This is a genomic window from Parabacteroides caecihominis (assembly GCF_023656785.1).
In the GTDB taxonomy this organism is placed as follows: Bacteria; Bacteroidota; Bacteroidia; order Bacteroidales; family Tannerellaceae; genus Parabacteroides; species Parabacteroides segnis.
On the sequence record NZ_JAMOKS010000013.1, the window covers coordinates 1 to 57,671 of the forward strand.

The 57,671-nt window shown below is 42.1% G+C and carries 39 protein-coding genes (1 of these 39 running past the window's edge); 27 read left to right on the top strand and 12 right to left on the bottom strand.

Translation table 11 applies throughout. The annotated features are described in order from the left end of the window. Positions 1 to 1,437 precede the first annotated feature (1,437 nt). Positions 1,438 to 3,261: a heparinase II/III domain-containing protein gene (locus tag NBH14_RS12435; RefSeq protein ID WP_186959490.1), complete on the top strand. Its 1,824-nt coding sequence runs from the start codon at positions 1,438 to 1,440 to the stop codon at positions 3,259 to 3,261. A gap of 3 nt (positions 3,262 to 3,264) precedes the next feature. On the opposite strand, the gene NBH14_RS12440 is transcribed toward NBH14_RS12435, so the two are convergent. Together NBH14_RS12440 and NBH14_RS12445 are read right to left on the bottom strand one after the other, a co-directional pair. Beyond that, positions 3,265 to 4,014, bottom strand: a complete 750-nt coding sequence (locus NBH14_RS12440) for a hypothetical protein (protein WP_250817478.1) — start codon at positions 4,012 to 4,014, stop codon at positions 3,265 to 3,267. Continuing rightward, the gene (locus NBH14_RS12445) at positions 3,969 to 4,661 is read right to left on the bottom strand and encodes a phosphatase PAP2 family protein (protein WP_250817480.1); all 693 of its coding nucleotides are present in this window, start codon (positions 4,659 to 4,661) and stop codon (positions 3,969 to 3,971) included. Before NBH14_RS12445 ends, NBH14_RS12440 begins: the two co-directional genes overlap by 46 nt. A 238-nt stretch (positions 4,662 to 4,899) precedes the next feature. Here NBH14_RS12445 and NBH14_RS12450 point away from each other — a divergent pair, with 238 nt between their 5' ends. From NBH14_RS12450 to NBH14_RS12460, 3 genes are read left to right on the top strand one after another with little or no spacing between them, the layout of a single operon-like run. Next, positions 4,900 to 5,625 carry a succinate dehydrogenase/fumarate reductase cytochrome b subunit gene (locus NBH14_RS12450; RefSeq protein ID WP_009860315.1) on the top strand — a complete coding sequence of 242 codons (726 nt, stop codon included), beginning with the start codon at positions 4,900 to 4,902 and terminating at the stop codon, positions 5,623 to 5,625. A 33-nt stretch (positions 5,626 to 5,658) separates the two neighbouring features. Then, the gene (locus NBH14_RS12455; protein ID WP_186959492.1) at positions 5,659 to 7,602 is read left to right on the top strand and encodes a fumarate reductase/succinate dehydrogenase flavoprotein subunit; all 1,944 of its coding nucleotides are present in this window, start codon (positions 5,659 to 5,661) and stop codon (positions 7,600 to 7,602) included. Positions 7,603 to 7,629: 27 nt separating this feature from the next. Further along, positions 7,630 to 8,385 carry a succinate dehydrogenase/fumarate reductase iron-sulfur subunit gene (locus tag NBH14_RS12460; RefSeq protein WP_186959493.1) on the top strand — a complete coding sequence of 252 codons (756 nt, stop codon included), beginning with the start codon at positions 7,630 to 7,632 and terminating at the stop codon, positions 8,383 to 8,385. A 300-nt stretch (positions 8,386 to 8,685) separates the two neighbouring features. On the opposite strand, the gene NBH14_RS12465 is transcribed toward NBH14_RS12460, so the two are convergent. Further along, on the bottom strand, positions 8,686 to 9,531 hold the full coding sequence (locus tag NBH14_RS12465) for a helix-turn-helix domain-containing protein (protein WP_186959494.1): 846 nt from the start codon (positions 9,529 to 9,531) through the stop codon (positions 8,686 to 8,688). 240 nt (positions 9,532 to 9,771) lie between these two features. Here NBH14_RS12465 and NBH14_RS12470 point away from each other — a divergent pair, with 240 nt between their 5' ends. Both NBH14_RS12470 and NBH14_RS12475 read left to right on the top strand, forming a co-directional pair. Beyond that, on the top strand, positions 9,772 to 10,986 hold the full coding sequence (locus NBH14_RS12470; RefSeq protein ID WP_186959495.1) for a radical SAM protein: 1,215 nt from the start codon (positions 9,772 to 9,774) through the stop codon (positions 10,984 to 10,986). 183 nt (positions 10,987 to 11,169) lie between these two features. Further along, the gene (locus tag NBH14_RS12475) at positions 11,170 to 11,754 is read left to right on the top strand and encodes a DUF417 family protein (protein WP_186959496.1); all 585 of its coding nucleotides are present in this window, start codon (positions 11,170 to 11,172) and stop codon (positions 11,752 to 11,754) included. A 457-nt stretch (positions 11,755 to 12,211) separates the two neighbouring features. Here the strand turns inward: NBH14_RS12475 and NBH14_RS12480 are convergent, their stop codons facing one another. Together NBH14_RS12480 and NBH14_RS12485 are read right to left on the bottom strand one after the other, a co-directional pair. Then, the gene (locus NBH14_RS12480; protein WP_186959497.1) at positions 12,212 to 12,553 is read right to left on the bottom strand and encodes a hypothetical protein; all 342 of its coding nucleotides are present in this window, start codon (positions 12,551 to 12,553) and stop codon (positions 12,212 to 12,214) included. Next, positions 12,550 to 12,741 carry a hypothetical protein gene (locus NBH14_RS12485; RefSeq protein WP_250817482.1) on the bottom strand — a complete coding sequence of 64 codons (192 nt, stop codon included), beginning with the start codon at positions 12,739 to 12,741 and terminating at the stop codon, positions 12,550 to 12,552. The genes NBH14_RS12480 and NBH14_RS12485 overlap by 4 nt, the downstream gene beginning before the upstream one ends. 277 nt (positions 12,742 to 13,018) lie before the next feature. Between NBH14_RS12485 and NBH14_RS12490 the strand changes: the two genes are divergently transcribed. The 9 genes from NBH14_RS12490 (at position 13,019) to NBH14_RS12530 (ending at position 28,945) form a co-directional block, all read left to right on the top strand. Next, complete coding sequence (locus tag NBH14_RS12490; RefSeq protein WP_250817484.1) at positions 13,019 to 14,098, top strand: SH3 domain-containing protein; 1,080 nt, start codon at positions 13,019 to 13,021, stop codon at positions 14,096 to 14,098. A 135-nt stretch (positions 14,099 to 14,233) separates the two neighbouring features. Then, positions 14,234 to 14,983 carry a LiaF transmembrane domain-containing protein gene (locus NBH14_RS12495; RefSeq protein ID WP_186959500.1) on the top strand — a complete coding sequence of 250 codons (750 nt, stop codon included), beginning with the start codon at positions 14,234 to 14,236 and terminating at the stop codon, positions 14,981 to 14,983. 2 nt (positions 14,984 to 14,985) lie between these two features. After that, positions 14,986 to 15,807, top strand: coding sequence for a LytR/AlgR family response regulator transcription factor (locus tag NBH14_RS12500; RefSeq protein WP_186959501.1), 822 nt, complete (start codon positions 14,986 to 14,988; stop codon positions 15,805 to 15,807). A gap of 300 nt (positions 15,808 to 16,107) precedes the next feature. Next, on the top strand, positions 16,108 to 17,328 hold the full coding sequence (locus NBH14_RS12505) for a hypothetical protein (protein ID WP_186959502.1): 1,221 nt from the start codon (positions 16,108 to 16,110) through the stop codon (positions 17,326 to 17,328). A gap of 178 nt (positions 17,329 to 17,506) precedes the next feature. Then, entirely contained in the window at positions 17,507 to 19,711 is a 2,205-nt protein-coding gene (locus NBH14_RS12510) for an alpha-galactosidase (RefSeq protein WP_186959503.1), read from the top strand. A gap of 25 nt (positions 19,712 to 19,736) precedes the next feature. Then, positions 19,737 to 21,734: an alpha-galactosidase gene (locus tag NBH14_RS12515; protein ID WP_186959504.1), complete on the top strand. Its 1,998-nt coding sequence runs from the start codon at positions 19,737 to 19,739 to the stop codon at positions 21,732 to 21,734. 22 nt (positions 21,735 to 21,756) lie between these two features. Beyond that, entirely contained in the window at positions 21,757 to 24,849 is a 3,093-nt protein-coding gene (locus tag NBH14_RS12520; protein ID WP_186959505.1) for a SusC/RagA family TonB-linked outer membrane protein, read from the top strand. A gap of 21 nt (positions 24,850 to 24,870) precedes the next feature. Then, positions 24,871 to 26,448 (top strand): RagB/SusD family nutrient uptake outer membrane protein, encoded by a 1,578-nt coding sequence (locus NBH14_RS12525; protein ID WP_186959506.1) that lies wholly within the window; start codon positions 24,871 to 24,873, stop codon positions 26,446 to 26,448. A 154-nt stretch (positions 26,449 to 26,602) separates the two neighbouring features. Continuing rightward, positions 26,603 to 28,945, top strand: a complete 2,343-nt coding sequence (locus NBH14_RS12530; protein ID WP_186959507.1) for an alpha-galactosidase — start codon at positions 26,603 to 26,605, stop codon at positions 28,943 to 28,945. A 439-nt stretch (positions 28,946 to 29,384) separates the two neighbouring features. Here the strand turns inward: NBH14_RS12530 and bamJ are convergent, their stop codons facing one another. From bamJ to NBH14_RS12550, 4 genes are all read right to left on the bottom strand, one after another. Further along, positions 29,385 to 29,987, bottom strand: coding sequence for a BamJ family beta-barrel-assembly machinery protein (gene bamJ, locus NBH14_RS12535; protein WP_186959508.1), 603 nt, complete (start codon positions 29,985 to 29,987; stop codon positions 29,385 to 29,387). A 4-nt stretch (positions 29,988 to 29,991) separates the two neighbouring features. Next, positions 29,992 to 31,536 (bottom strand): glycine--tRNA ligase, encoded by a 1,545-nt coding sequence (locus NBH14_RS12540; protein ID WP_128135699.1) that lies wholly within the window; start codon positions 31,534 to 31,536, stop codon positions 29,992 to 29,994. 154 nt (positions 31,537 to 31,690) lie between these two features. Further along, a complete protein-coding gene (locus NBH14_RS12545; RefSeq protein WP_186959509.1) occupies positions 31,691 to 33,355 on the bottom strand; it encodes a SusD/RagB family nutrient-binding outer membrane lipoprotein in 1,665 nt (554 codons plus the stop codon). 23 nt (positions 33,356 to 33,378) lie between these two features. Continuing rightward, the gene (locus NBH14_RS12550; RefSeq protein ID WP_186959510.1) at positions 33,379 to 36,669 is read right to left on the bottom strand and encodes a SusC/RagA family TonB-linked outer membrane protein; all 3,291 of its coding nucleotides are present in this window, start codon (positions 36,667 to 36,669) and stop codon (positions 33,379 to 33,381) included. A 580-nt stretch (positions 36,670 to 37,249) separates the two neighbouring features. Here NBH14_RS12550 and NBH14_RS12555 point away from each other — a divergent pair. The 7 genes from NBH14_RS12555 to NBH14_RS12585 all read left to right on the top strand — a co-directional run bounded on the left by NBH14_RS12555 (position 37,250) and on the right by NBH14_RS12585 (position 43,945). Next, on the top strand, positions 37,250 to 37,804 hold the full coding sequence (locus tag NBH14_RS12555) for an NAD(P)H-dependent oxidoreductase (RefSeq protein WP_186959511.1): 555 nt from the start codon (positions 37,250 to 37,252) through the stop codon (positions 37,802 to 37,804). Between the two features lie 126 nt (positions 37,805 to 37,930). Then, positions 37,931 to 39,367: a Gfo/Idh/MocA family oxidoreductase gene (locus NBH14_RS12560; protein WP_009860298.1), complete on the top strand. Its 1,437-nt coding sequence runs from the start codon at positions 37,931 to 37,933 to the stop codon at positions 39,365 to 39,367. Between the two features lie 225 nt (positions 39,368 to 39,592). Continuing rightward, positions 39,593 to 40,189 carry an HU family DNA-binding protein gene (locus NBH14_RS12565; RefSeq protein WP_186959512.1) on the top strand — a complete coding sequence of 199 codons (597 nt, stop codon included), beginning with the start codon at positions 39,593 to 39,595 and terminating at the stop codon, positions 40,187 to 40,189. A 397-nt stretch (positions 40,190 to 40,586) separates the two neighbouring features. After that, the gene (locus NBH14_RS12570; protein WP_186959513.1) at positions 40,587 to 40,931 is read left to right on the top strand and encodes a DUF3244 domain-containing protein; all 345 of its coding nucleotides are present in this window, start codon (positions 40,587 to 40,589) and stop codon (positions 40,929 to 40,931) included. Positions 40,932 to 41,034: 103 nt separating this feature from the next. Further along, a complete protein-coding gene (locus tag NBH14_RS12575) occupies positions 41,035 to 41,739 on the top strand; it encodes a jacalin-like lectin (protein WP_186959514.1) in 705 nt (234 codons plus the stop codon). Between the two features lie 54 nt (positions 41,740 to 41,793). Next, positions 41,794 to 42,897 (top strand): UDP-galactopyranose mutase, encoded by a 1,104-nt coding sequence (gene glf, locus NBH14_RS12580; protein WP_222622098.1) that lies wholly within the window; start codon positions 41,794 to 41,796, stop codon positions 42,895 to 42,897. Positions 42,898 to 42,904: 7 nt separating this feature from the next. Beyond that, positions 42,905 to 43,945: a glycosyltransferase gene (locus tag NBH14_RS12585; protein WP_186959515.1), complete on the top strand. Its 1,041-nt coding sequence runs from the start codon at positions 42,905 to 42,907 to the stop codon at positions 43,943 to 43,945. A gap of 235 nt (positions 43,946 to 44,180) precedes the next feature. On the opposite strand, the gene NBH14_RS12590 is transcribed toward NBH14_RS12585, so the two are convergent. Continuing rightward, positions 44,181 to 45,755 (bottom strand): hypothetical protein, encoded by a 1,575-nt coding sequence (locus NBH14_RS12590; RefSeq protein ID WP_186959516.1) that lies wholly within the window; start codon positions 45,753 to 45,755, stop codon positions 44,181 to 44,183. A gap of 373 nt (positions 45,756 to 46,128) precedes the next feature. Beyond that, positions 46,129 to 47,343, bottom strand: a complete 1,215-nt coding sequence (locus tag NBH14_RS12595) for a DUF4934 domain-containing protein (protein WP_186959517.1) — start codon at positions 47,341 to 47,343, stop codon at positions 46,129 to 46,131. 437 nt (positions 47,344 to 47,780) lie between these two features. Here NBH14_RS12595 and NBH14_RS12600 point away from each other — a divergent pair, with 437 nt between their 5' ends. Together NBH14_RS12600 and NBH14_RS12605 are read left to right on the top strand one after the other, a co-directional pair. Then, a complete protein-coding gene (locus tag NBH14_RS12600; RefSeq protein WP_186959518.1) occupies positions 47,781 to 49,664 on the top strand; it encodes a hypothetical protein in 1,884 nt (627 codons plus the stop codon). Between the two features lie 174 nt (positions 49,665 to 49,838). After that, positions 49,839 to 52,160 carry a TonB-dependent receptor gene (locus NBH14_RS12605; RefSeq protein ID WP_250817487.1) on the top strand — a complete coding sequence of 774 codons (2,322 nt, stop codon included), beginning with the start codon at positions 49,839 to 49,841 and terminating at the stop codon, positions 52,158 to 52,160. A 41-nt stretch (positions 52,161 to 52,201) separates the two neighbouring features. Here the strand turns inward: NBH14_RS12605 and NBH14_RS12610 are convergent, their stop codons facing one another. Continuing rightward, a complete protein-coding gene (locus NBH14_RS12610; protein WP_186959519.1) occupies positions 52,202 to 52,675 on the bottom strand; it encodes an arsenate reductase ArsC in 474 nt (157 codons plus the stop codon). A gap of 190 nt (positions 52,676 to 52,865) precedes the next feature. Between NBH14_RS12610 and NBH14_RS12615 the strand changes: the two genes are divergently transcribed. The 3 genes from NBH14_RS12615 to NBH14_RS12625 form a co-directional block, all read left to right on the top strand. Then, complete coding sequence (locus NBH14_RS12615) at positions 52,866 to 53,441, top strand: RNA polymerase sigma-70 factor (RefSeq protein WP_186959520.1); 576 nt, start codon at positions 52,866 to 52,868, stop codon at positions 53,439 to 53,441. 91 nt (positions 53,442 to 53,532) lie between these two features. After that, entirely contained in the window at positions 53,533 to 54,498 is a 966-nt protein-coding gene (locus NBH14_RS12620; protein ID WP_186959521.1) for a FecR family protein, read from the top strand. A 164-nt stretch (positions 54,499 to 54,662) separates the two neighbouring features. Continuing rightward, positions 54,663 to 57,671, top strand: partial view of a TonB-dependent receptor gene (locus NBH14_RS12625; RefSeq protein ID WP_250817489.1) — the 5' portion only. 435 nt of this gene lie beyond the right edge of the window; only the first 3,009 of its 3,444 coding nucleotides appear in the window; the start codon lies at positions 54,663 to 54,665; the stop codon falls past the right edge of the window.

The window sequence follows — 57,671 nt, forward strand, 5'->3', positions numbered from 1 at the left end:
CGATAAAACAAGTCTTACGGTGAACATATTAGACAATACTTGCCCTATTTTCCGTTAGAGGAAGTCTATACTTTGCCATGCTAAAATGCGTTTTTGAGAACACTTTACTGAACACCCTACCTGTAGGGGTGCGACAAGACGAAAAGGATTGATATTTACCTTGTCCCGCCCCTACAGGGCGGAAAGGGAGAAGCGGGTTTTCATAAACCCAGGGTTCTAACCCTGGGCTGGTTTGTTAAAGCCTTACAGGCTTACATTAACATCGTAAAGGCGGTTCGCGAACCGCCCCTACCAACGCACAACATTCATATCTGATAATAAATGAAGCATTTACAACTGATAAATTCTGAACTAAGTGAATTCCGCGAACAGGTAAATAAGTCTTCTATCTGCTATTTGCACCAAACGGGAGTTAATATGCTGGGAATATACCATATACAAGATGGCGGGTGTTCCTTGTAAACTGTTGTGCACAATAGTTGTATCGGCGTGGTGAACTTGTCACTGTGTGTTCTCTCGTAGGTTACTGGCGATTATCTCAAAAGCGACTACCAACTAACTCATTAGTAGTTGGTTGGTGTTACTAGCCTGTGCAGGGTAACCAACTACGGTGTACAGGGTAACCGGATAAGGTGTACACCCTAACCGACTAGGGTGTACAGGGTAGCTTTACCAGGTAAGGGCTTAAGATACAATAGGTAAGTGGGTATGTAATAGTTCCTCCTTTATCTATTTATAAGAAATGAAAGAACTAATTTAAAAAGTCACATTGCCGGATGAAAGGCAACGATAACTGATGCCGGCATTGCCGGAACGAAATGAGATTCACTTTTAACCTCCGTCAAGCGAAGCCTGCGCTGTATAAATCGCCCTCCAATAAAGTTTTCAAACTTCACCTTTCAGATTTTATGGCACATAATTACTTGAAAAATAACGGATCAGCCTGAAGGGTGGCTTATACAAGAAGTAGATTCCGATAAGTAGGCATCCGTTTGCCAACCAATAGTTATCCGTTCGTCAACCCCTAGTTATCTATTTGCCGGCGGGAAGTTATTCGTCCCAAAAGTATAGGTGTTCCGAATTGTCAAGACAGCTTTTTGGATGACAAAGTTTATATGTTTGAAGACAAAAGTCTTATATTTTGCCGGCAGCTATTTAACCTTGAATTCTCGTATACATTTTTTGCAGTTTCATCCCTTCAGCCGGATGCATTGAAAAATACTCTATCCAGGGCATCTGAAAGCTGAAAGCAATAACATGCAATTCATAAGGAGAGCGAATCAGATAACAAACAGGCTTACATTGACACCGTAAGAGCGGTTCGCGAACCGCCCCTACCAACGACGCTACATTCAATTTTGATAAAATGTAAACTAAACCTTCTCCCTTTCCGGGCGATTTCCTATATTTGTAATTCCAATTAAATATAATACCTGTATGAATAAAACTATCCTGCTTGTTGTGTTTTGCTTTTTCTTGTTCGTTTCGGGGTATTCACAGGGAATACGCTTTGATTCTTATCCTTCTCATCCTCGGTTGCTGGTAAAGAAAGGAGAGGAGCAAAAGATTAAATCCGATCTGGCCCTTAATCCGGAGATGCTCCGGTTGCATAACTATCTTCTCAAGCAATGCGACGAACTGATCACGACGCCTGTGCTGGCATATAAAAAGGAAGGGAAACGTTTGCTGGCCGTATCGCGTGAAGCCTTGCGGCGTATCTTCTATCTTTCATATGCTTACCGGATGACAGGAGAGGATAAGTATCGTTTGCGGGCAGAGCAGGAGATGATTGCCGTGTGTTCGTTTACCGATTGGAACCCGTCCCATTTTCTGGATACGGGCGAAATGACTATGGCTGTTGCAATCGGTTATGACTGGTTGTTCGATCGGTTATCTCCGGATACCCGGAGGCTGGTGCAGGAGGCTGTTCTGAATAAAGGATTTGCCCCGTCGAGGGATAAAAAATATAACTGGTTTCTGAGAGCGACCAATAACTGGAACCAGGTCTGTAATGCCGGGCTGGTTTACGGTGCGCTGGCTGTGTTGGAAGATCATCCGGAAGAGGCCCGTGAAATCATTGAACGCGCTTTATCTACAGTCGGTCTGACTTTGAAAGGCTATGCTCCCGATGGTGCTTATCCCGAAGGATATAATTATTGGGGATACGGGACTACCTTCCAGGTTCTTTTGAATGCAGCGTTGGAATCCGCCCTGGGGACTGATGGCGGACTTTCTTCGGCAGAAGGTTTTCTGGCTTCTGCCCGTTTTATGCAGTTTATGACCGGAACGACCGGTAAATGCTTTAACTTCAGCGATTCCCGCGAGAGTGTCTTTGCTTTGCCGGCTATGTACTGGTTTGCCGACAAGCTGCAAGATCCTACACTGCTTTGGAATGAAAAGGATATGCTGAGTCGGGCGGAGTTGTCCTTTTCAGATGAGGAGAGCCGTTTCCTTCCGTTGATTCCGATTTATGGTTCACAATATAAAATGAAAGAACTGGTACCTCCTGCCATGAAATTGTGGGCGGCAAACGGACAGACGCCTGTCGTGCTGGTTCGTACGGGATGGGAAAATGGAGAAGGTTTCTATCTGGGAATAAAAGGCGGAACGGCTTCGACCAGCCATGCCCATATGGATGCCGGATCGTTCGTTTTCGACGCTTTGGGTGTTCGCTGGGTGCAGGACCTGGGGATGCAGGAATATTATTCGCTGGAAAAGGAAAATGTAGATTTATGGAATATGTCGCAGAACGGGCAGCGCTGGAATGTGTTCCGTTATAATAACCTGGCGCATAATACACTGACTGTAAACGGAAAATACCATGATGTAAAAGGTTTTGTACCTGTGACAAGTATCTATTCGGAAGCGTATAAACTCGGAGCCTCTCTGAATATGACGGGTTTGTTCGGCGGAGAATTGGAAAATGCCGTCCGTGAAGTTGCTCTGATCAATGAAAAATATCTGTCGGTGATTGATCGTGTAAAGGCTGGCAGTCAACCGGTAACTGTCAGATGGACGATTGTGACCGGGGCCATTCCCCGTGTATTGGACAGTCATATGGTGGAACTGACAAAAGACGGCAAATGTATGCAACTGATCGTCGATAGTCCATCCGTAACTTCTGTGTCCGTCCTTGATAATGTATCGAAGAATAGTTATGATGCTTCCAATGAGGGAACCTGCCGTATCATTTTCGATGTAAATCTGGAAAGCGGGCAGGAGAGCGATATTAAAGTCCGGCTGGTTCCTGCTGCTGACTGATAATCACCAGAACAGTGCCGTCACCGTTGCGCCAATCGTAAAATAGTGCATTTTGTGCTTGCTTAAATGGCTCTCGCCGTAGACTGGTTGGCTGTCCCTGAGGCTGGTTAAGATTTCGTAAGGTGCTTTCAGGAACGTATAATCGTAATCTACGAACATACGGATACCCAGGTTGCGGTTGACAATTCCGGTCGCTGAAATGCCTGTACGTAAAACGTAGTTACTGCTGCTGTTGCCTTTCATGAAAGCAATATTATTTATGGTTCCGTAAGGTGCTTGCTTTTCCTGCAAATCCATTTCCACTTCATTTTTCACCAGATGGGAATATCCGGCCTGGAACTTTGTTCCTAAAAGCAGCTTGCTTGCCACTGGTAACGAAAAATAAGGCCCTGCCGTAAAAGTAAAAACACCGGTCGGATCGGCATGGACGCGGGTGATGTCATATCTGGTCGAAGGGGTTGTTCCTGTATATAGCGACATGTCGAATGCCATCGGACTTGCCAGCGCTGTTATTTCGCCGCCGATACCGAAATAAGGATTGAAGAAGTAACCGCCTTTTACGCTGACATTGGTTGCTCCCGGCGAGCTCAGGCGTATATTTTTTCTGATCTCTATACTTCCGTTGATGATGCTGTATCCAAAAGAGAATTCGAGGAATGACGGGCGTCCTCCTTTGGGGGCAGACTCTTTGAGCTTGTCAGGGAGATTCAAGCCTTTGTCCTTGAAGATAAGGTCTGCCAGAAAATATCCCAACTCTGTGGATAAAATACCGATACCGGCCCGGTCAGTAAGTCGCTCAGCCAGTGGCGGTTGTTCAATTGCCGGCTGAAAGCAGTGGCTGTGGCCACTGTATATCCCCCGATACTATATAACGGGCTGCGTGTCAGACCATATTCCCGATGCATGATAGTGGCGGCCATGAAAGCGGTTGCCGTGTGTCCCGAAGGGAATGAGTTGTTCTTTGAGCCGTCGGGACGTTCCCGTTTGATCGTATATTTCATGCTGTTGACGGTAGCGGCCATGATCGTTGCCGAAAAAGCGTTCGATACGATCATCCGGGGCCATGAACTGCGGTTTTCCACACCGCCGAGCTTCATCCCGTAAACGGCAAGTAGCGGAGTATATTGCAGGAAATCATCGTATCTGTAATGGAAGTTGGGGGTATGCGTATTGCGTAATGTCCGGAATTTATCACCCTGTCCATATGTTATGGCAGAAATGGCAAAAAGAGGAACAGGGATACGCAGCATCTGGTATACCTTATTCTCTGATATTTTGTTGTAAGTGGTTTCAAATTGGCGTTCTTTATTTATGAATCTCGTACTATCTTTCCACTGAGCACAAACAGACGGTATAAAAATCATCATAAATAAGAAGCTCAGCATTTTACGTTGTAACATACGATCCCCTGATTATGCCGCGAAGATATAAAAATGCCGGTTAGTACTGATTACATTTCTGTTAATTTATTTATTGAATAGGATTTACCGTTTATCCCTCCTGAAATGTATAGGTTTGATTGACGAAATATTTCTTTAATCGTTTGCGTGATACGTGTATTTAGCATACCTTTGCCTGATAATTGAGTATACTGATATGAATTTCTAAAAACAATTAAATAACTTAAATTATTATCTTATGTGGTTACTTAATTCTTCTATCGGGAAGAAGCTGATAATGAGTGTATCAGGCCTTTTTCTTGTTTTGTTCTTATTGTTCCACTTGTCAATGAATGTGGCGGCTGCTTTTTCGGGAGAAGCCTATAACATGATTTGTTCATTGTTGGGAGCAAATTGGTATGCCGTGGCAGCAACATTGGTGCTGGCTGCAGGCGTTGTGATTCACTTTGTGTATGCTGTCCTCCTTACACTGCAAAACCGTAAGGCTCGCGGTAACGACCGTTATGCAATTAACGCTCGTCCGAAAGGTGTGGAATGGGCATCTCAGAACATGCTGGTACTGGGTATTATCATTATCCTGTTCATGGTGTTGCACTTCAGCCAGTTCTGGTATAAGATGATGTTCGCCGAACTCCTTGGCAATCACATGGTAACACTTTGCGACGGAACAACAACCGTATCTCCTCAGGACGGTGCAGCGTTTATCAACTACTATTTTCAGGGTAATATCCTGAATACAGTGCTGTATCTGGTATGGTACGTAGCTTTGTGGTTCCACCTGACTCACGGGTTCTGGAGCGCTATTCAGACTATCGGTTGGAGTAACACGATCTGGATGAACCGTTGGATCTGCATTTCCAAGATTGTAGCAACCGTTATTTGCGTAGTGTTTGCTATCATTACTATCGTTTTCTACCTGAATGGTGTAGGTGGTGACTATGTAGCTGTTTGTGCAGGACATTAATTTAAGGTGTAACAATATTGAAAATAAATCATTATGACTCAAATAGATTCTAAAATCCCTCAGGGCCCGTTGGCTGAGAAGTGGAAAAATTATAAAGATCATCAGAAACTGGTGAACCCCGCAAACAAACGTCGTCTGGACGTGATTGTAGTTGGTACTGGTCTGGCCGGTGCTTCTGCTGCTGCCTCTTTGGCAGAAATGGGATTCAACGTATTGAACTTCTGTATCCAGGATTCTCCCCGTCGCGCACACTCAATCGCTGCACAGGGTGGTATCAATGCTGCAAAGAATTATCAGAATGATGGTGACTCTGTTTACCGTCTGTTCTACGATACAATCAAAGGTGGTGACTATCGTGCCCGTGAAGCTAACGTTTATCGTCTGGCTGAAGTTTCCAACTCTATTATCGACCAGTGCGTAGCACAGGGTGTTCCTTTCGCTCGCGAATACGGTGGTCTGCTGGATAACCGTTCGTTCGGTGGTGCTCAGGTATCCCGTACGTTCTATGCCCGCGGTCAGACCGGACAGCAGTTGTTGCTGGGTGCTTACTCTGCTTTGAGCCGTATGATCGGTTTGAACAAAGTAAAGATGTATACCCGTCACGAAATGCTGGACGTTGTTAAGGTGGATGGCCGTGCCCGCGGTATCATTGCACGTAACCTGATCACTGGTAAGATCGAACGTTTCTCTGCTCATGCTGTAGTTGTTGCAACAGGTGGTTATGTAAATACTTTCTTCCTGTCAACTAACGCAATGGCCTCCAACGGTTCTGCTGCATGGCAGTGCTACAAGAAAGGTGCTTACTTCGCTAACCCTTGTATGGTGCAGATCCACCCGACTTGTGTACCGGTGAAAGGTGACTATCAGTCTAAGCTGACTTTGATGTCTGAATCATTGCGTAACGACGGTCGTATTTGGGTTCCGAAGAAACTGGAAGATGCAAAAGCATTACAGGCTGGAACTAAGAAAGGGAAAGACATTCCTGAAGCAGACCGCGACTACTATCTGGAACGCCGTTATCCGGCATTCGGTAACCTGGTTCCGCGTGACGTGGCTTCACGTGCCGCTAAAGAACGTTGCGACGCCGGTTTCGGTGTGAACAACACAGGTCTGGCCGTGTTCCTCGACTTCTCCGACGCTATCAACCGTCTGGGTAAAGATGTTGTAAAAGCTAAATATGGTAACTTGTTCGACATGTACGAAGAAATTACCAACGACGATCCATACGAAACTCCGATGATGATTTATCCTGCATTGCACTACTCGATGGGTGGTCTGTGGGTTGACTATGAATTGATGACTTCTATTCCGGGTCTGTTCGCTATCGGTGAAGCTAACTTCTCTGATCACGGAGCTAACCGTCTGGGTGCTTCTGCGTTGATGCAGGGATTGGCCGATGGCTACTTTGTATTGCCTTATACAATCCAGAACTATCTGTCAGACCAGATCCAGGTTCCGCGTTTCAGTACCGACCTGCCTGAGTTTGCAGAAGCTGAAAAGGGTATCAAAGACCGCATCAAGAAATTGATGAGTATCAAGGGTAAAGAGTCGGTAGATTCTATCCATAAGAAACTGGGTCATATCATGTGGGAACATGTAGGTATGGCACGTGATGCAAAAGGTTTGCAGGAAGCTATCCAGATGTTGAAAGAGCTGAAGAAAGAGTTCTGGAGTAATGTATATATTCCGGGTGAAGCCGATAACCTGAACGTAGAGTTGGATAAGGCATTGCGTTTGGCTGACTTTATTGAGATTGGTACATTGATGGCACACGATGCATTGGACCGTGCCGAATCTTGTGGAGGACACTTCCGTACAGAGCACCAGACCGAGGAAGGCGAAGCCCTGCGTCATGACGATAAGTTCATGTACGTATCTTGTTGGGAATACCAGGGTGAAGACAAAGACCCGGTTATGCTGAAGGAAGATTTGAACTATCAGTTCGTTGTTCCTCAAACACGTAACTACAAGAAGTAATAATCATCAATCACAAAAATTAGAATCATGGATAAAGATATAAAAGTAACACTTAAAGTTTGGCGTCAGAAAAGTCCGAAAGATAAAGGACAATTTGAGACTTACCAAATAGACAAAATCAATCAGAGTGTTTCTTTCCTGGAAATGTTAGACATTTTGAATGAACGTTTGGTCAGTGAAGGTAAAGAGCCGATCGTATTCGATCACGACTGTCGTGAAGGTATCTGCGGTATGTGTTCTTTGTATGTAAACGGACATCCGCACGGACCTGCAACCGGCGCAACTACTTGCCAGCTTTATATGCGTCGCTTCAATGATGGCGAAACTATTACAATCGAACCGTGGCGTTCAGCCGGTTTCCCGGTAATCCGCGACTTGATGGTAGACCGTTATGCTTATGATAAAATTATCCAGGCAGGTGGTTTCGTATCGGTAAACACAGGTGGTGTACCCGATGCTAATGCAATTGCTATTCCCCGTGCCGATGCAGAAATGGCTATGGATGCTGCTGCATGTATCGGTTGTGGTGCTTGTGCTGCTGCTTGTAAGAACGGTTCGGCTATGCTGTTCGTTTCTGCAAAGGTCAGCCAGTTGGCATTGCTGCCTCAGGGTAAGATCGAAGCAACTCGTCGTGCGAAAGCAATGGTTGCCAAGATGGACGAACTGGGCTTCGGTAACTGTACCAATACTCGCGCTTGCGAAATGGAATGTCCGAAGAACATTTCTGTCAGCAACATCGCCCGTTTGAACCGCGAGTTCATCTGTGCTAAATTGCAAGACTAATATACATTATATATATGTATGTCCGGAGAGGCGTTGCTTATGGCGGCGCCTCTTCTTTTTTGCCCCTATTTTAACAATTCTGAAGTCATAGATAAATATCTTGAATGTTGTTAGTGTTTCTTATATGCTATACAACACTAATTAGCATTTTAACTATTGACAAGTTGGAGAATACCTGTATCTTTGTACTGTGGTTTTTTCATAATAGTATTAGATTTAAGGTTAACAAAGTTGGTTAGGGCTTGTCGTGAGACAGGCTTTAATTGTTTATAGGGGTTTGCGTCCGGCATATCCCTTTTTTTAGCTCTCCCTGTATTCTTGCGGAGTCATTCCTACATGTTGCCGGAAATATTTGTTGAAGAACGAAAGGTTGTCGAAGCCCAGGGCGAATGCAATCTTCTTGACCGGCATATCGGTCGATTTAAGCTGCGCTTTGGCATCCATAATGATGATATTGCTCAGGATATCCAATGCAGTCCGTCCGCTGACCTTTTTTATCACATAACAGAAATGCTGCAAGGTGATGTTAAGCCTTTTGGCGTAATAAGACACGCTATGTTCTTTCGTGTAGTTTTCCATCGCCAGCTGTACGAACTCCCGGCATATTTCCATATTACGCGTCATGGGAGCATTGCTATATGGCGTATGATTCCTGTATAATTCAATAACTCCTTGCATGAAGATAGTAAAGATAGCCTTGATAATCTCCTTGTTCTCGATGGTTTTAGGCATGGAATAAGCATTGATCAGCAAATCGAAAGCCTGTTGGTAGAGTAAGGATATATGCTCCGGCAGAGGCATGATCGGACTGTCGAATATGACAGGCAGATAGTTCGTAATCGTCTTTATATAATTGATATGGCTGACGAATACGGAAGAAAAGCCTGCAAAACATAGTTTTACATCATCGGAAACCTCATGTATCTGAATGAAGCAACCCGGGGGCAAGGTGACAAAGTCGTTTTTCCGGATGGTAAACTCAGTTAAGTTTACAGTCGCATGGACTGTCCCTTGTACGCAAAGCACGAATATACCCGCCTTGATCTTGCACGGGAAACGTCCGTACTGGTTCAGTATTTCACCTGTAATACTGTTTCCTACAATAAAATCTACCGGGAGGTCGAATTTAGGAATATTGTCTTCCATACTTTTATATACACTTAATTGAATATACAAAGATAGTTTTTTTGAGACAAGTTAGTCGATAATCTTAAATATAGAACATCGAATCCCACAAATGGAGATTGTTTTGTGCTATATAATAGTTGAAATTTGCGAATGTTTTCAAGTCTTGCTGATAGATTTGTTGGGATGGTATATATTTGTCTATCTGCTGAATAAGATATGGGAGCTAATACTAATAGAGAAATCTAATCGATAATAACAATGAGTACGAAAAGAACAAAGAGCTCTTTCAGGACAATGAGCACAAACAGAAAATTAGAATCTGTTTTCCTGTTTGTCACAGGACGGTGTAATGCCAAATGTAAAATGTGTTTCTATGCAGAAGACATGGATAAAAAGGAGAAAGACCTGACTTTTGAAGAAATCAAGACAATCTCCGAAACAGCCGGGCAGTTCAACCGTTTGTGGGTATCCGGCGGTGAACCGACACTGCGTGAGGAGTTACCTGAAATTATAGAGATGTTCTACAAGAATAACGAGATAAAGGATGTGAATATCCCTACCAACGGATTGAAGCCTGACCGGATCGTCGCCTGGGTAAAACAGATCCGCCAGAATTGTCCGGAGCTGAATATCAACCTGAGCCTTTCTTTGGATGGTTTCGGTGATACGCATGATGTACAGCGTGGCGTTCCCGGCAATTTCTACAAAGCAATGGGGACACTGAAGCTGATCGAAAAAAACTTTGCTGACGACGGCAGGGTTTTGAAAAACCTGGCAACCGTAATCACCAAATATAATGAGAATGAGGTCGAGGATCTGATGATATGGATGCTGGGACGTTTCCATCTTTCCAATCATATTATCGAAGCTGCACGCGGCATGACCCGCGACGACGGTGTGAAGGTTCTTACCGAGCCTACTCTACGCGCCTTGCAGGATAAGGTTGTTCCTATTTATAATGTATATGGGGAGCGTATGGCGGAGGAAACCGGTGGTTTCAGAAAACCTATCGCCCGTTTCTTCTACCTGGGTTTCATACGTACATTATATAATGTGCGTGCGACCAATATTGATCATCCGACCCCCTGGGGTATGGATTGTACGGCCGGCGAAACAACACTGGTAATAGACTATGACGGTCGTTTTCGTGCCTGCGAACTTCGTGAACCGCTCGGCAATGTTAAGGATTATGACTGTAATATCGCAAAGATTATGGAGAGCGATGCCATGAAGCAGGAGATTGCCGCTATCGGTCATGGCGATACCGCTAACTGCTGGTGTACGCATGGGTGTTGGATCACTTCATCGCTTGTTTTCAATCCCCGCAAGATGATCACGCAGGTCTATAAAGGATACCGGGAGATGAAGAAGCTGAACCGTCCTCTGAATATCAGTGAAGATCTTTTGCAGAGCATCGAACGCAAATATGCCTTGGACGAACAGAAACTGGTGGAGCTGGGAGTTCGTAATTAAAATAGTTCCGATAACGGATCATTTATAAAGATAAAGCCGGTTGACGGGAAATATACCTCTGTTAACCGGCTTTATTGTGTTTTAGGGGATAATTGTCAAATTATCCGGTAGAATTGCCATTTCCCATAGGGGAAAAATGTCGGATCTTTGCATCATAAGTTAAACTGATAAACAAAGAAAGACATGACTACTAAATTAAAAGATTTATTCGACACATTTCTGAACATTGCAGCTTCTTCACAGAAACTGGGTATTAACCTGATCCGCGTAGCTATCCTGATTATATTCGTATGGATCGGCGGACTGAAGTTTTGGAACTATGAGGCGGAAGGGATCGTCCCCTTTGTGGCAAACAGTCCGTTTATGAGCTTTTTCTATGCAAAGAGTGCACCGGAATACAAAGAATATAAGTTGAAAGAAGGTGAATTTAATGAAGCTAAGCATCAGTGGCATGTAGAAAACAATACCTATATTTTTTCACATGGACTAGGCATTATGATCATGGCGATCGGTATCCTGACTTTCCTGGGTATATTCTCACCGAAAATCGGACTGGTAGGTGCCGGACTGGCTATAATTATGACTATAGGGACCCTCTCTTTTCTTGTCACTACCCCTGAAGTATGGGTGCCGGATTTGGGTAGCGGCGAACATGGCTTTCCTCTATTGACAGGAGCAGGCCGGCTAGTAATAAAAGATACGGCAATCATAGCCGGAGCGATCGTGGTATTGTCCGACTGTGCACAACGTATATTGAAGAAGAAATAGGAACAAAAAGTGTTTATTTTAACACTTTGGAAGTAAAAAACAAACATATTGAACCTTGTTAGCTTTTCTTATAGTGTATGAAACACCATTTAGCATTAAACCTCTTGACAGGTTAGGATTAAGCAGTATATTTGCATCGTGGTTTTTTCATAATAGTATTAGATTTAAGGTTAACAAAGTTTGATTAGGGCTTGTCGTGAGACAGGCTTTAATTGTTTATAGAGGTTTGCATTCGATGATGCAGACCTTTTCTTTTTAATCACTCTCCAACAGAATGTTTGACCGATTTATTTGCCATTTGCATATCCTAACTTCTATAGGTTAGTTTGTAATTTGGACAGGTTAAAAGACACGTGTTAAGGAAACTTTTATGAGGATCCGCTTCATACTGCAGGCCTTCTAATCTTAGTAAGTCAAAATAACAAAATGTCATTTAGACAATAGAAGGTAGCTCATATTATAAATATTGGGCTATTACATGATTATTACTAACATAACGGATCAAATAGATTTGCTCGTCTTGTTCCTGATCTATATAGATCGTGAAAAAGACATACCATTGAGTCGCTTTATTCTTTTTGAAAGATGAATAATACATTTCTTTTCCATACCGGGAAAAATATGCAGGAGCTTGTTTTTTTGATCGTTGCGGCAGAGTTGTTTTTATATCTTCAAATAGGCTTTCTACATATTCAATTGCGTTTTCTTCAAAACCAAAATATTCTTTTTCATGCAGTATATGAATCAGTTCTTTAAAGTATTCTCGGATTTCAGGTAATGCAACAACTTTTACCTTCATTGTTTTGCAGTTCTATACATTTCCCTAATATCTTCTTTTACGCCACTTAGCAGATCATCCATCGAGATGGCCCGCGCTAGATCTTCATCAGGCGTTAGATGTTTTTGCATTGATAAAACGAATGTTTCGGTTTTACCTCTTTGGATTATAACCTCTTCAGATTTGGCAATATCCAGATATTTTTTCATATTGTTGCGTAACTCCGCCGAACTTATAACTAACATAGTTTTATATATTTGATGTATATTCCAATGTACATCAAAAGTAATACTCTTTTATCTAATAAGCAAATAAGAATATGATTATCTTTAGTTACATACTGAAAAGAAGAGGGGAACTATCGCGGTTCCCCTTTCTGTTCCCTGCTATGATGCAATTATAATCTGAGTAAAGTTATGTATTTCGATTGTTGTATATAAAAAGAATATTTATATTTGTGAATGTGAAAGCCTAAACTCTAGTATTATGACGACTACGACCAGATATATTATTCCTATTATTCTTATTCTACTGTTAGTTACGTTTTTTGCAAACGGACAGACTCAATATATAGTTGATACAAAAACAACTTTGTTGGTACGAACAGGGCCTGGCAAATCCAACAGCCAGTTTGGGCGGTTGAAAAATGGGGAAACGATAAATGTCTATGCCATAAAGAATGGATGGGCTGAAATTTCGTATAACGGGAAGACTGGCTATGTATCTGAACAATATATAAAGCTTGCACCGGTGCAGCAAAAAATTGATAAGCGGTGGTCTTTGTCTGCGTTTGATTGGAAAGAATTCGTTGATGTGGTTTCGAAAACCGATTCCCTGATATGGTTTTATATAACTTGTGCTTTGGGGCTTGTAATGGTGTGTATAGACTGGTTGTACAGGGCTGATTCCGATGATTTTACAGACAGTGCAACAGGCTTTTATGTGTCTTCAGCCATCTTTCTGGCACTTTGTGTCAGCGAGATGATTTATTTTGCTACATATGATGGAGATAAGACGTGGTTTTGTTCGCCGGATAAGGTTGGGTGGATTTGGACAATCATTAACTTTATACTGTTTGCCATGTTGCTGATCAAGCAGGTCGTCTCTTTCTCATGTCTGAACTATGCCAGTTGTTATCATGGCAAGCGCAATATAGATTTCCGTTTGGGACTGTATGGATGGGGAATTGGTATTATTGCTGCAGTTATATCTGTAATATTCTTTGATGAATATTTGTATATCGTTCTATGGTGTGTTTTGGGTATTCAGTTTCTCCAAATCGCTCTGCTTGTGTACAACAATATTCAGGATGGTGGCAATTGGCTTAATTTGGTTTACACAATTGTCTTCTACGTAGTGGGTTCAATAGCGACACTTATAACGCTTTTCCATTTCTTGCCTTTATTGGTAGTTGTTCTCATAGGATATGCAATTTTATGTTTTTTCTCTTCTTCTTCCGGCAGTGCAAGATGTGCTAATTGCCGCAGTTATAATAATGGCTATTGTTATTATAAACAAATTTCAGTTAGTAGCGGAGATTACTGTAGCTGCCATCAGTATAGATAAAATCAAAATATCTCCCCTTTTTTGTCGGTAATTATCGGCAATTCACCGATATTTGACTGTAATAGGACGTATTTCTATTGCCGGAAGGCTGACAGGAGCATACTTTTGCTCTCAAACAATTAAACTGTATATCGTATGAATCTTAGGAAAAACTTATTTTGGGCCATCCCGTTTATTGTAGTGGGGGTCGTATGGATCATGAGGAACACAGGTATGATCACGGATGATATTTTTCATATCATTGTATCCTGGCAGATGCTTGTTATGTATATAGGTATAGGCAGTATTTTCCGGAGACATTATATAGGCGGTTTGATTACCTTTTTAGTTGGTGCGGCATTTCTGCTGCCGCGACTGGGGTGGATGGATAGCGATTGGCTGCAGGTCTATTGGCCGGCGGCTTTTGTCGTTGTCGGTTTAATGCTGATCTTCGAACCGCGTAAAAATAACTCCTATCATTATAATAGCCGGAGAGGGGATACTGGTGGAGAAGATATCCGGGGAAATGCTGTTGCCGGTAAAGTAAAAAGTGATTTTATTAATACGGACGGATATGTGGAATCGGATAATACATTTGGCTATGTGGAACAAATTATTTTAGATCCGGTATTTAAAGGAGCCAGGATTAGAACTGTGTTTGGGGGAACGGTCCTGGATTTGCGGAAGACGAAGCTGGATAGTGCTAAAACCTATATTGATATCGATTGTAAGTTTGCCGGTGTGGAAATCTATCTTCCTGGGGATTGGGTGGTCAATTTTCACGGCAGTCCGATCATGGGAGCATGCGAAGATAAACGTTTTAATGCTTCATTAGAGATGGACAAGGAGCATATTCTGGTAGTACGCGGGATTGTTATGTTCGGTGGCATTGAATTTAAGAGTTGATTATGCAGACACATCCGTTTATAAATTCTGTCCTGTGTAGAATGGCAGGTGTGGCTTTGGCTGTGGTCAGTTGCAGCATAAGTGCTTTGCTTCTATATTATTATGGACATACGGGATGGCTTGTCGCATGGTTGGATAGTCTGGTTTCGGTCGGTATATTCTGTGTCTCCGGTTTCCTGTTCTGGTATGTAACAGGCATATTGCGGCCATTACAGGCCCAGATTGCATTGGCTGTTGGCGTCCTTATCATATCCGTTACCGGAGGATATATGGCCGGGGCGCTGGTTTATCCGGATAGGATGGATTGGTTTGCATCTACCATTCCGTTTCGTATTCTGTTGGGTTTGCTGGGATGGATTATTTTGGCCCAGTGGTATTATATCCGTTGGAAGGAGTTGCAGATGAAGATACAGGAGGAGGAACAGAGAAAAGAAGAAAGGGAAGAAGAAAATGTTCCGGCGGAAACAGGCGTATCGTCACCGGAAGAGGAAGCAATACTGGATCGCATCTCCGTGAAGGATGGCAGCCGTATCCATCTGATCCACCTGGAGGAGTTACTTTATATCCAGGCCAGCGGTGACTATGTGGCACTCTTCACGATCGACGGGCAGTATATAAAAGATCAGACAATGAAATATTTTGAATCGCATCTGCCGGCAAACCTGTTTATCCGTATTCACCGTTCCTGTATCGTTAATAGTGAGCAGATCATGCGCGTGGAACTGTTCGGAAAGGAAAGTTACCAGGTTCGTCTTAAAACAGGGGTCTGTCTGCGTGCTAGTCTGACCGGATACAAGTTGCTTAAAGAACGTCTTTCTCTATAGATTTGGCTGTTTTAACTGTTAAAATTAGCAGTTTTTGTCTGTATTGTATAAAGTTTTGTGTTCGGAAACAATTTTTAGCTACAATGCCCGAAAGGCTTAACATATATTGTCTGTAAAAGACTTGACAAACGCTTGTTTCAGGCTTATCTTTGTACTGTGGTTTTTTCATAATAGTATTAGATTTAAGGTTAACAAAGTTGGTTAGGGCTTGTCGTGAGACAGGCTTTAATTGTTTATAGGGGTTTCTTTTCTCATCATTTTATATGAATCTTTGATTTTGAGGTGTTATCTTTGCAAGCTATGGAATATATAGGACTGCATGAAGATAAGATATCATTTGCTGATATTATAAAATATCTTTCGCTTTTGAAAGGTAATATGGATGAATTGAATTTGCTTGAATTCAAAACCATTAAAGGTTGGTTGGTTTATTCTTTGTCATTAGTTCTTTTGTTGTGTATATCTTGTGTAATCATTTTATTAGCAACAGGTCTTTTATCCGGAAATATAGATAGCGGATTATTATGGGCTGTTTCTTTTATCCCTTTCATCTTTATTTTGCCTTTGACATTGTTATTGACTTTCATCAATAATTACAGAAAACCAAAAAAGTTGAGGGAACTAATGCAGACGGTTTTGATGCGTTACGAATGGGATGGTCCTATCAATCAAACCGGACGGTTGCAGTTGGAATGCAGGAAGGACCATTTTCTGTTTAGAACGGAAGTTTTGCGGCAAATGAATCCCAAAGGGCGTAATGTGTCTTTGATTTTCATATCCGTTCCTTTCTATGTGCCGGCGGAAATAGAGAATGTATACGGCGATGATATAATTGCTTATCTGAAAGGCAAGTCTCTTTTCGTGATTGAGCCAGATATGGCTTGTTTGGGAATGTCGTTTAAAATGTTTCAGAAACTGGATTTGCGTGAAGATATTGATCAGTTGATTTATGTGATGAAACGTTTTTCTCTTCGTCCCGGAACACTCTTCAAGGCGCAGGATATAACTTTGAAAGTGCCTGAAACACTGGAAATACAGGCGCTATTCGTTTTCGGTCAAAAAATAGACCAAAGGTTTCTGAATTGGGCTAACCTGATGCTTGATGCCGGATTTGTGAGTGAGAATATGAAAATTATGGCTGAACAAGCATCTCTGACTCTCCCTCAAAAAGAATTGAAGAAAAGAGTGGAGGTGATTTTCCTGGAGTTTAATTTGTATTTCTCTAAAGAGACTGCATTAAATAATTATTTGATATTCCTTATACTGGAAGAACAGGAAGAACGAAGGTCTGTTTTGGAGATTATAGAATGTCTGGCCAGTCTCTATCAATCTTCCAGACTGCCTCTATTGCAAGAATATGATCTGTTATATAAAGCGAAAAGGGCATTGGATGAAACAGGAGAACAGAAGTTCTGGACGGCAGACCCGCCTTTGACGGTCGATAATGTCGATACTTATATATTAACCTATTTGACCAGAAGGCTAGCTGACTTGATAGCTTCTCGAGAAAAGGATCAGTGATCGATCATCCCTTTGTAACAGATGCGTCAAAAAATGACGTAAATGTTGCATTTTTATTAAACCTCTATGAATTAAGCGCATAATTACAAATAATTGGCGAGTTCGTGCTTTTTGTGCTATTGTTTATTGATTTAGTTTGCACCATCAACCTTGAATAAGTAAAATAAATTTGATAGACATGAAAGCACTATTGTTAACTGTTGCCCTGCTGCTGGGGTGCGTAACCGTTTCCTCACAGGATAAAGATACGGGGATAATTACCGTTTCTACAAACGATCTGAGTATGGTCTTTTCTATCTCTCCGGATAAGAAAGTAGTGTATAACTATTTTGGCGATAAATTCCAGGACGTTTCCCCTTTCCTTCATAAGAAGTATAAAGAACAACCGGATAACGGAATCGGTTATGCTCCGGTAATCTATCCGGCTTACGGAGGACGTTTCTTCCTGAATCCGGCATTGAAACTGACCCATGACGACGGCGTTCAGACAACCGAATTAATATATGCAGCTCATCAGGTAAAGAATATAGATAATAATAGAATAGAAACAGTGATACAATTGAAAGATCCTTTGTATCCGGTTTTCGTTAACCTGAACTTCACGGCTTATCAGAAAGAAAATGTAATCTGTCAGTCAGTCTCCATATCCCATCAGGAGAAAAACAAGCTGGCTGTCGAGAATATTGCCTCCGCTTATCTTCCCCTTCATGCAGATTCTTATTATCTGACCCATTTCCACGGGGCCTGGGCTTCCGAAATGCAACTGGTAGAAGAACAACTGACACCGGGTGTAAAACGGGTGGAATCCAAGAAGGGGATACGTACTACCCAGTCTGAAAACTCTTCTTTCCTGCTTTCCCTGAATGGCCCTGCCAATGAAGACATGGGCGAAGTGTATGCCGGCTCCCTGGCCTGGTCGGGTAACTATCTGTCTTCCTTTGAGATTGACGAATGCGGTTTGCTGCACGTCATGAGCGGGATGAATGATTTTGCCTCTACTTATAATCTGGAACCGGGTAAAACGTTGCAGACTCCGGAAATGGTCTGGACATATAGTTCTACCGGTAAAGGACAGGTATCGAGAAATCTGCACGACTGGTCGCGTAACTATGCATTGGCCCATGGAGATCAGGAATTGCCTATCGTCCTGAATAGCTGGGAAGGCGCTTATTTCGATTTTAATGAAAAAACGATTACGGATATGATCGATGACGCCGCTGCTTTCGGTGTTGAAATGTTCGTGCTTGATGACGGATGGTTCGGAAATAAGTATCCCCGTAATTCGGATAAGGTCAGTCTGGGAGACTGGCAGGTCAATAAAAAGAAACTGCCGCGCGGAATAGATTATCTGGCTAAATATGCGGTAGGAAAAGGTCTTAAATTCGGTATCTGGATTGAGCCTGAAATGGTAAGCCCCAAGAGCGAACTGGCAGAGAAGCATCCGGAATGGATCGTCAAGAGTGGTAAACGTGATATAATCCCGATGCGTAACCAGTGGTTACTCGATTTGAGTAATCCGGAGGTACAGGACTTTGTCGTAAAGACATTTGATGAAGTGATCGCTTTGTCTCCTGATATTTCTTATATAAAATGGGATGCCAACCGCCATGTCGACAATTTCGGTTCCGATTATCTTTCTAAAGAAGACCAGACTCATTTTTGGATCGAATATACAAAAGGGCTGTACAGTGCTTACGAACGGATTCGTACAAAACATCCGGATGTTCTTATCCAGTTGTGTTCTTCGGGTGGCGGCCGTCTCGACTTCGGTGCGTTGAAATATCATGACGAGTTTTGGGCTAGCGATAATACCAATTCGCTCGACCGTATATTCATCCAGTACAGCACAAATCTTTTCTTCCCGGCAAAGGCTACGGCTGCCCATGTTTCGACTACTCCGAATCATCAGACGGGGATGATGGCGCCGTTGAAGTTCCGTTTTGATGTGGCTATGACAGGCCGCCTGGGCATGGAACTGCAACCTAAAGACCTGACCGGCGACGAACTTCCTTTCGCTGAACAAGCCGTAAAGAATTATAAACGTATCCGCCCGATCGTACAGTTCGGAGACCTCTATCGCCTGAAATCTCCTTACGACGGAACCGGCTGGGCTTCACATATGTATATATCTAAGGATAAAAAGGAATCGGTATTTTTTGCTTATAGCCTGAAATACCACGGACGTACAACATTCTTTGAGACCAGATTGAAAGGACTGGACCCGGCTAAAATGTATAAGATCACTGAGTTGAACAAAGCCGGGAACAGCACCTTCTATGGCGACGGTCAGGTTTTCCCCGGTGATTATCTGATGAAAGCCGGAATCAGCCTGACGATAGGGAATACCTATGAAAGCACCGTCCTGCTGATAACAGAGCAATGAAAACACACACATAAATTATCAATACATGAAACTCATCAATTTAAATCTGCTGCTATTGCTCGCCCTGCTTGTATCCTGCGGCGAACCATCCGTTTCTTCGGGAAAGTGGACGGTTAGCTATGACCAGGTGCAGAAAGGCCATCGCATCGAAAAGGAGAATCAGCTTCTTTCCGATGGGGTTTATGCCTCCTACAAGTTGGGTGATAAGTTGGTCACGACCCGTGATTACAAAAAGAGCAGTTCGAAAGTCACCGCTATCAGCGATGCTTTCGGTCAGGGTTCATTGTTGCAGGTGACCTATACGGATAGCAACCTGCCTACGCTTGTACAATCTTTCTACATTTATCCGGAGAAAGATTATCTGCTAACGGAATTTACTCTTCAGGGAGGAGAGGCTGGCGTTGAATCGAATTATATGGCCCCGGTTACTATCGACCGTATGCCGGCCGTGTTGGCTGAAGGCGACAACCGCGCGTTATTCCAGCCTTTCGATAACGATTGCTGGATACGTTATCAGTCTCATCCGCTCACTTTCGATCAATTACGTAGCTATGAAGTAGCGACTGTCTTCAACAACGACGACCGTAAAGGTTTTGTCATCGGTTCAGTGGAACACTCCGACTGGAAGACCGGTATCGATATGGGGAAAGGCGACCGTAATAATATCGGTTCATTGGTTTGCTTCGGCGGTGTTGCCGATTCGTTGACACGCGATTCAAAGGCACACGGTACGCTGAATGGAAAAGAAGTAAAGTCTCCTAAGGTATTTTTCGGTATCTTCAACGACTGGCGTGCCGGACTGGAAGAGTATGGAAAAGCGAATGCGGTGGTTGCCCCTGTAAAGAGATGGCCGGGTGCCGTTACCTTTGGCTGGAACAGCTGGGGCGCGTTACAGTTCAGGCTGAATCATCAGAATGCAATTGAAGTGTCCGACTTTTTCAAAGAAAACCTGCAAAATAACCATTTCGTCAATACAGACGGGAATGTGACGATCGGTCTCGACTCAGGCTGGAACAGTTTCACGGAAGAAGAGTTGAAAGATTTCGTGAATCATTGTACTGCCAACGGCCAGATTCCCGGTGTGTACTGGACGCCTTTCACCGATTGGGGAAAACACCCCGAACGGACGATCAAAGACGCTCCTGATTATAAATACCAGGATGTCTACCTCTACGCCAACGGCCAGCCGCAGGAACTGGACGGTGCTTACGCCATCGACCCGACCCATCCGGCTATCGAGGAGATGATGAAGAAAACATCCGATCTTTTCCGTCGTTGCGGTTTCAAGTATGTAAAGATGGACTTTATGACGCATGGTGCGATGGAAGCCGACAAATGGTATAACCCGGAAATCCGTACAGGTATCCAGGGATATAATTACGGTATGCAGTTGTTGAATAAGTATTTCGGTGATATGTATCTTAACTTATCCATCTCGCCTGTATTCCCGGCCCATTATGCCAACTCACGCCGTATCGCCTGTGATGCCTGGAACAAGATCAAGGATACCGAGTATACGCTGAATGCCCTTTCCTACGGATGGTGGCAGGATGAGGTGTATCAGTATAATGATGCCGACCACCTGGTGTTGCGCGAAGCTACCGAAGGCGAAAACCGTGCCCGTATCACTTCCGGCGCCATTACCGGACTTTATATCGTTGGCGACGATTTCAGCAAAGGCGGCAAACAGATCGACAAGGACCGTGCCTTGAAATTCCTGACTAACCCGGAAGTGAATGCCGTAGCCAGAGGTATTTCTTTCTCTCCGGTAGAAGGAAACGGTGAAAAATCGGAACATCAATTTATTCATCATGATGCAGATGGTACATCTTATTTTGCTATCTTCAATTATTCTGAAGATGAGATGAATACTTCTATTTCACTGGAACGTATGGGACTTGACCCTGCGGCAAACTACCGGGCAAAAGAGCTCTGGAGTGGAAATGAACAGCCGGTAAAGGAAAAACTAACAGTAACGGTCCCTGCCAAGGATGCGTTGCTTTATAAAATCAGAAACAACTAAATGTTCTTTAAACTTATCAATTATGAAACAGATCAAGCTTTTTAGTATTTTGATGATGCTTGTGTTATGCTGCGGTACCGTTTTCGCACAAGGCATAACGATAACAGGTACAATCACCGACGCTAAAACGTCGGAGTCGCTCCCGGGAGCGAGCGTTGTTCTCAAGGGAACAACGCAAGGGACTATATCGGATATGGATGGAAAATATTCCATCTCTGCAACACCAGGCGCCACACTGGTGATCAGCTATATCGGATATGACACCAAAGAAGTAAAAGTTGGAAACCAGAATGTTATTAACGTAACTCTTTCGGAAGACTCGCAATCCATCGACGAAGTTGTGATTGTAGGTGCTTCCATGAAGAAAAGCGACCTGACCGGTGCTATCTCCCATGTCGACGCCAAGGTGTTGGAAGAAAGACCGGTAACAACCGTCAACGAGGCCCTTCAGGGACGTGTTGCCGGTGTATTGATCACCAAGGGAACCCGTCCGGGCGACGATTCCAGCATCAAGATCCGTGGTGTGAATACGATTAACTCAGGTTCGGACCCTATCTACGTTGTCGATGGTTTGGTTATGGGCAATGGTTATGGTGGTTTTAATGCGATCAATGTAAACGATGTCGCTTCGGTACAGGTATTGAAAGATGCCTCGGCTACGGCTCTTTACGGTTCGCGTGGTGCTAATGGTGTGGTTCTTATCACGACCAAGAAAGGTAAGATTGGCGAAGGACGCGTAACCTATGACGGATGGGTGGGGTTCTCTAAAATCACTCAGCGTCCGAAGACGCTGGATGCACAGCAATTATTCGACCTGCGTGTAGATGCTTTTGCCAATGGTTACATGCATGATAATCCAACGGCAAACCGTCAGGATTATATCGACAATACGCTGATGAAAACCAATACGGCTTTCTCCGACGCTGAATTTGAAACTTATCGTTCAGGTAAAAGTTATAACTGGCTCGACGAAGTGATCAGCAGCGGTTTCCAGCAGAATCATTCTGTTAGCTTCTCCAATGCAACGGAAAAGAATAACATCTACATCAGTTTCGATTATGCCAATATCGACGGATTGATCGGTGATTCAAAAGAAAAGAAATATTCCGGCCGTATCAATGCCGAATCTGTGATCAAACCGTGGTTAAAGGTCGGTACGAACTCTTCTTTCTCACGTACGGAAAACAATTTGCCGACAGACGACGTGTACGACAAGGCGCTGAACGCAAACCCGTTGCTGAATCCGGAACCATTCCGCGATCCGTCGACCCGTTATACCTGGGATTATCTGACACTGTATTACCGTGTCCACAATGAAGGAAACAACAACGATTATAACCCGTTCAACTCACAGGAAGTGGCCCGCGAACGTGCCCGTAACCGTTTCCTTTCATCCAATTACATCAACATCAACCCGATTGAAGGACTGAATATCCGTTCAACTTTCGCGCTGGACGTTTCTTCACAGACATGGTTCGAATATACACCGAGCTACATCCAGGAAGCGATCCGCCATTATAACGGTGATGCAAGAGCAAAACATGAAAGATGGTCACAGCTGAACTGGCAGTGGGATAACACGATCACTTACGATAAGACGATCAACAAACACCGCATGAACTTCCTGTTCGGTACAAGTACGACTAAGAATACCGAAAACTATACAAAAGCGCAGGGCGACCGTTTCGCCAGCGACGACCTGTTGTGGAACGACCTGAAAGGTGCTGCCGCCAACGATAAGAAAGAACTCGATTCAGACTTCAAAGGCAATACGTTGGTATCTGTCCTGGGTAGAGTGAATTATAATTATGATATGCGTTACTATCTGACAGCGACGGCCCGTTACGACGGTTCTTCCAAATTTGCCAAAGGACATCGCTGGGGTATCCTTCCTTCTTTCTCTGCTGCCTGGGATGTGACGAATGAAGCGTTTATGGAAGACCAGACAATCTTCGACCGCTTGAAAATGCGTGTCGGTTATGGTGTGGTTGGTAACCAGGATATCGAAAACTATGCGTATCGTACGCTTTATTTCTCTTCTGTCAGCAATGGGGAAGCATCTTACGCAACCAGCGGTTTGAGAGGTACGCCTGCCATTACCTGGGAGAAACAGAAACAAACGAATATCGGTGTCGATATGGCTTTCCTTAACGATCGTTTGAACGTTTCTCTGGACGGGTTCTTTATCAAGAATGATAACTTGTTGATGAAGCATTCCCTGCCGTTGACTTCTGGTTACAGCGAAACATGGGAAAACATCGGTTCTGTAAAGAACAAAGGTTTCGAAGCGACTATCAACGCAACTCCGATCCAGACAAAAGACTTCACATGGAATGTGAATGCGAATATCTCTTTCGATAAGAACGAAGTATCGAAACTGTATGGTGAAGTAAAGGAAATCCTGAACGGTTCCGACCGTGAGAAGAACATCTTCCTGGGCGAATCGCTGAATAACATTTATACTTATAAAACAGGCGGTATCGCCAATGAATCGAACCGCAGCGAATGGGAAAATATAGATTTCAATGGTAAGCATGTCAGCTTGGGTGATTTGTTCCCATTAGATGTATCCGGTCCTGACGGTGTGCCCGACGGCGTAGTTGACCAGCTTGACCGCGTAGTAGTGGGTAAGAAAGACCCGAAATTCTACGGTGGATTTGCAACAGATTTCAACTATAAAGGTATCACTCTGAATGCTGTTTTCAATTATTCTTACGGAGCGAAGAAGATCAGTTCTTATTATGAAACATTGATCAACAGTACAGGTACAAGCATGGCTTCCGAAGATTTGCTGAATCGTTGGACACCGGAAAATACAGGAGCCTCCGTTCCTCGCGTGATCGCCAATACCAGCAGCGGCTACAACCGTTACAACCCGTCGGATATGGATTACACGATCCAGAATGCATCTTATCTGCGTTTGTCTACCCTGACATTGGCTTATTCATTCCCGAAGCCTCTGTTGAGCCAGATCAAAGTGGAAAACCTGCGTGTTTACTTCACTGCATCCAACTTGTTCTGTATCACCAAATACAAAGGATTCGATCCTGAAACAGGCGACTACGGTTATCCTCCGACAAAGATGTATGTATTAGGTTTGAACTTTAGTTTTTAATGGAATAAATAGGAAACAATTATGAAAAAGAGATATAATTTAATCGGATTACTGGCTTTGGCGCTTACTGCCGGGATCACCACATCTTGTTCCGATTTCCTGACACAGGAGAACAAGAAAGCACTGACAGAAGAACAGATCTATTCGGATGTCGAGTTTATCGAACTGAATCTGAAAGGTATATACAACACCTGGCGTGATAACACCCGCCAGGATGAACGGGCCTGGTTCCTGATGACCGGTACTGACGAAATCCAACGGGGAGCCCTCCAGAATAAAGGAGGCGGTGAAGGCGCGGCAATGGACCGTTACGATGCTAATATGAATTCATTGCATAGTAAGGTAAAAGATCAGTGGAACAAACGTTTCCCGATTGTTACTGCCGCTGCCAAGATTATCCGTGCATTGGATACTCCTGAACTGGTTGAAGGTTCGAAAGAAGCCGAACTTTTGGGTGAAGCCTGTTTCGTCCGTGGTTTCGTCGATTATGAACTGGCTATGTACTGGGGTGAAATTCCTATCATCGACCTGGATAAGCTGGAAGAAACGGGTTATGGCCGACAGCCGCTGACCGATGTATGGCAATTCATTATCAACGACCTGGAAAAGGCTGCTAAGTATGCTCCGAAAACCAATACCGCCGGTCGTGCTACTTCCGGTGCCGGTTACACTATGCTGGGTAAAGCCTATATGTCTGCTCCGGTTGAAACAGGGCTCCGTGACTTCAATAAGGCAAAGGAATGCTTTGAAGCGGTAATAGGTATGGGATACCAACTGGTTCCTTATGCCGATCTGTGGAATTACGAAAAACCGAATACAGCCGAATCTATCTACGAATTTCAGTTTAACAATAACCCGAACCGTAATCAGATTCAGTTTCAGATCGGTTCGCGTGTAGCACAGAACTGGTGGACCGATGGTTGTTATTTTGCTGGCTACGACCATGTAGTTGTTACTGAATATGCTTATGAAACCGTAGAGAACGGCGGTATTTGGGAAGACGGCGATGTTCGTAAAGAAGAAAGCATCCGCTATGATTTCACTTATTATGGCGAAGTTCCCAACTATGAATGTGTTGCCTGGGAAGACCTGGGTGAAGACCATGACGAGTTGAAACCGCATGTAAAGAAATATGAAGATTTCCGTACCGACCAGCATTCCGGACTGGGTATCAATAATATGTGGAACTCGGGTAAGAATATCCCGGCTATCCGTTATGCCGATGTGCTTCTCAGTTATGCTGAATGTCTGAATGAATTGGGACAAACTGGGCAGGCTGTCGAAAAGGTAAACGAAGTGCGTAATCGTGCGTGGGGCTTTAGTATCCCGGCTGATAAGAAATGGGATGCAGGCATGTCGCAAGATGTTTTCCGTACAAAGATATTGGATGAACGTATCCGTGAGTTTTTGGGTGAGAACTGGCGCCGTGCTGACCTGATCCGTACAGGCAAGTTTGTCGAGTATATTAAGGAACGCAATAAATGGGCGAAACGTTCGGGTACGATACAGGATTATAATGTCCGTTATCCGATACCTAACGAAGAGATCGAACAGAATCCGGACATGACGCAGGACGATCAGAACCCGGGTTACAGATAATAGTAGGGCTGCCCCCGTTTCCTGTTTTGGAAACTGTAATCGACTAAGCACTAGTCGGTAATGGCGAAAAGATTGTAAGAAGAAAAACACCGGGAAGGCATGTCTTTGCCCGGTGTTTTATTTACTAACCGAATTAAACTAATATACAAGGATCATGAAAAAGAATTTACTAAGAATTACCCTGCTTTTTTGTTTCATCAGCCTGTTCATGGGGAGGGAAACGTTTGCGGCTGACCAGCAGACGATAACTTCCGGTGACTGGAAGATCGTTTATAACAACGATACGAAAACCTGTGATTTTATCCATAAAGGAAAAACAATCCTGGCGGGTGTCTTCGTCCAGGCCAAAGATAAAGACCAACTGCTGCGCAGTACGGAATACGGTCAGCCGACCTTCTCGGAAGAAGCTGTCGACGACGTTTTCGGTGCCGGCCATAAATATACATTTACCTATGCCGGACAGGAGGGAGCGCCTTCCCTGCAGCAGCTGTTTTATTTCTATCCCGATAAAAGCTATTTTCTGACAGAGGCTTTTATCCTTTCAGAAGCCGGTACGTCGAGTAATTATATCGCTCCGGTTGTTACCGAAACAGTCAACTCTTTCCTGAATACGAATACCTCCAACCGCGTGTTATCCGTCCCCTTCGATAACGATGCCTGGATCGGCTATTCCTCCCTGGCCTTGTCGGTCGACTCCGTATCGTTCGAAGTTACTTCTTTCTACTGTGGCGATACCCGCGAAGGGCTGGTAGTCGGCTCGGTAGAACACGATACCTGGAAGACAGGAGTCCGTTATTCCACTTCCGGCAACCAGAAGGTAAACCGTCTCGAATGCTTTGGCGGCATAAGCCATCGCGTGACCCACGATATAGATGCTACCGGAGCAAAAGCTCACGGCAGCATTTCCGGCACTAAACTGAAATCACCGAAGCTCTTAATCGGTATGTTCGACGACTGGCGCGAAGGGTTGGAAGCCTATGGCGAGGCCAATGCATTGATCGCACCTCCCCGTAAATGGTCGAAAGGAAATATCTTCGGTTGGAACAGCTGGGGCGCCATGGCTGAGAAGCTGAACTACGAAGGTGTGCTGGATGTCTCTGATTATATCAGTACGAACCTGCAACCGAACAATTTTACCAATGACGGCACGGCCTATGTCATCCTCGATTCTTATTGGGATAATCTGACCGATACCCAGTTGAAGTCATTTGCCGAACGATGTGTTGCCAACGGACAGGTTCCCGGCATTTACTGGGCTCCCTTCTCCGACTGGGGGGAAAACGGCAGCCGCACGATGGAAGGAAGTAACTATAAATATGGGGAAGCCTATTTATATGTAAACGGACAGCCTAAAAAGATCGCTTCCCGTGCCCTGGACCCCACGCATCCCGGAACCCGCCAGCGGATGAGTTATTTCATCAACCGATTTAAAGATTTAGGTTATAAATATATCAAGTTCGATTTCCTGAATAATGCGATCCTTGAAGCGGACTCTTATTATGATAAGAATGTAACGACCGGCGTTCAGGCTTACAACAGCGGAATGAAATATCTGACGGAATTGTGCGGAGACGATCTGTTTATGGCTTTATCCATTGCACCTGCATTTCCGGCCCAATACGGCAATTCCCGTCGTATCAGTTGTGATGCCTGGGGAGCCAAAGAGGATACGGAATATGTAATGAACGGCCTTTCTTATGGCTGGTGGCTCGACAAGGTGTATAACTTTAATGATGCCGACCACCTGGTGCTTCATAGAGAGGATTATAACGAGGATGAGAATCGTATGCGTATTACCTCCGGTGTGATTACCGGGACATATATCCTGGGTGATAACTTCAGCCAGAAGGGAACATGTGTCGGGGAATTGGCAGCCCGCCAGAAAGCAGAGGAGTTCGCAACGAATGCGGAAGTGAACGAAATTGCCCGTATCGGTAAATCTTTTTATCCGGTAGAAGGGGCAAAGGCTTCGGGAAAGAATAGTTGGGGACGTAACCGCGGCGAGAATCTCTTTATGCTGGATACGGAAGATTATTTGTATGTCGCTGCTTTTAATTATAAAGACCTGGCTTTCTCGGAAAATATAAAATTGTCGAGACTGGGAATCGCCTCTTCCGATGTAAAAGGGATTAAGGAATTGTGGACCGGGCAGGATGTGTCATTGCAAGGTGAAGAAATCCCTGTATCCTTACCCAAGTATGGCGTGAAACTATATAAGATAGAGAAGAAAGGTACCGGTACCGGAATATCTGGTCTTACTGCACCGGATAAAAAGATTACAGGCTGGGTGAAGGATGATCATTTGTTCATTCAGAGTGAAGAGACCTTGAAAGGTCTTTTCATTTACTCGGCGCAGGGAACGTTGGTCAAGAAACTTCCGGCTTTATATCCGCAGGCCCGCTATGATATAAATATCGCTGATTTGCCAAAAGGCATGTTTCTTGTTCAGGCGGTCACTTCCGTGCAGGAATCAGAATGTTTGAAGTTCGTAAAATAATGGTATCTGTTTCCCCTCTGGAGAGGGGATTAAGGGGTGTGTTAAAGCTCGTTTTAAGGCGTAACTATAACACACCCCCTGCCCCCTCTCAAGAGGGGAAAAGTTACTCTCCAGCTGTTAATTTTAGTAGAATTTGATTGTAATCTATATAGTTTTGTGTTCGATAACAAAATTTGACTGGAATGAGTGTTTTGCTTAACGTTTATTAGTCTGAAAAGGCTTGACAAAAGGCCTCTACAGCCTTATCTTTGTACTGTGGTTTTTTCATAATAGTATTAGATTTAAGGTTAACAAAGTTTGGTTAGGGCTTGTCGTGAGACAGGCTTTAATTGTTTATAGGGGTTTGCTTTATGCGAGCCTTATTATATCAAACTAACAAACAATAAAAAAGGGAACATCAGGTCGATTGATGTTCCCTTTTCTTTTATATAAGAACGGATTAAGTTGTACCGGCAACTTCGGCTGTCCGTTCTATTACTTCAATTTCGAAAACTAAAGTAGAGTAGGCAGGGATAGTAACATTCCCGGCGCTGTCTTTTTTGTCAACCGAACCATAACCTAGTCTTTGAGGAATCCAGACTTCCCATTTCTCGCCTACTTTCATATTTTGTAGAGCGATAGTCCATCCTGATATGGGACTGGGAATTCCTGTTCCATAGTAACTATTGTAGTTTGAGGAGGCTGTACTGACTGCCCATTCGGAAGGTGATCCGTCTTCTAATTCTTTTTTGTCGAAATATTCACCGTCCTCACTATTGGGGAACCATCCTTTGTAATAAACAGTGACACGACTGTTGTAATAGATTGGAATTTCAGGCTTATCTGCTTCCTTGAGCCTTTTAGCATAAATGAAATCATCACCGGCTCCCTGTATGCTTACCTTAAAGAAATCCGGGTCATTAGCCTTCGCCGCGAAAGCCTGTTCGTTTTCCAGCTTGTAGGCTTCAACGGCTACATCATCACTATCATCGTCATCTTTACAGGAGGTAAAGATGGCAGACATACAAAAAATCATCAACGCGAATTGCAGGTACTTCTTCATTTAATTATTCAGTTATCTTTTTTAATAAAGTCTTCAGGCTTACCTTTTCAGAGATAATGTCGTGGAGCTTGTCGATGCTTACACGTTCCTGTTCCATGGTGTCACGGAAACGAATCGTTACACAATTATCCTTCAAAGTATCATGGTCAACTGTAATACAGTACGGAGTTCCAATAGCATCCTGACGGCGGTAACGTTTACCGATAGAGTCTTTTTCATCATACTGGCAACGGAAGTCGAACTTCAGCATGTTGACGATCTCTTCAGCCTTTTCAGGAAGCCCGTCTTTTTTCACCAGCGGCAATACGGCGAGTTTGATAGGAGCCAGGGCTGCCGGCAATTTCAAAACAACGCGTGTTTCACCGTTTTCAAGTGTCTCTTCGCAGTATGAACCTGCCATAACGCTCAGGAATACGCGGTCAACACCGATAGATGTTTCAATAACGTACGGAGTATAGCTTTTATTTAATTCCGGATCGAAATATTGTATTTTCTTTCCTGAGAACTTTTCGTGCTGGCTCAGGTCGAAGTCTGTACGGCTATGGATACCTTCCACTTCCTTGAAACCGAACGGCATTTCATATTCGATGTCGGTAGCGGCATTGGCATAGTGGGCGAGTTTTTCGTGATCGTGGTAACGATATTTTTCATCACCTAATCCCATAGCCTTATGCCATTTCAAGCGGGTAGACTTCCACATCTTGAACCATTCCATTTCTTCGCCCGGACGAACAAAGAACTGCATTTCCATCTGTTCGAACTCACGCATACGGAAGATAAATTGACGGGCAACGATCTCGTTACGGAACGCTTTACCGATCTGGGCGATACCGAAAGGAATCTTCATACGGCCGGTCTTCTGTACGTTGAGGAAGTTAACGAAAATACCCTGTGCCGTTTCCGGACGCAGATATATCTTGGAAGCGCCATCGGCAGTAGAACCCATTTCTGTGGAGAACATCAGGTTGAACTGGCGAACTTCCGTCCAGTTGCGTGTTCCGGAGATCGGACATGCTATTTCGCAGTCGATAATGATCTGACGGAGGTCTTCGAAGTTGGAATCGTTCAGTGCTTTAGCGAAACGGGTATGTATCTCGTCGCGTTTAGCCTGGTGTTCCAATACGCGGCCGTTGGTTGCACGGAATTGTGCTTCATCGAATGCTTCGCCGAATTTTTTAGCGGCCTTGTCTACTTCTTTCTGTATTTTCTCGTCGATCTTAGCCAGGTAATCTTCGATCAGTACGTCGGCGCGATACCGTTTCTTTGAATCCTTGTTGTCGATCAAAGGGTCGTTGAACGCGTCCACATGGCCGGATGCTTTCCAGATGGTCGGGTGCATAAAAATAGCGGAGTCGAGACCTACCACATTTTCATGAAGCAGCGTCATGCTGTCCCACCAGTATTTCTTTATATTGTTTTTCAGCTCTACGCCATACTGTCCGTAATCATATACTGCTCCCAAACCGTCATATATTTCTGAAGAGGGAAATACAAATCCGTATTCTTTACAGTGTGAAACTAATTTCTTGAAAACATCTTCTTGTGCCATAACTATATGTAATTATTATCAACCTGCAAAGTAAATGATTTTTTCTGTAAGTTACAGCATTTCCAGCGGCTTATTCGTTAATACATACAAAGAAGGGTGACCGTCACGGCCACCCTTCACCATCAAAAATTATATTGAAAAATTAGTTTTGGGTTTATTCTTTGTCCCACCAGATACGGCCGAACTCGCTGTCCAAACGACCGAAGTTCGATTCTTTTTGCATGTCTTCAAGGCGTTTTACCTGATTTGCATAGTTGGCAGAACCTTCAGCCGGCATGGTGAATTTTTTACGGCGCGGTACTTGCTGCAATTCTCCGTATACATTGATCGGTTCCCAGGTAACCAACATGGATGTTGTACTCGGATAATTGGTACGTTTGTACATAGCCCATGATTCATTGTTGTTTTTGAAATGTTCTACCCAAGTCTGGCAGTAAATCTGCTCTTTGGCCATGGCGCTGTTCCAGGCAATACCATCCTGTGCCAGGAAAGCGTCGATTTCATCTTCTGTGACAGCTTCGTAGTCATTGATTTTACAATAATCTGCAATTTTACTCCATTGTCTCAAAGACGATTTTACTCCTTCTTCATACCATTCCTGAGCCGTTTTGCCGTTGGCTACGCCTTCCAGTGTAAATTCGGAAGCCATGAAACAGAAATCAGCATATGTTACCAGAGGAATCCAGCCGCCGGCACTACCGTTGTCTTGTGCACCTTTCCACAGACGAGTTTGAGGTCTGTTCATCGGGCGCATGTCGATGTCGTCCAGATAACGTGATGTACGGCAAGAGTCAGTAGCCCATTTATCATAGCTTACGCTACCACCGCACCAACGTCCCAGATGGGTCGGTATGACTTGTGCAGGAGTTGTTGTTTCTTTGGCATTGAACTCGGCTACATTCTCCGGAGTCAAATTGTTGATCTGGAAAAACAGGCGTTTTCTCGGGTCGTTATATTTCAGTAAGTAAGCCATGAATGCAGAAGATGCACGGTCCATGTCGATCACAGAGTGCCAGTCACCCAATGTGGTCCAGTAATTATCGAAATAAAGGATAAAGCTATCGTCGATGCTACTGAATATGTTGCCCGAAGACAGCACTTCGCGAGCAATGGCTTTTGCTTCTTCCGGTTTTTGTTTCAATAATCTCAGGGCAATACGCAGACGAACGGCATTGGCTGCCTTCACCCATTTCGACATATCGCCGCTATAAGCCAGGTCATAATTTTTGAAAGTTACCTGATTGGTAGACGTTGCCAGTTTGTTGGCAGCTTCTTTCAGCTCCTGGTTCCAGATCGTAAACAACTCTTCCTGGGTTTGGAAAGCCGGTTCAAGAATTTCCACATTGCCGTTGCGTGTACCCCAACCGTCGGTGTAAACCAAAGAACCATATGTGTCGGAAGCCTGGATACCTTTTGTAATCAAGAGGATGCGGGCTACCTCGGTCAAGTCGCTGTAGGCAGCTTCCTGTTCCGGCATATTGGTCTTGACGTAATAAGGAATATGGCGGGCATACTTACCGGCATTTACATAGTTGCTGTATAATGTTCCGGCCCAACCGGCACATTCGGTGAAGTTGGTTGTGCTATATCCCCAGATTCCGGCACAATACTGCATCCATCTCAGGCGGCAAGCGTATGAATCGGCCCATGTTTCGCCGGCGTTGCACATTACATTTTCAATCTGATAGAGGAATACTTCCGGGTCAACCTCGTAGACTGTATCAGGATTCTTGTTGATTTCGACGAAATCGGCATCGCAGGAGGTCAGTGCAACCATGGAAGCCAATGCTCCGAAAATATAATATTTAATTTTTTTCATCTTGTTTTATTGTATATAAGTTATTAGAACGAAACATTCACGCTGAAACCAATGTTGCGTGAGAACACGGCACCACCACTTTCCATGTATTCAGAACTGTAAGATGTGTTCAATCCTTCCGGGTGGATATTGTCCGGCAGACTGTTGTACAGGAATCCCAGGTTACGGGCCATCAGGCCGACGCTTGCATTCTGGATGTAGGCTTTGTTCACCCATTTTTTAGGTAACTGCCACTGTACTGAAAGTTCGCGCAAGGCGACCCAGGAACATTTGTGGATACCTTCCGAACGTATACCGCCTGACCAGCTGTACACATTGTCGTAATATTTGTAAGCCGACAGCGGATCGACCAAGCCTTGCTCGTAAGCTGCCTGATAACTCATGCCGGAAACGTCTACTCCTTTAATCTCTGTGCCGGGCATAAATACGCCTTCCGGAATGACACCGTCGTTAACGGTTCTTCCGTCGGACAAAGTACGGGGCAGCCCGCCGTATTGTGTGTCGCGACCGGCCAGTGAAGACTTGATGTTACCGGAGTTCATTCCATAGTAATAACTTGCCGAGAAGATGTCTCCACCAAAACGGGCATCGATGACGGCATTCAGCGTGATGCCTTTCCAGCTTACCGATGTATTGGCACCCCACAAGAACTTCGGTTGCAAAGAACCGATTTTTTCGCTTTTGTTCGAACGCGGATAAGAACCGTCTGCATTCAACAGCTTTTCTCCTTTATCATTGAGTGTATAAGCATAAGATGTATAGATGTCACCATAAGCACCACCTACGGTAGCCCATGCCTGTGTATCTGTACCTCCTCCTACTAGTTGATATTTCTCAACTCCTTCAAACAAAGAAACGATCTTGTTCCTGTTGCGTGTCAGGTTGAAAGACAAGTCCCAGCGCCAGTCCTTCGTTTCGATCGGAGTACCGGTGATCAATAACTCGATACCTTTATTCTGGATATCACCGGCGTTGATCCAACGTTTTGAAACACCGGATTCAGAGGCGATCGGCAATGCCAGGATCTGGTTCTTCGTATTTGTCTTATACCATGCAAAGTCGAAGCCGAGACGGTTTTTCAGGAAACGCATATCCAGACCGATCTCGATTGAATGCTGTTTCTCCGGCTTCAGATTCAGGTTGGGCAATTCATCTTTGTCAAATTTATAATACGGATACGTACCGCCGTTGATCTGGTTGTCGAACGTATTATCGAATGCATAATAGCCGGTACCTGTTGTCAGGTAAGGAGCACAGTCATTACCTACGATAGCGTAAGATGCTCTCAGTTTACCGAAAGAGATAAATTCGGGAATTGCATCGCGCAAGCCTTCGGCAAACAACCAGGAAGCACCTACAGAGGGGTAGAAGTAAGAGGTATGTCCCGTTCCGTTTTCGTAGATCAGGGCAGACGACCAGTCGTTACGTCCGGTAATATCCAGGAAGTAAACACCTTTATAGTCCATGTTGGCAAAAGCATAGATAGAGTTGATACGCTTTCTGCTAGTATTGTATCTTACTTCGGTGGTCGCTCTTTCGACCGAGTTTGTCATGTCGAACAAGCCGGGCACGCGCAAACCGTTCTTTGAGTCGGTTTTATGATAGCCGCTCTTCGTATCCCATTGTTCAACAGCCACGCTACCGCTGATATTGAAGTCGTCGAACGAATGGTTGGCTGTAATCATACCGGTAATTTTGTACTGGTCTTTCTTGTTTTCATGAATCTTGTAAGCAGCACCGTCGTAGTTACTGGCACCTGTAGCCATTACTTTCGATTCGTTGGTGGTGTAGAGTTTATAGATATCGCCTTTCACTTTCAAAGACAACCAATCCAATAGTTTCAAATCCAGGTTGAGGTATGCACGTACACTCATTTCGTCCTGTGTATAGATGTTTTCCAGATAGTCATAAATCGTTTTGGAATAACCATACGGGTCCTGTGAGTTATAACCGTCGCCGGCCGGACTGATATAATTTTTGTTATTCAGCCAGTAGTCCGTATCATATTCACGGGCGATGCTGTACATGAAGTCGTAGATCGGAGAGCCTGCGCCGCCCTGTACAGTCGGGTTCTGTGCCGTCGATTCGATGTACGAGAATCCTCCTTCCGCTTTCAGGCGGGAGCTGATATCATGCGATGCGTTTAAGCTGAATGAATTACGATTGAATTCGTTATTGAATGTCAGACCTTCCGATTGCAAATTCGAATAAGAAAAACGGAAAGCGCTTTTTTCGGAACCACCTTGCAGGGCCACGTTGGTATTCATGTAATGGCCTGTCTGGTAAAGGTTCTTCAGGTTATTGTCTTTGGCGGAATAGACCATTTCCTGTCCGTCTACATAAAACGGCTTGCCGTCGAAACGAGGTCCGAAGCTACGGCCGGCCGAGGTGTATCGGTTTTCAGACCCGTCGTCATTCAATGCCCATACCGGCGATGAACCCGAACCGAATTCGTTCTGCAAGTCGGGGGTGGCATAGATATTTTCCCACTGCTGCGTATGTGAAACGGAAACGCCTATACCTTCTCCTTTGCGACCTTTTTTGGTTGTGATCAGGATCACACCGTTGGAGGCACGTGAACCGTACAAAGCGGTTGCGGCAGCACCTTTCAATACGGACATTGATTCGAAGTCATCGGCATTCAGGTTCTTCAGGTCATTACCCCAGTCTTGCCCTGCTCCCGTTTTTGTTACTTCATTGTCGATGATAATACCGTCGATAACGAATATAGGCTGGTTGTTACCGCCCAATGAGGTGTTACCACGGATGATGATGCGTTGTGAAGATTGCGGACCGGAGTTACCCATGTTAATTTGTACACCGGCAACTTTACCTTGCAAACCATTGATCGGGTTAGGAGAGTTTACTTTGGCGATTTCATCTCCTTTCAGTTCTGTCATGGCGTAACCCAGTGATTTTTTGTCACGCGACATACCCAGGGCTGTTACCACAACTTCATCCAGGGCTTGTGAATCTTCTTCCAGAAGAATTTTCATTGTCGTTTGTCCCGTGTAGGCGATTTCTTTTGTTTTGTATCCGACAAAAGAGATTTGCAGGACTTGACCTTTTTTGACGTTATCCAGTGTAAATTTACCGTCAAGATCAGTCATAATACCATTAGTGGTGCCTTTGATTACCACAGAAGCTCCAATTACCGGACCTAATGCGTCTTCTACGACTCCGGTTACTTTCCCACTCTGTTGGGAAATGTTTACACTTTGCCTGTCGGGCAATACGTCGGCGTAGACTCCTGTCGGAGTTGCTAATGCACCGGCAAGCAAAATCAAGCTTGGAAATTTCAATTTTTTAGACATAAGCGTTTGATTTATAAGTAAAAATAGATGTGTGTATAATGTGTTTCAGCATCAATTAAATTATTATCATAGTTCTAGTAGAACTATGGAATTATGTCAAAAAGAAAGTATGCTACATTGCTTAAAATAGAATAAATCTATTTTAAATTAGTTAACAAGATGCTTGTGTGTGCTAAAAGGGTTAAATTTGTCACAAATTAGTTGTAATTAATTATAAAAAAAATGAGGTCGGAAATGAAATGTTAACTGCTAATCTATTTTTTGATAGATATTATGAATTAGTTCTACTAGAACAATATCATTTAGAAAAATGTAAAATGCTGACTATATATTTACAGTTCATTTGTTTGCCTTAATTTTTAATTTGCAGAGTCAAGCCTTTTTTTAATGTTTCAATATGTTAAATATTTTGTTATCTGGTGTTTTTCTCTCCCGCTGAAATGCTTTTTTATGTAATCAATTGTTATTTAGATAATGGTGGTAATTTTAATCTAAATCTCCCTGATGTATTTTCATGGATTTGTTTAGCTTTGTGAAAGCTTATGTTTTAATACGATTTTACATTATAAAACACAATAGTATGAATGACGTTTCAAAAAAAGTGGTAATTCTTTTGGCTCATCCCAATCTGAAAGAATCACAGGCTAACAAGGCTTTAGCCGATGCGGTAAAAGATATCGATGGCGTGATGGTATACGATCTGTATGAATATCAGGATCAGTCTTTTGATGTAAATGTGTGGAGCACGATTATATCCGATGCTTCCATGGTGGTCTTTCAGTTCCCTTTTCACTGGATGTCAGCGCCTTCGCTGTTGAAAAGATGGCTGGACGAGGTCTTTACTTCCCTGGCAAAGACACCAGCTGTAGCCGGTAAACCGTTGCAGATCGTCACAACAACAGGTTCGGAGTATGCCGCTTACCGTAGCGGAGGCAGGAATTGTTTCACAATGGATGAACTTCTGCGTCCTTATCAGGGATGTGCAATACATGCCGGAATGACCTGGCAGACGCCATTGGTGGTTTATGGCATGGGAAGTGCCGATGCTTCCAGGAATATAGCAACGGGTGTCGAGGTTTACAGAAAGATGGTGGAAACGGTACTGGCTGACCATACAGTGAATAATGCTTGGTAAAGTTTTCGGATAATTAATGAACTTTCTGTCTTAATTCCTTTCAAATCAACAAAAAATATCTATTTTTGCGAAGTTGATGTTTTTAATGTTTGCGCAGACAATAATTAATTATCTAAATAGAATACCATGAAATCAGAAGACATCTCACGTCGCTCGTTCCTGAAACGGGCATTGGCATTATCGGCAGCTACTGCAATACCTTCGTTTTGGATCCCTTCGAAGGCTGGTGCAATGCCGGGTGTACCGTTCGTTAGTGCGAACGAGAAAGTTAATATCGCATTTATTGGCATTGGTAACCGGGGTGGTGAAATTGCCAAGGAATTGTATAAGACCGGATTGTGTAATGTTGTAGCCCTTTGCGATGTGGATATGGGGGCAAAGCATACGCAGGAACTGATCTCCATGTTCCCGAAAGTTCCCCGTTATCAGGATTTCCGTAAGATGTTCGATCAGATGGCGGATAAGATCGATGCTGTGACAGTGGGGGTTCCCGATCATGCCCATTTCCCGATCACAATCGAGGCAATGGCCCACGGCAAACATGTATATGTTGAAAAACCGATGGCTCGTACTTTCCAGGAAATAGAACTGATGATGCGCGGTGAAAAGAAATATGGCGTGGTCACACAGATGGGTAACCAGGGACATTCCGAAGCCAATTATTTCCAGTTCAAGGCATGGAAAGAAGCTGGTCTGATAAAGGATGTAACAGCTATCACCGCTCATATGAACTCTCCGCGTCGCTGGCACGGATGGAATCCGAATATCAAGCATATGCCGATGGGAGAACCGATTCCTGAAACAATGGATTGGGATACCTGGCTGGGGGTAGTGCAGCATCATGACTATAACCATGATTATCATATGGGACAATGGCGTTGCTGGTATGACTTCGGTATGGGTGCGCTGGGTGACTGGGGTGCACATATTCTGGATACGGCACACGAATTCCTGGATATGGGATTGCCAACAGAGATCAACCCGTTGTATCTGAAAGATCATAATAAATTCTTCTTCCCGATGTCGTCGACTATCCTGTTCAAATTCCCCGAAAGAGGCGATATGCCGGGAATAGATGTTACCTGGTACGATGGTCTGGATAATATACCTCCTGTTCCTGAGAACTTCGGTTCTTCGGATGTCGACCCGAATATTCCGACTGTAGCCGGTGGCAAACTGCAATTGATGAAACTGAATCCGGGTAAGGAAATTTATACAAAGACGCTGACATTCAAAGGAGGTTCTCATGGCAGTACATTGTCTGTCATCCCTGATAAGATTGCCAAGGAAATGAATCCGACCCTTCCCGAATACCAGAAGAGTCCTTCCAACCATTACGCGAACTTCTTGTTGGCTTGCCAGGGCAAGGAAAAGCCTCGTTCACCGTTCTCTATCGCCGGTCCGCTGAGCCAGGTATTCTGCCTGGGTGTATTGGCACAGCGCCTGAACCGTAAGTTAGTTCTCGACCGCACCACCAAAGAGATCGTCAACGACAGCTTCGCCAACCAGATGCTGAGCGGACAGCCGCCACGCAAAGGATGGGAAGAGTATTATAATGTATAATGTTGGTTATATAGAATAATTTATCCCTTTCCTTCGTATATTTGTACCGCAACAAACTGATTGCCGATTGGTTTCGATAAGATTATCGATAGCCATCAGTAATTTTGCCGACAGCTATCAGTTATATTACTGATGGCTGTCGGCAATAAGTTTGTAAGGCATAAAATTTAATACAGTATGGCATCCCAAAAGACACCGTACGTAACCTTTTAAATCTAATTACCTATGAGTATCAAATTCAGTGTTTATAAGACTCCCCGGCCTAAAGGGAGTAAAGATACGTTAGAACATGCACGTCTTGTTTCGAGAGGAACAAAAGGTCTTGAAGAGATATGCAGAGATCTCTCGGATGCCTGTACAGTTAATTCGGCCGATATAAAAGGTGTGCTGGAAGCATTGACCGTATATATGGGCAGGGAACTCGGCTACGGATATAGTATCGAGTTGGAGGGGATCGGACATTTCTCCCCGGCGTTGCGTACCCGGAAAATTTCCGAGAAAAACGGAAAAATCAGGTTTAGTGTTTCTGTCGACGGGGTAAATTTTCGCTGTTCCAACCGTTTGAAGGAGATGGTTAAAGAAGAACGTCCTAAGAAAGTAAAAAGAGAAAATATTTCTTCCGAACCCATCGAAACCCGGAAAGAAAAGATGTTGGAATATATCCGCAAGCATGAAAGCATCAATGAATCGGATTATGCCGAGTTGAACAACTGTACTCGTTACCGGGCAGGCAAAGAGCTGAAACAGTTTTTGGAAGAAGGTATCATCCGTGAGATGGGATATAAAACGCACAGGGTTTATGTGTTGGCCGCGAAGGAGTAAGGATATGTAAAGATACTTTGTGGGATTATTAATTCAAAACCTTCATACACCCAGCCTTATTCTATCCTGTAAGCATAATGGCTTGATTACAGATAAACCCGGTGAAAGAATCAACCTCATGCTCTTCTTTGACCTCATAAGCTATATTGTCTTTAGCTTGGGCACAAAAAATGCATTCTGCGGCTGGACATTTTGTAAAGACGTTTAAACTCTATGTATCCTTAAATCATTGAAATACAACTTTATTAATTAATAGTCTGGAATATTTATCCGGACACTGGTACAAATTCTTTATAAATTGTAAACTCAATTTACACCAATTGTAAATTCAATTTCTCCTGCTCTGTAGATATTCAGTCTTACTTTTGTCATCATAAACAATAACAAATTTAAATTAATGGGAAAGATGACTATAAAGACTTTATTGACAGTATGCTTTTTCTTTCTTTTGCTTATCACAAAAATAGATGCGCATGAAGCAACTTGGGATTCTATGGATAGGCGATCAGTAACTCTCTTCTTAACCATAGAAAAAAACAACCTACATATTTATTCCGATAAACAATGGGATAATATTGATATTCAAATAATCGATCCAAATGGTAGAACAATCTATATCGATATGATATCCATTCCAGCTGAAAAGGAACAAATTATCCCTCTATCAGATATACCGAACGGCTATTATCAGGTAATATTGACAAAGAACAACAAACCAATAAGTTGGTATTTAACGAAATAAGACTTGTTAAGATTTTATCTTTCAAATTACCATATACTACTGCCACTTACAAATAAAAATAACCTTGTAAATTCATATATAACTAATTAAAAAACAAATACACATGAAGTATATTATTTCAACATTAGCGATAGGTATCTGTTGCTTATTGGTATCTTGTAATAATGAACAAGAGAATGCTATCACAGATAATACAACGGATTTAGCTTCTTTTGAAGCTACACTAGCAAAAAAGTATGAAGGGAAAACTGTATATTATAATAACAACAGACCGGATTATTCAAAAGAAATAGAATATTTAAAATCGGTCAGCACCGAAGAACCTATGGATAATATAAGAACAAAATCTTCTGATGCTGCAGCTTTTGGTCCATGGGGTAGTGACAGCGGCGTCGCTTTTGATGCTCCGGCAGTTATATATAACGGAGAAAAATGGAAGAAAATCAATGCCATTAAAGTAAGGCATGGAGCCGTTATTGATGCTATTCAATTATATTGGGTTAGCGATAATGATAAATTCACAAATTCTCCACAATTCGGGGGTAATGGTGGAGCAGAATCATGGATGTTCCTTAGTAGTAATGAATATATCAAAAAAATTGAAGTACATAGTGGTACTAAAATTGATTATGTTGCTTTTACTACCAATCTCGACAAAGTCCATGTATTTGGTGGTCCCGGAGGAGCAAACCGAACAGAGTTGGAGTTTGGAGTTTCTGGCTTCCAAATGCACGGCATTTACGGAAAAGCAGGAGCAAAACTTTATCAGCTAGGAATATATTGTTACCCAAACTCTCTATTCAATTAAAATAAACAGAATATACAAGGTTATTATTTTATAAACAATCTCAATTTCATTTTCATGTACGATTATCTAATTGTCGGATCCGGATTATTTGGATCTGTATTCGCTCAAATAATGAATGAATACGGAAAAAAATGTCTTGTTATAGAAAAGCGTAATCATATAGGAGGAAATATATATACAAAAGAGGAAGATGGAATAAAAATCCATTTATATGGAGCACATATATTTCATACAGATAATGAAGATGTCTGGCGATATATAAATAGATTTTGCAGTTTCAACAATTTTATAAACTCTCCTCTCGCCAATTATAAAGGAAATATATACAATCTTCCTTTCAATATGAATACCTTTAACAAGCTTTGGAATGTCATTACTCCTGAAGATGCAAAAAATAAAATCCAGGAACAATGCAAAAAATATAAAGAGATAACTCAGCCATCCAATCTGGAAGAACAGGCTTTAAAACTATGTGGTGATGATATATATTATACCTTAATTAAAGAGTATACAGAAAAACAATGGGGACGTCCTGCCAACAAATTACCAGCCTCCATAATAAAAAGAGTCCCAATCCGCTTTACATACAATAATAATTATTTCAATGATCTTTATCAAGGCATCCCCAAAGACGGATATAGCCAACTAATTAACAATCTGTTAAACAATATACAGACATATACACAAACAGACTATTTCGATAATAAACATTATTTTCATAGTATTGCAAAAAAAATACTCTTTACAGGGTGTATTGACGAATATTTTGATTTCATATATGGTAAACTGGATTACAGAAGTTTGAGATTTGAACATATACATTTGAATATTAAAGACTATCAAGGGAATGCCGTTGTTAATTACAATGAAGCTAAAATTCCATATACACGAATCATAGAGCATAAACATTTTGAATTCGGAAAGCAGGCGACAACAATAATAACAAAAGAATATCCATTGGAATATACATCATCAGAAGAACCGTATTATCCCATAAATGATGAAAAGAATTCAACACGTTTAAACCAATATAAGAATCTTGCAGCAAATACTTCCAATGTTATTTTTGGAGGAAGACTAGGGCAATATGCCTATTTTGATATGGATGATACAATTGCAGAAGCTATTTCACTTGCAAAAAAAGAACTATTAATATAACAATCCTATGAGAAAATTCTATTTATCTAAAAATTACAACGAAATAAACAGTGCTGGTAACAAGGCAAAAACTGACATAGAAACCATTCTCGCTAATCTTGGATACAAAAATGCAGGGTTAGCACAAACACATTATTCAAATAAAGTCATTGGATTTATAATGACTTTAATCGGTGTATTAAAAGTATTTTTTACTATCTCAAAAAACGACTGTATAGTACTTCAGTATCCTTTCAAAAAATATTACACATTCATTTGTCATATTACTCATGCTAAAGGGGGAAAAGTTATCACAATAATTCATGATCTTGGCACTTTCAGAAGAAAAAAAATATCTGCCAAAAAAGAAATTAAGCGATTAAATAATTCAGATTGTTTAGTCGCACATAATTGTAATATGAAAAATTGGTTACAGACCCAAAAGCTCAAAAAAACAATAATAGAACTAGAAATATTTGACTATCTATCCTCTTCTAAAAACAACAAAAATATAAAGATCAAAACCTCTCCAATCAGAGTAATATATGCAGGAAGTTTAGGTTACAAAAAAAATAAATTTCTGTATAAAATGGAGCATATTATATCTGAATGGCAATTTGAACTTTATGGCAATGGCTTTGATAACAATAAAATAACTAACAAAGAACATTTCAATTACAATGGATTCGTACCATCTGAACAACTTATTGAAGATGTGTGTGCTCATTTTGGATTAATATGGGATGGAGATAGTATTTCAATTTGTTCGGGCAATTATGGAGAATATTTAAAGATTAACAATCCTCACAAAGTATCTTTATATATCAAATGTAATCTCCCTTTAATCATATGGAAAGAAGCTGCTTTAGCTTCTTTTGTCACAAATAATCAAATAGGGATCTGCATTAACTCGTTGGATGAATTAGATTCTATATTACCCTCTATCTCAGCGGAGACCTATGATCAGATGAGAGAAAATATAAAAAATATCAATAAAAAAATATCATCCGGTTATTATCTTACTAAGGCTTTGACAGAAATAGAAAATAACATGAATAAACAAAATTAGTAGCCTGTCCGGTAATGGGTACAATTGTTCAGCTCGGCATAATCCGATTCTTTGAGGAACAGTATACCGTTTCTTGTTTAATGACTTGTCTAGAACAAAGTCTTTATATTATTTCTAATGCCATTGGATTGGTTCTTTTCGAGAAAATTCCCATATGCAAATTGTTTGATCGTATTAAAATTCTAATATAATCTGGTAATATTTCTCCAGACACTAGTGAAAGATTTTTTTAACTTTAAAAATCAAGGATTAGTTTGTCGAGTAATTCTCCTCTGCCATCTGTTTTGTATATCTTTTTATACATACGGGCACGCCCATTGCTGATAGCAGATGTAGAAAGACAAAGGATTTCTGCCATTCCAGTAGGAGTAATATTTGTTTTGATCAGATAACATATATGAAGTTCTTGTTCTGTTATTGGTGGATACAATGTTTTTATTCGATCTGTGAAATTATTATATGCTTTATCAATTTCGTGTCTTAAAATGTCCCAGTCTTCTTTATTAATTTTCGTCGAGTTATCTTCACAGGATGCTTCGTGAAATCGTTTGTATATAGATGAATTTTCAAAGGTGTTTTTTAATATTAGTGCTTCATATTTTTTTGCCTCTATTAAGTTGTTCGATAATATCAATATTTCTTTTTGAGCTTCCAATAGTTTTTTTTCGAATAAAGTTAATTGACTTTTTAAAGTTGGTATTTTTTGCAATTTTTTTTGAGCCTGGATCTGATAGCAACTCTTCTTCTCTTTTTCTTCATTTGCTTGTTGAAGCATTTTTTTTATTTCTATTATTTTTTTTCTATTCTTTTGTAGACACTCTTGGCTATATTTATGTTGTTCTTTTTTCTGCTGATCTAGTCTATTTGTTTGTTCTTTTGCAATGCGTTTTTGTTTTTTTGTATAGTTGATATAGAGAGCTGTAATCCCAACTATTAGTAGCAATGCAATAATCAGCAAATAAATGTATATCTGTGTCTCTTTGTTTTTTAACAATAATTGTTGATTCTCATGTTCGGTGTGCCGATAATTATAAAGAGATTGTATTTTACCAATGGCTTCTGTGCGAGTTGTTTTTTTGATAGAATCTTCTAGATCCAGGCTTTTCTGTACGTAATTAAAAGCAGATGAATAATAACTTTTTTGGGCTTCTATTGTTGCTAATGCTTTGTATATGGAACTTATCAAGTAAATGTTTTGATTCTTTTTTCCTTCTTTTAATGCTTCCAGATAGTAATATTGGGTTGAATCGAATTGGTTCGTTAATAAGTAAGCAGAACCTAATCCATATAAATAGATAGCATCATCTTTTTGTTCGGGGATGGAATAAAATAACTTCATTGCCTGAGAAGGTTTTCCTAAATCAAGATAAACATTTCCAAATTCTTTTGATATGGAATTGATTACCTTTTGATCATTAAAGTTAAGAGCTTTCTCATAGGCTTCCTGATAGTAATGTATTGTACTATCAGGTTGGCTCATAGATTCGTACATTCGTCCTTGATTTCGTAAAGCGTAGATAAGTCCTAACTCATCTTTTTGTTTTAGATAATAAATATACGATTTTTTATATACTTTCAAGGCATCCTCATACAATGACTGATAGGCAAATAAAGTCCCCATCTGTGTATGAATCTGAGCTAAAATAAGATATTGCTGGCTATTCCTTCCTGCATCAACTGCCTGTTGAAAAGCTGTTATCGCCTGTGGTATGTCTTTTATATCCCGGTAAATGGAGCCTAAATAATAATAAGCTTCCATTAATTTTTCTTTATCGCCAAAGGAGTCGTAAAAATGAACTATTTTTCTCATCAGCGAATCGGACTTATGTATAATATACATTTTGTCTTTAGCTTTAGTTGTAAGTAATCCGTGGTACATTTCTGTCTCTTCTGGCTCGTACCGGATGACGGAGTCGAGCGAAGAAAGATATGTAAGGGCACTATCCGGATTTTGCTCGATACAACGTATGGCCTTTTGCATTGCTTCGGGATAAGATACGTTTGGCGAACAGGAGAATAACAGATTTATTCCGGCTAAAAAGCAGACTATGAAAAAATGGTATTTCATATCTTTGCAAAGATAAAGAAAAGTATATGATATAAGCCATTCATGAGAATGATTTTTTCCTTTCCTTCGTGTATTTGTTCGTTGGCCGAATGCCTACACACTACCGGGAGCAGACTTACCGCTGTTTCAGCTTGGCGTAAAGGATATAGTTGTTATCATTTTCTGTGATGTCTGCTTGCACTTTGGTAAGGTGTTTCCGTAGCTGTTCAGAAAGGCGGTCGGATCGAAGGGCTTTTTCTAGCTGATCTGACAGTTCACCGGGATCTAGGCAAGTTGTGTAGCAGCCATCTTCCAATGCAAGGGGATTCTCCAAACGTTCTCCACCGAGAAAATCGTTTTCTATTGCATAGAAGGCTCCCTTCAATGTTTGCTTATCTACGATATAGTAGGCCGGAGCGTCATCTGCCAATCTTTGCTGAATATTCCCGTCTTTATCTTCGGTCGACTGCCACCATTGGCCCATGGCTTCCCCTACGAAATAGCCGGGAAGTTCGCCATACATATGTGGTTTCAGCGCATCACCCTTAAAATGGGCAGTGAAGCGGGGGATCAGCTTGCCTTTTTCAAGATTTACTTCGTAAAGCGAATCCAGCCGGGCATTCGGTAGCCAGAAGCTTAGATCTACATGCTTATCTTCATTTTGGTTTGAAACGACCGTCACACCCCGGAAGTCGAAGTCTAACCGTTCGGTAGGAAACTCGTGAATCAGGTTTCCATCTAAATCCTGCGTCCAGACGCACGAGGTGAAGTTTTTGGGTTGTGGTGAGGCGAGTACCAGCAACGTATCACCGCGCAATGCGAATTTTCCAACTACCCTTTCATGTGCCAACGGGATGGAGGGGCAGGCCTTTCCTTCGAAATCGTATGCCAACAGTTGACTGCCGAAAAAGGGCAACATGTAGATACGTTGGCTTGCCTCGTCGATCTTTGCGGCATATACCGACCGATACTCTCCGGGTCCCTGTCCGATGCTCCCGACATTCGCCAAATAGTTACCTTGTCTGTCGAAAAGCTTGAAAGGTGTATTTCCCGACATTCCCGTCATAATATAATTATCTGAAACATACGCATAGGGAGCGCCTGTCAGTGCTTCGTCTTTCCCGTCGAGTTTGATGATCTGAAGTTCTTCCGTAAAGTAACTTAGCGGAATTACCATCGTATCTTTCAGCAGCGCAGGATCCAACTCAATCATCTCTTCCCCGTCAATTAGTGTGCGTGTTGCTACTACCGGGGTTTCTTCTAAATAATTTATTTGTCCGGACTTATTGTCGCAGGCGAACAGGACCGTTATCATGGTTACCGCCGTCCATGTTTGAAATTTATTCTTCATCGTTTTGCCGTATTGATGTTTGTATTGTTGCTACGGGGTGCAATATACGACTTTTTAATGAATTACGATGTTATCGTATTACTTTTGTGTCTTCGTAATTGTGTAAGGGTTTTAATCAATCCTTACATGTGATATTTCTACTGCGCTTCTGTATTTAGTATTTTCTCTTTTATAAAAGCTTTGCTCCTGATTAATAGTTCTATATACCGTGCAACACCTCCGGTTACTGTATAAAAAGCCAGTAAATCTTTCGGAGTGAAAGATGGTGTAGTCAATATTACTGTAACTTTCGCTACAATAGTATAAATGTAGTTATAATATGCTTATTATGAAATAATTATAATGATATTTTTGAGGTAAACCGATCAGACTTTATTCACAGGCTTCTTTTGCCGGGGTATTATCATTATCTTTGTAGCCTTTATAATAACGCTCGTATGAAATACATCTGCTGTCTGATCTTGTTCTTTACTGTCCTTTTACCTTCCTGTCAGTGGGGACGGCAGGAGGCTTTCTTTCCGGATGAAGGTCTGGCTGAACGTCTGCTGCGGGAAAATCCGGACAGCCTGGCGATGATACTGGAAGAGCAGGTCATTCCGTCCGAACTCTCGGATAGCCTTCGGGCGGAATATGGCTGGTGGATCACCCGGCTGCATCAACGACAGGGACGGAATATGGTGAATGATTCGCTGATTCATTATACACTTCGTTGTTATGAGCAACAACAATCCCCTCGTCTGACAGAAGCATATATGTTAGCTGCTATGCAGGTGAACTATTCGGGAGATAAAAGGGAAGAGGCTAAAGAGTTTATTTCAAAAGGAATACAGATTGCAGCAAACAATAAAGATACCACTTTGCTGGTGGAGCTTGCTTCGACTCTGGGTTATCATGATCTGCTTCCGGGGAATCTTTCTCTGGTACCTGAAGACGTTAAGCACATTATATTCGATTATTATGCTGTAGATTCGTTGCAGATGATGTACTGTTTGTATGGTCTCGGTTGTTATTACGCTTCCCGGCAGGAACCGGACTCAATGGAGCATTGTATGATACAGGCACTTAAACTGGCGGAAGAGCTGCAGGCTGATAAAAGTTCGATTCTCCGTAATTATATAGACGGTTTGAATGCTTTTCACCAGAGTGAAAAGGCTTTGCCGCTGATGAGGAAGTTAGATCAGGAATATCCTCCGAAACATCTGCATGATAGTATTGTAAAGACTGCTACTTATGTATGTCTTTGGTTAAATCTGGGGAAGTTGGATTCTGCGGAGGTTTACCTGAAACAATTGGAACATTGTTGCGATTTAATCCCCCGGGATTATTACGGGAACGGATATCGTACCTCTTTTTTTTATGTGGAGAAACTGCTTCGTAGTGTTTATGATGTAAAGAAGAATAATGCTCTGAATATCATTGCTGTCTATGATTTTTGTGAAAAGGTGGCATCGGTGGAAAGAAGGAATGTGGCAATAGAAAAAGAGCGGTTGTTTGTGCAGAACCAACTGGAACGGAGAAATCTGAATCTGAAGATTCAAAAAGACCGGAACCACCGCCTGGCTCTTTATATCCTGTCGGCAGCCGCTTGCCTGATTTTCTTCCTGGCTTATTTATACCAACGTAAATTATTGAAGAAGGAACGTTTTATCCGGCAGATGAAAGAACAGATGCGACTGCACCAGATTGCATTAAGCGAAAAGGAACAGCTGATCCGGCAAAATGAGGAGGCGATCGAACAATTGTCAGCCCGTCAGTCAGAGCAGGAAGAAATAGTCGAACAGCAATTGAACGACCGGCTCTCTGAAATTGAACGGATCCGTCAGGAGAATGAGCTATTGAACCGGGAAAAGAAGCAGTTGCAACAGGAAATGACCCGATATGCTCAGAATATCCCGGAAAAAAACGTTGAAATGGATTCGTATGAGCGGATGGTCATACAAAACCAAGCGCTTACAACCAGCACGAAACAATTGTCTCTTCAGGTTATCTTGCAATATAAAGAGTTGGAACGTTTGTACAAAGGAGAAGTCCGTAATCTGTCGGATATAGACTGGCCTGCCGTTTATAAATTGATAGATAAGATATTTAATAATTACACCCGGCGGCTTCGCGCTTCTTTCCCGTTGCTGACGGAAGAAGATATCCAGTGCTGCTGCCTGATTAAATTACAACTGTCCACTTCGGCTATTGCCCGGTTGTATAGTATTGCTCCCTCTTCTGTCACCAAACGGAAACAACGTATAAAGGAGCGGATTAATCAGGGGAAAAACGAGTTGATCGGGAAGGATCAACCGGCCGATGTCTATCTGTGGGGATTTTGATGGGGTGATTTGTCCACTTGAAAAATACAGACTCTGTTATTTGCTTGTTTATTAGGTGTTTAACTGTGCATAATTGTACAGGTATCCGGTATTCTTTGTCCACATGGAATTTAAGGTTGTCTACTGCGGAGGCTCTACCTTTGCCTTCAGATAATCACTCAAATTCTATGTTATATGAAAAGAATATATCTATTTATTTTAGGTGCTGTTCTGTCAGTCAGTCTATGTTATGCGCAAAAGATAAAGGTCTCCGGAATGGTGACAGATGGAAACACGGATGCTTCTGTTAAATTTGCCAATGTCGTGTTGCAAACGCTCGATTCAACTTTTATCATAGGTGTATCGACTGATACGAAGGGACGTTTTCAGTTGGAAAAAATAGAAACAGGCAGTTATCGTCTGATTATTTCCGCTATTGGGTATACAGATAATATAACCGATCTGAACGGCCTTTCCAAGTCAGTTGATTTGGGAAAACTAACATTGAATGAAGCTGCGGAACAACTCGATGAGGTGACAGTTACAGCCGCCAATATTGTCAACCGGGCGGATCGTAAGATCGTATTTCCCAATAAACAACAGCTGGCAGCCTCTACAAATGGGGTGAATTTGCTTCAGGCCCTGATGTTGCCGCGCATTCAGGTGAATCCGATGACAAGGGATATCAGTGTTTCCGGTGGTGGCTCCGTACAGCTTTGTTTGAATGGAGCGAAAGTGGATGCAAAGGATATTTCCGCATTACAGCCGAACGATATCATACGTATTGAATATCTGGAGAATCCCGGCTTGCGTTACGGAGATGCCGAAGCTGTATTGAATTATATCACCCGCCGGTACGAAACGGGTGGCTCCGTCAGCCTGGATATGATGAATTCCCCGCATGTAGTATTCCATAATGATGAAATATCAGCCAAGCTGAATCATAAGAAATCGGAGTTTGGTCTGAGTTATTATGCCAGTCCGCGTGACTTTTACAAATGTTGGCGCACGAACGAAGAATCTTTCCTCTTTGAAGATGGTACTTCCCTGCATCGGTATGAAAAAGGGCAGCCCGGACATTTTCAGGAACTGAATCATGGCGGTTCTTTCACCTATAATTATCAAGAACCGGATAAATACCTGCTGAATGCAAAGCTGGGTTACTGGGGGTATCTGCAACCGCATACGGATTACAGAAGTGAGTTGTATAACGTTGAGTATCCGGACCATGTAACGGATATGCGGGACAACAATAACACATACACACATCGTCCGTATGTTGATTTATATTATCAGCAGAACCTGAAGCATAAACAGTTTCTGGCGCTCAACCTGGTCGGAACATATATCTACACTGACTCCAAGCGTACTTATCAGGAAAAGCAGAACGATCTGTTGCTGACCGATATCTACTCCGGTGTAAAAGGGAATAAATATTCCGTGATTGGTGAAGGTATTTATGAAAAGGGCTTTGAAAAAGGCCGGTTAAGTGCAGGACTGAAACATTCACAAGCTTTTTCGGAGAACACCTATGATGGAAATGTGACATATAAAACGGAGATGAAACAGTCGGATACCTATTTATATACCGAGTTTCAGGGCAAATGGCAAAAGCTCAATTATTCGTTGGGTGTGGGCGTTACCCGTTCATGGCTGAAACAGGAAGGGGAAGATGGTTATCAGACCTATACGTTCTGGCCTCGTTTTTCTTTCCGTTATGCTTTCTCTGATAATTTTTATGCGCGCCTGAATGGCAGCCTGGCGAACAATCCGCCGGCACTGTCGGAGTTGAGTGCTGTCGAGCAGCTGATCGATTCGATGCAGATACAGCGGGGAAATCCGGATCTGAATCCGTACAACCGTTACCAGGCTGATTTGTATATGGAATACCGGAAGGGGAAAGTCTCTGTCGGCTTGTCTTCCCGTTATCGGAATGCTCCGAAAGCGATAATGGAATCTACTTTTATTGAGGATGGCATGTTTATTCATACTTATGAAAATCAGGATGGTTTTCAGTCCTTGAATGGCGAGTTGAACCTGCGGGCCGGTATGTTATGGAATATCCTGCAATTTTCTCTCAGCGGAGGCGTGAACCGTTACTGGAGTGATGGGAAAGATTATCGGCATACCTATACGAACTGGTATTATCGTGCAGAGATAATGGGGCAGTATAAACATTTGACGGCTATGTTCAGTATTTACAACCGCCGGAATAGTTTCTGGGGAGAGAAAATGTCGAGCGGAGAGAATCTTCATATGCTGATGGTCCGGTATAATTATAAACAGTTCTCAGTTGGAGCCGGTATGATCAATCCTTTTGCCAATAACTATAAACGGATTTATGAAAACTGGAATAAGTATGTTTCCTCGTACAAGGAGAATTATATCAATGAAAGCTCTCATGCCTTTTTCCTGACCTTTGCCTGGAATTTCCGGTTCGGTCGTAAATACCAGAGTGACGGGAAGAAGATATATAACCAGGATAATGATTCGGGAATAATGAATGCCGGCAAATAAATGATTGTCTGGTAGCTTGCCGGCTGTTATTCCTGTTCGTATCAGTTACATCTGCAAAACCTGTTCGCCCCGCAGGTACAGGTTGGTCCGCCATCACCATTGAGTATTTCGTCGGTATAGAAATCATACATCTTGGTCTTGATCTGATTACATATCCGGCGAAATTCGCTTTCAATGAATTCGGGAGTTCCCTGGGCTCTTGAAGGATCATAAAAGCCGATATGCAGGCGCTGCCTTACTTTCCCATTGAAGACCGGGCAATTTTCGTTTGCTTCACCGCAAACGGTAATAACATAGTCCCAGGGTTCGTTCAGATATTCATGGATCGATTTGGGCGTGTGATGACTGATGTCGATCCCTGAGGACTTCATTGTCTTGATTGCCAGCGGATTTACTTCTCTGGCAGGCTCTGTCCCGGCTGAACAAACATTCAGATTTTTATCGAAAGACTGTAACCATCCTTGTGCCATCTGGCTGCGGCAACTATTGCCTGTGCATACTATTAATATTTTCACGTCTTGAAATGTATATGTTTTCCAAAGAAACAAAGATAGGCTGATTCTTGTTCATTCTGCTAGTTTTCTGATTTGGAATAATATTTTTTTAATACAATATCTATTTCTATCTTTTTTAAAATAATACGTTAAAATAGATTATTAATGGAATAATTCTATATTTTTGCCTGTATTACCGGAAAATCTTCAAATGGATATAGTAAACTTACATATACAAAATGATAAGAAGTCTGACTTTTCGAGAGTATATTCTATATACTTTCCAAAGTTGGTACGTTTTGCCCGTGAGTTCGTTTTGTCTACAGAAGATGCAGAAAATATTATACAAGACATTTTTATTTATCTATGGGAACGCCAGGAGCTACTGAATACATTGACAAACTTGAACGCCTTCCTGTTTACGTTGGTAAAAAACAAATGTATAGACCAGTTAAGGCAGCAAAAACTTCTTGAGCGCAGGAAAGAAGAATTCAAAACTGTTTTCGATAAGGAGATACAACTTAAGATATATGCTTTACAGCAATTTGACGAAAACGCGCTTTCAAATGAAGATATAGAAATTATATTGAATAATGCGATAAACTCTTTGCCGGAGAAATGTCGCGAGATCTTTATCCTCAGTCGGATGGAAGGACTGAAAAACAGGGAGATTGCTGAAAAGCTGAATATATCTACAAAAACAGTCGAGAATCAAATGACGACCGCGATCCGGAAACTGAGAGTTGAGCTGAAGGATTATCTTCCCTTATTTATATTTATTATCTAGTATTTATCTCACCGAGTTCATTTTTTTCAATTTTCATGTAGGGGTGTTTTTTATTTATTTCGTTATAAGTTAAAACAACTCATTCTTTTTTATGGAAGAACAACTATATAAATACCTGACAGACGAAACAACTGTTACTGAAAAAGACAAACTCTTTGACCAAATCAATGCCAGTGAGAAGAGCAGGCAGGAATATGCCCGGTTACAGGTACTGACTGCCTTGTCATCTATGGCCTCTCAGAGAGGAGATGAGGAATGGAGTTCTCGAAAGATGCATGAGTTGTATGAAAAAGTAAACAGGAAGAAATACCGGAATCTTATTTTTAATATGTTGAGATATGCTTCAGTGATTCTTTTAGCTGTAGCTGGAACCTGGTTGATGACGAAGTATGGAACAGGGTCAGGACAATCTTTCCATACACAGGTGGATGTTCCGGCCGGTCAACGTGTTCACATAACATTGGCGGATGGAACAAAGGTGTGGCTTAGTCCACGGACAAAAGTTATTGTACCCAATGAGTTTAATAAGGATAATCGTATTATAGAACTAGATGGGGAGGGGTATTTTTCTGTCTGTAAAGATCCCCAAAGACCGTTTATTGTCAAGACACAGAAATATGATGTTAAAGTGTTGGGTACAAAATTCAATGTTTTTGCCTATTCGGAATCTCCCCGGTTTGAAACGGATTTGGTTGAAGGCTCAGTACATGTCTACAACAGGGAAAATCAGGATGATAGTATGATACTTAAGCCCAATGAAAAAGCTTATTTGGAAAATAATTGCCTTGTCAAAATATCTCACGTCTTTGACAATGAGGAATATCTTAAGAATGGAATATTTAGATTTGCGGGTGTTCCGTTTTCTGAGATATTGAATTACCTTTCTTTATGGTATAATGTAAAATTTGAATTAAACCGGGCTACGAATCTGGATCGTAAAGTTTCAGGTAAGTTTCGTCAGAGTGATGAAATTGAATATATATTGAAAGCTCTCCAGGGAGTACATAAATTCAAATTCAGAATTCATGAGAATGATAACCGGATAGAGATTTATTAATATGTTTCACCATTAAAAACACATATAGCCTATGAGATAAGAAAAATTATTCCTGAGGAATAGTAAAAAGGGACAGATGGTGGTACATCTGTCCCTGAAAGTAATACTATTTCTTTTTTGAACTCTGATAAAAACAGTATAAACTTTAAATTAGAAGCAAAGTTATGAAAAAAAACTTATTGCTATTATTCAACGTATGCAAAGATATTGAAATAAAGCATTTTATTCGTATTATGAGATTATCCATCTTTTTAGTTCTCGTTGCCGTATTCTGTTCCCATGCAACGACCTCCAACTCCCAGAATGTGCGGGTTACAATCAACGAAAAGACAGTTTCTTTGGATAAACTGATCACAGAAATAGAGAAACAGACAAACTACCTTTTCATTTATGGCGAGAATGATATTGATTTGAACCTGATGGTAAAAGTGAATGCAAAGAACAAGACGATTTCTGAGGTTTTGGACAATGCATTGAAGAATTTGGGTATTTCCTATGAATTTGCCAATAATTATATTTCTTTACGAAGTGTAGGCAATTCAAAGGCTCTGTCAGAACCCCAACAGATGAAAAAAGTATCCGGAGTAATAACCGATTCAAACGGGGAACCGATTATTGGGGTCAACATCCTTGTTAAAGGAACGGTTAATGGAACAACAACAGATTTGGATGGCAACTACACGTTGGATGTACCATCTAACGCTGTACTCTCAATTTCTTATATAGGCTACCTGACACAGGAGATCCCTGTAAAAGATAAAACAATTATCAATGTGACAATGAAAGAGGATACAAAAAGCCTCGAAGAAGTAGTGGTAATCGGTTATGGTAGCGTCAAAAAAAGTAATTTGACCGGTGCGATCACGCAGGTAAAAGCTGAGGATTTGCCTCAGGCGGGCAATATGTCTTTGGGACAGATGTTGACCGGAAAGGCTGCCGGTATGCAAGTGTCGTTACAAAGCGCACAGCCCGGTGGCGGTGTTTGGATGCAGATTCGTGGCAATGCGTCCGGCGGTGCAGGAAATAGCGGTCCTCTCTATGTGATTGACGGTTTTCCTATCTCGACAGAGAGTATGGAACCTGGAAGTGGTAACAGATATAGTTCCGGCAATAAGTCACCTTTGAATAATCTCAATCCGGCGGATATCGCTTCTATTGAAATTCTGAAAGATGCTTCTGCGACAGCTATCTATGGAGCTCGGGCTGCTAATGGCGTTGTATTGATCACGACTAAACGCGGTAAAGAAGGTGAAAAACCAAAAGTAGAATATTCCGGTTCTGTTTCTTTTCAGAAAAGAGTCAAACAGATAGATATGCTTGATGCTCAAGGATTCATGACAGAAACAAACCGGGTTCTTTATGAAGACTATTTGTCTGATAATAAGATTGGCCCTTATGGAAGCACGGATCCGTCAACAGTAGCACCTTTTAGTCCGAAATATTCAGCGGATCAGATAGCCAATGCTCAGACAACAGACTGGTTGGGAGCAGTGGAAAGAAACGGTGTCATCACACAGCATAATTTGTCTTTGACCGGAGGGACGGATAAGACATCTTATTATATTTCCGGAAATTATTATGATCATCAGGGAGTAGTTAAGAATAATGGCATTCAGCGTTATTCAGGTCGAGCCAACTTTGATCAGAAATTAGGGAAATATATTAAAACAGGCATTAACTTCAATGCCAGCCAGGTAAAGAGCGATAATGTACCGTTGGGAGATGGAGGAAATGAAAATGCCGGAGTTATCAGGGCTGCTATGAATGCTAATCCCTCTATTCCTATTTATGATGAAGAAGGTAATTATACGTTAGATCCGGACCAGCCTTATTTGGCAAATGCTGTATCTCTGTTGGATATGACTGATGAAAGTACGATTAATCAATTATTAGGGAACTTCTATTTGATTCTTACACCGTTTGAAGGATTGGATTTAAAAATGAATGCCGGTTTCCAACAAGAAAAAGGCGAACGTAATACGTATGTGCCTAAAACCACATTATATGGCCAGAAAGCTGGAGGTGAAGCATCTAAATCGTATTCTAACCGTTCAAGCAAGTTGTTTGATCTGACTGCTTCTTATGCGAAGACATTCAATGAGGTACATAATTTCTCTGCAATGGCCGGTTATTCTTATCAACATTTTTCTTCCAATGGTTTTAATGCGGGTAATAGCCGTTTTATCACGGATGCTTTTAAATGGAATAACCTGGCAGCCGGTGAAAATACGAAACCGTCTGTCGGCTCGTATGGTAGTGAAGAGGTATTAGGGTCTGTTTTTGCTCGTGTAAATTATAATTATGCCGATCGTTATCTGATCTCTGCCACTATGCGTGGTGACGCTTCTTCAAAGTTTGCAGAGAATCATAAGTGGGGCTATTTTCCGTCTGTGGCTTTGGCATGGCGTATGGTCAATGAACAATTCATGCAGGAACAGGATCTTATTTCCGATTTGAAATGGCGTGTCAGTCTAGGACAGACTGGTAACTCTAATATCGGAAATAATGCATTGGCTCTGTATTCGACGGGTTATAATTATAATTTCGGCGACCAGCAATCTGTAGGTGTAGCACAAAGCCAGTTGGCAAATCCGAATTTGAAGTGGGAAACAACTACGGAATTGAATGTCGGTCTTGATTTCGGCTTTTTCCAAAATCGGATTACCGGTTCTATGGAGTTCTTTACTCGCCGTGTGGATGATTTGTTGGATGAAAAAGTATTGATGCAATATAATCCGATAAGCAAAGTGATGGCCAATATCGGAGCGAAAGGTAGTAAAGGTTTCGAATTGGGAATCAATACCCGTAACTTGATCGGTGAGTTTACTTGGTCGACTGACGTTGTCTTTTCTTTGTATCGTGACCGTTGGTTGGAAAGAAATCCTCAATGGAAGAAAGCGATCTATGAAAGCGAGAAAGACATGTTGAATCCGTATTATCTGTATATATCCGACGGTTTGGTACAGCCGGAAGACATGAATCCGGATGGTACTTGCAAATTACCCCATATGCCTAATGCTAAACCGGGTATGATTAAATATAAAGACTTGAATGGACGTGATGAAAACGGAAACCTGAAGGAAGGGCCGGACGGTAAACTGGATGATGCCGATATCATTTACCTGGGAACGAAAACATCTAAATTTTATTTGGGTTTTGGTAATACATTTGCA

Excerpts from the sequence above, each read along its gene's own strand:
- NBH14_RS12515 (WP_186959504.1), top strand. The coding sequence starts at position 19,737 with ATGAAACTCATCAATTTAAATCTGCTGCTATTGCTCGCCCTGCTTGTA.
- NBH14_RS12490 (WP_250817484.1), top strand. The coding sequence starts at position 13,019 with ATGACGACTACGACCAGATATATTATTCCTATTATTCTTATTCTACTG.
- NBH14_RS12605 (WP_250817487.1), top strand. The coding sequence starts at position 49,839 with ATGAAAAGAATATATCTATTTATTTTAGGTGCTGTTCTGTCAGTCAGT.
- NBH14_RS12530 (WP_186959507.1), top strand. The coding sequence starts at position 26,603 with ATGAAAAAGAATTTACTAAGAATTACCCTGCTTTTTTGTTTCATCAGC.
- glf (WP_222622098.1), top strand. The coding sequence starts at position 41,794 with ATGTACGATTATCTAATTGTCGGATCCGGATTATTTGGATCTGTATTC.
- bamJ (WP_186959508.1), bottom strand. The coding sequence starts at position 29,987 with ATGAAGAAGTACCTGCAATTCGCGTTGATGATTTTTTGTATGTCTGCC.
- NBH14_RS12495 (WP_186959500.1), top strand. The coding sequence starts at position 14,234 with ATGAATCTTAGGAAAAACTTATTTTGGGCCATCCCGTTTATTGTAGTG.
- NBH14_RS12450 (WP_009860315.1), top strand. The coding sequence starts at position 4,900 with ATGTGGTTACTTAATTCTTCTATCGGGAAGAAGCTGATAATGAGTGTA.
- NBH14_RS12475 (WP_186959496.1), top strand. The coding sequence starts at position 11,170 with ATGACTACTAAATTAAAAGATTTATTCGACACATTTCTGAACATTGCA.
- NBH14_RS12545 (WP_186959509.1), bottom strand. The coding sequence starts at position 33,355 with ATGAAAAAAATTAAATATTATATTTTCGGAGCATTGGCTTCCATGGTT.
- NBH14_RS12470 (WP_186959495.1), top strand. The coding sequence starts at position 9,772 with ATGAGTACGAAAAGAACAAAGAGCTCTTTCAGGACAATGAGCACAAAC.
- NBH14_RS12620 (WP_186959521.1), top strand. The coding sequence starts at position 53,533 with ATGGAAGAACAACTATATAAATACCTGACAGACGAAACAACTGTTACT.
- NBH14_RS12595 (WP_186959517.1), bottom strand. The coding sequence starts at position 47,343 with ATGAAGAATAAATTTCAAACATGGACGGCGGTAACCATGATAACGGTC.
- NBH14_RS12550 (WP_186959510.1), bottom strand. The coding sequence starts at position 36,669 with ATGTCTAAAAAATTGAAATTTCCAAGCTTGATTTTGCTTGCCGGTGCA.
- NBH14_RS12510 (WP_186959503.1), top strand. The coding sequence starts at position 17,507 with ATGAAAGCACTATTGTTAACTGTTGCCCTGCTGCTGGGGTGCGTAACC.
- NBH14_RS12555 (WP_186959511.1), top strand. The coding sequence starts at position 37,250 with ATGAATGACGTTTCAAAAAAAGTGGTAATTCTTTTGGCTCATCCCAAT.
- NBH14_RS12485 (WP_250817482.1), bottom strand. The coding sequence starts at position 12,741 with ATGAAAAAATATCTGGATATTGCCAAATCTGAAGAGGTTATAATCCAA.
- NBH14_RS12455 (WP_186959492.1), top strand. The coding sequence starts at position 5,659 with ATGACTCAAATAGATTCTAAAATCCCTCAGGGCCCGTTGGCTGAGAAG.
- NBH14_RS12505 (WP_186959502.1), top strand. The coding sequence starts at position 16,108 with ATGGAATATATAGGACTGCATGAAGATAAGATATCATTTGCTGATATT.
- NBH14_RS12565 (WP_186959512.1), top strand. The coding sequence starts at position 39,593 with ATGAGTATCAAATTCAGTGTTTATAAGACTCCCCGGCCTAAAGGGAGT.
- NBH14_RS12460 (WP_186959493.1), top strand. The coding sequence starts at position 7,630 with ATGGATAAAGATATAAAAGTAACACTTAAAGTTTGGCGTCAGAAAAGT.
- NBH14_RS12600 (WP_186959518.1), top strand. The coding sequence starts at position 47,781 with ATGAAATACATCTGCTGTCTGATCTTGTTCTTTACTGTCCTTTTACCT.
- NBH14_RS12525 (WP_186959506.1), top strand. The coding sequence starts at position 24,871 with ATGAAAAAGAGATATAATTTAATCGGATTACTGGCTTTGGCGCTTACT.
- NBH14_RS12570 (WP_186959513.1), top strand. The coding sequence starts at position 40,587 with ATGGGAAAGATGACTATAAAGACTTTATTGACAGTATGCTTTTTCTTT.
- NBH14_RS12520 (WP_186959505.1), top strand. The coding sequence starts at position 21,757 with ATGAAACAGATCAAGCTTTTTAGTATTTTGATGATGCTTGTGTTATGC.
- NBH14_RS12500 (WP_186959501.1), top strand. The coding sequence starts at position 14,986 with ATGCAGACACATCCGTTTATAAATTCTGTCCTGTGTAGAATGGCAGGT.
- NBH14_RS12590 (WP_186959516.1), bottom strand. The coding sequence starts at position 45,755 with ATGAGAAAAATAGTTCATTTTTACGACTCCTTTGGCGATAAAGAAAAA.
- NBH14_RS12445 (WP_250817480.1), bottom strand. The coding sequence starts at position 4,661 with ATGTTACAACGTAAAATGCTGAGCTTCTTATTTATGATGATTTTTATA.
- NBH14_RS12435 (WP_186959490.1), top strand. The coding sequence starts at position 1,438 with ATGAATAAAACTATCCTGCTTGTTGTGTTTTGCTTTTTCTTGTTCGTT.
- NBH14_RS12480 (WP_186959497.1), bottom strand. The coding sequence starts at position 12,553 with ATGAAGGTAAAAGTTGTTGCATTACCTGAAATCCGAGAATACTTTAAA.
- NBH14_RS12615 (WP_186959520.1), top strand. The coding sequence starts at position 52,866 with ATGGATATAGTAAACTTACATATACAAAATGATAAGAAGTCTGACTTT.
- NBH14_RS12465 (WP_186959494.1), bottom strand. The coding sequence starts at position 9,531 with ATGGAAGACAATATTCCTAAATTCGACCTCCCGGTAGATTTTATTGTA.
- NBH14_RS12575 (WP_186959514.1), top strand. The coding sequence starts at position 41,035 with ATGAAGTATATTATTTCAACATTAGCGATAGGTATCTGTTGCTTATTG.
- NBH14_RS12540 (WP_128135699.1), bottom strand. The coding sequence starts at position 31,536 with ATGGCACAAGAAGATGTTTTCAAGAAATTAGTTTCACACTGTAAAGAA.
- NBH14_RS12560 (WP_009860298.1), top strand. The coding sequence starts at position 37,931 with ATGAAATCAGAAGACATCTCACGTCGCTCGTTCCTGAAACGGGCATTG.
- NBH14_RS12585 (WP_186959515.1), top strand. The coding sequence starts at position 42,905 with ATGAGAAAATTCTATTTATCTAAAAATTACAACGAAATAAACAGTGCT.